Consider the following 57671-nt stretch of genomic DNA (forward strand, 5'->3'; position numbering starts at 1 on the left):
ACCAAAACACATTCTTGCCTTCGCTGTTTTTCTTAATGCCCCACTTGGGATCCATCGGCACCTCCGCCCGTAAGAGATCAACAGAGATGTCCAGCTGATCTTCAATTTTCTTATCGTAGAGCGAAAGTGCCGCTTCTTTTTCTGCCTGTGCTTGACGGCAAGCTTCCGGATCGGCTTTGGTTTTGCGGCCCTGTTTTGTAGGGGACTCCTTCATGTTCTCGGATTTCTCTTCCTTTACGGGCGCTAAGTCTCGTGCTTTTAGATGAGTGGCGTCAATGGCGACGGTGTCATCGGTAATGAACCCTTCCGTAAAGGCTTGGACAAGCACATCGGATTGAACGGATTCCAGCACCTCCGCGTGTTGGATTTTCGTGACCAAACGTGAAAACGAGGCTTCAGAAGGGACGGCATCTGAGACGAGAAACCCACAATCGAGTTGGAACTTCACGTCGTGGCGCAAACGGCGAACCAAGTCTTTAATCGTTGGGATTCGCTCAAGAATTCGAATGAGAAGCGCATGAATCATGGCCGGGTAGTTGAGCTGTAAAGGCGCACCCTCCCGGGATTTTTTCGACACCACCCAAAGGATCGAATCAATATTGATCGCCGAAAATACCTCATCGAATCGATGGGGAGGTTCTAAATCATATAAATCTTGCAGGTCAAACAGGCTCGCTTGTCGTATAATAGCCATAAGGGAGTCTTCCTCCAGTCTTTAGAGTTTTGTCAGCACTTAACTCATTCGACTGTTTGGGGAGGTACTCCTTTTTTCGTGACGTGAAAACCTTGGGAGGCTAAGACAGGCAGTTATGAAATTCGTTCATATAAGTTGAACTAAAGAATATCATGCAATTATAGACCACCTTGTTCTCCACAATACCTGTTACTCAAACTAAAAAAATGATTGAGAGAATAAAGAAGGCTATAGAAGTAGACGGTCGTTCATTTTCTGCAAAGCGCCCAATCTGTTTCCAATCACGTCTTTTTGGAAGCAGACGGACATGGATTGGAAACAAAATGCAGTCAAAAAGGCATTGGTGGGTAATTCTGTTTCCGATCCAAGCTCTTTGGAAGCAGCAAGCCTTTTCAGCGACCTCCAACGTCGATGGGAAACTTCGACCGGTTCTCCGACTTTGGAAAGATGGTGGAAATTAAGTACCAACAGTTCAAATCAAGAAATCTAAAGTCCACACTAGATAGTCGGCAAATGTATGTTTACGACACCGGAGCGGACAACTTTGACAAACGGGTTGAACTCTACACCTAGTCTTCATGATTATATGCTCTCTTCATGCACCAACTTCTGTAGTAATGAATACGCTGTTGGGTAGAAGGAGGTAGGCATTTATCATGAAGGATATGAAACAGAAATACGATCATTGCCTGCAGCATGTCGGGCATAATGTGCAAGCTCAAATGGCGGATAATCAAGTGTTTATGGGATTGTTAGAAAGTGTCGATGAAGAACATGTGTATTTGCTCGTACAAGATCACTCAGACAATGTCGACCATGACGGTATGAGCGGGTCCTATGGAGGCCATCACCAAGGAAGCCACCATCATCATGGAGGTCACCACGGTCATCATCATGGTCATGATCATCATGGAGGTCACCACGGTCATCATCATGGAGGTCACCACGGTCATCACCAAGGCCACGACCATCACGGGGGTCACCAAGGCCACCATTATCACCAAGGAAACCACCAACATCATGCGGGCCAAAGTTATGGCCATGGGCAAGGTATGCACCACATGCCACAACAAGGATATGGTCAGCAGCCCCACCCAAGTGCTGAACAGATGAATGGATGGCACGAGCAAAACGGCATGCGCTCACAAGCGCAGGAGAGAATCTTTGGCGGGTACGGCCCAGGGTTTGGATATGGCCCAGGCCCATATTATGGTGGCTATGGAGGCGGACGTTTTAGAAGAATTGCGCTTCCGTTAGCTGGTTTAGCAGCACTTTCCCTACTTTTCTAACGTAGGGAGGAGAGAATGAACTCTCGGGATGTAGCCGAGGGTTCCTTTTTTGTTTTTTATACACCGCTGTGAGAGGCTTTTTGTTTTTGCAGGAAGGATGACGAATTAAACTAAACGTACCCAGCACCAGTTCTTTCTTGTGTTTGTGCGCCTTACAGGTGATAATAATGAGTAAGCATACGACGCTTGGCTTTTCTTATAAACATTGATACGATTAAACCAAATTATGTACAGAAATAGGTGGGAATTCATGAGCTACACAATCTTTCTCGTAGAAGATGAAAAAAATCTATCTGAAGCTTTAAAAGCATACATGGAACGTGAAGGTTGGACCGTTCGATTATTTCATGATGGGGACGCTGCTAGTGAAGCTGTTGTGGAGACTCCTCACCTTTGGGTACTTGATATTATGCTCCCGGGCACAGACGGCTACCAGATTTTAAAAAGTATTCGTGAACACCAAGGAGATATTCCAGTCATTTTTATTAGTGCAAGAGATCAAGATTTAGACCGGGTGCTCGGTTTAGAAATGGGTAGTGACGATTACATATCCAAACCTTTCCTTCCCCAAGAGCTCATTATCCGAGCGAAGAAGTTGTTAACACGAACATACGGATCAGAAACAGAAGAAACGAAAAAAATTGATCTAAATGACTACACGATTGATCCACAAGCCCGGACCGTTATTGATGAACATGATCCGGATGCTCCTGTGGACTTGACGACGAAAGAGATGGACTTGATTTTACTGCTTACTGAGCAAGTAGGAAAAGCTTTGTCTCGGGAAGATATTATTGAAGAAGTATGGGGGGAGAACTATTTTGGTTCTGAACGTGCAGTCGATGATGTTGTACGTCGCGTACGAAAGAAAATGCCCCGCATTCATTTAGAAACTTTATATGGTTTTGGTTATAGGATTCTCTCGTCATGATCCGCATGAATTTGACGAGAAGAATATGGCTATCGTTTTCAGCTTTATTAATTCTCGTAGCCCTTTCAATGGCGATCATCTACCCGATGTACATTCAAGGAACACTCACCGAAGAAACGTATCGTATTATTGAACAGGCACAAAATCGCCAGGTGAATCCTTTTAGTGATCAATTTACACCTGACTTTGATGATGAAAGTGCAATAATTGATCCGGCAATGAGAGAAACCGGGCATCTAACTGTTATTGATCGTGTAATTTCTGCAAGGCAGATGAGTGTTCCTCCAGGCGCAGCCATTGATGTAATGATGGAGGAAGCAGAAGCCCAAGAGGCAGAAACCGCCCGTTATGAGCTTGTGTACGAAGGTAGGACACTCTTTTACGTCATCCAACAATACCAATCTTCTGATGAGGAAGCGTATCTGATTTCTTTCATGTGGGATTCGTACCGGGATACATTATTAAACAGTTTATGGGGCAATTTCATTTACTTACTCATTCTCACGACGGCGTTTACGTTGTTGCCAGCCATTTGGTTGACCCGGTATTTACGAAAACCCCTTCGATTACTTGGCTCGCACTTTGAACAGATTGCCAAGAGAAATTGGAAAGAACCGTTCCATTGGAAAGGTGACGAGGATTTCCAGAAGTTATCTGATCAATTCGAGCTTATGCGCCAAAATCTAATTCGCCATGACCGATCACAGAAGACGTTCATCCAACATGCTTCGCACGAATTAAAGACACCGATCATGGTCGTAAAAACGTACGCACAATCTGTAAAAGACGGGGTTATGCCTAAAGACACGGTGGAAGAATCGATGGATGTGATTTTGCAAGAAGCCAACCGCATGGACAAACGTGTAAAAGATATGCTTTATTTCACAAAGCTTGGTGCGATGAAACAAGAAACGATTAACCGAGAGAAAATTGTGTTCGGTGAGCTGGCGTATCGTTTAGAAGAGCGGTATCGACTACAAAGAAGAGAATTAAACTTTATCGTCCAAGGAGCAGATGTTACGTTTTATGGTGATTTGGAACAACTGCAAATCTTACTCGAAAACCTCATCGAAAATGCGATGCGTTATGCCGAGCAGAACATTTGGATACGCGCGGAAAATGGCGTTCATGAAGTCACGCTCTTTGTAGAGAATGATGGAGAAGCCATACCTGAAGAAGACGTACATGCGATTTTTGACCCATTCCGTAAAGGGAACAAAGGCCAGTATGGTCTTGGGCTTGCGATCGTTAAGCAAATCGTCGAGCTTCACCATGGACAGCACCATGTGGAAAATAAAGATCATAAAGTGTCATTCCAGATGCGAATTCCACACAAAAAATAAGGGAGGAGGCAGCAGGGGGAGATTTCATCCCCTTGTACACCTAAAATATGCAAGGAATACATTACGCAAAAGTAGGCGAGAAAATTGAACGCTATATGCTCATCCGTCAATCGGTGCGAGGAATTGCAAGTAATGGAAAACCATTTCTAACGTTGCGACTATCCGATGATAGCGGGGAAATTGAATCAAAACTTTGGGGAGTGAGCCCTGATGATGAGCAAAAGTATATCGGTAAGACGGTTGTGTTCGTGCAAGGAGAGGTATTTGACTACCGGGGACGATTGCAGCTAAAGATTGCAGGTATTCGAACGACGAACGAAAACGATCAAGTTCGAATGGAGGACCTCGTTCAAAGTGCTCCTGAGTCCAAGCACGACATGTTAGAGTGGATCAATCAATACATTTTTGATATTCAAAATGCGAATGTGCAACGAATTACGCGGCACCTATTCAAAAAGCATCAAGAAGAATATATGGTGTCTCCGGCTGCGACTAGAAATCATCATGAATTTATGTCAGGTCTTGCTTACCATGTTGTTAGCATGTTGGAGTTGGCAAAAGCAATTGCAAAACAGTATCCTTCGTTAAGTACGGATCTGCTCTATTCTGGTATTATTCTCCATGACCTAGGAAAAGTAAGAGAGTTATCTGGCCCGATTGATACAGAATATACAACAGAAGGAAAGTTAATTGGTCATATTTCAATTATCGCTGCTGAAATTCGTCAGGCTGCAAACGAACTAGGCATTGATGGTGAAGAAGTGATGCTTCTTGAGCATATCGTGCTCAGTCATCACGGCAAGGGAGAGTGGGGAAGTCCTAAAGCTCCCCTCGTTAGAGAAGCTGAAGTGATACACTATATCGATAACATCGACGCAAAAATGAACATGATGGATAGAGCCCTCGCAAAAACAGAACCTGGTGGCTTTAGCGAACGTGTCATGCCGCTAGAGAATCGAACATTCTATAAGCCTCATGCCTTTTCATAAAGAAAGACCGAAAATGACCATTCATTTTCGGTCTTTCTTTATTGATTGAACAAGCATAACTGCTCGGTTGCCGACATAGAGTTTACTAGTAAAGGTGGACAAGAGTAAGGGGTGGCAAAATGGAAAGACGTTCAAAACGAATGTTAATTACACTGGCTGTACTGTTTGTTGTATTAGCAATTGTTCAACGATTTACAGCAGATACAGCAGTTACGGCGTTGCCATGGTGGGTATTCGTGCTGATCTTTGCAACGATTGTTTCGGGTTATATGTGGATAAAAGCAGTGGCAGAAAATCGTAAAGAACAGGCAGAGTGGATTGAGCAAGAAGGCAGAGTATACATTCGAAGGATGGAAAACGAACGTCGTGAACGAATGAACCAAGACGTATAAAACCCGGCGGGAGTCCGCCGGGTTTCTCTACTTATTCCATCGGTTCTGGAAGCTGGAACCAATCTTCATATTCACTCTCAGTGATGTTAATGTCAGCTTCCTCCATCAACTCTTGAATGACTTCATTAGATGGTCGTGCTTGTTCTTCCATCAGGCGCATTTCAATCTCTTCTTGAACATCTTCAAATGAGTCATTGCGATCAAGCACTTCAATGATGTGGTACCCATAATCAGCGCTGGACTCAACGGGGTCACTCACTTCACCAACGTCTAAATCAAAAGCGGTCTCAGAAAAGTTCTCTTCCATTACACCTTCTCGTGGGAAGAAACCAACATTACCTCCAGCTGGAATGCTGTTTGTATCTTGAGAGTACTCCTCAACAGCATCTTCAAAAGACATGCCGTCTTCTAGTTCTTGTTGTACTTCTTGTGCAGTTTCTTCATCCTCCACAAGGATATGCCGAGCTTCAACCTCAATGAGTTGGTCTTCATTTTCTTCGTAGTAGGCTTGCATGTCCTCTTCACTAATATCGACATCTTGGTAACGCAATTCATCAATAACGACTTGAGGAACGATGAAGTCATCGACGAGTTGATCGACAGTGCTCACAGGTACTTGTTGCATTTGTAACATTTGCAAAAGCTCTTCGTCAGATTCGACGCCAAATTGCTCTTTAACATCGTCCATTTCACTTTGAATTTCTTCTTCACCAATTCCGAGCTCGTCAGCCGCTTGATCAAACACGTAGCTCTGAATCATTTGATTAAACGCCATTTCTCCATATTCATTCTTCATGTAATCTACAAACTCGCCTTCAGTAATGCTCACATCATTTACCGTAGCAACTTCATTGCCTTCGTCGACTGAAGCTGCAGAATCATTTTCGTCAGTCTCATCGTCATTACAAGCAGCAAGGACTAATGTAAGACTAAGTGCAAGAATTATGTGTTTTTTATTCAAATCATACACTCCCTAAATAAAAATTCAATCATACACTAATGTAAATCACGTTGTCTTTAAAAGCTGCCCCCCGGCAGAAAAAAACCTTTTCATCAATGGTCATGCTTTTGCATGCATACTGACAGTATAATCCATCGAGACAACCATTACTATAACATAAAGAAGAAGAAGAAAAAATGCTTTTCTAGGTATAACGCCCAAACGTCTACACCATGAGCTACATAGTATAGCTTAGGAATGGGAGAGGGGGCGATGCCACATGCGAACAGTTAAGAAGCAGCAGTGGTTTCGCACTTGCCAGTATCCTGTTCATCTCAATACGAATCATAGGTGCTAACAATTGGCCTAAGATTGAATAAATATCAGAAGGGGAGATATGATCATGAGTTACGGTGGATACGGTTATGGCGGAGGTTTCGCATTAGTTGTCGTGCTTTTCATCCTTCTTATCATCATCGGTGCATCTTGGGGTGGATACGGTTACTAATCCGTAATCGAAATAAAGAAGGATGGGCAAAAATGCCCATCCTTTTTTATGTTCATTCATTGGCGTTTGTTTAGACGACCACTAGTCTGACATACGTTGACGTTAACAGAATAATGATTAAGATGTTGATCGTCGTAAAGATGCTCGGTACTTTTTCTTCAGCGATTTCTTTTTGGACAACCATTGTATTTGTCATTGAATTAATGATGAGTAGATAAGTTGCTGCGAATAACATGAATAAAAACATTTCCATCCCGAGACCTCCAAACACTCTTCTGTTTTTAACTGTATCAAAAAAAACACCAAAATGATAGCAATACATCCTACTCACGTGCAAGAGTGTGTTAGAATCTGTGTAATAGATAAGGTGGTGGAGATGTGAAATGGCGTTGGGCATTTTTTATTCTGCTCGGATTACAAGCACTCGCTGTCATTGTGCTGGCAATTATGCTCACAAGTGGCTCAACGGGAGATGTAGTGCCTGAGCGTGAGCAAATGAGTGTAGGTGAACCGTTATTTACGGTTGAAACATCCATCGCACGTATTAATGACTATATTGATGAAGCAAGTGATGATCAATTTCAATTACATGCAGATGATGGCAATTACGTTTTTACAAACGAGTACGAACTGTTTGGATTAAACATTGATATTCAAATGCAATTGCAACCTGAAATAACAGAAGCTGGGAACATACGGCTTTATGAAGATGGATTATCAATCGGTTCGCTCTCCCTGCCAGCGAGCGCAGTTCTCACATTAATTAGCGAACAAGCAGACTTGCCTGAATGGATTCATGTGAATCCTGATGAGGGATTTATTGACATTCGAGTGAATGAGATTGATACCGGAGAGGGATTAGGGTTACGAACAGCTGAATTATCCGATGAGGGTACGATCACGATTGAAGCACTCGTCATCGAACCGTAAATTAACGAGTTTCGAAGTCTCTTCGTTCAGAGGAATGGTTAACGTAACGAAAGCTACGTAATAAAGCTAGTTAGGGCATCGTACGGCGATAAAACTGCAAGGTGACACCAGCTGAAATAAGTGTAAACGTAAATTTTCTTTGAAACTCCAGCAGGTAAGTAAACGATCTTTCTTTTCACAGTATAGACCGAACCCGCAATATGGATGTTGCGGGTTCGGTTATTTCTTAACGAGTAATGAGCGTCTTGCGGACGAATTGAGTACATGTAAAGCTACAAGGCCATTCAACGCGATCATTTATCGAGGCGAAATGGTCGTGGCTACTTCATCGTCTAAATGTCCGCTCTCCTTGGATTGCAAATCCAATGTGTCAAACTGGTCAGTGAAATCATCGCCATACATATGACGGACAACAGTTGCAATCTCTGAGAATTCTGGGTACTTCCCATAAAGATTCTTTAAAGGCATCGTGCTTTGAATGGTTTCATGGTTGTTTACATTAAACTCTTCTAACGTTAACAAAAAGAGCGCTTTGCCTTTCTCTGTTAGTCGTACATACGTATGTCTACGATCTTCTTCTTGCTTACCCATCACAATTAAATCTCTTTCTTCTAACTTTTTAGAAAAATTATAAGCTGTTGATACGTGCATGACACCAAACTTTGCAATTTCTGACAAGACAGGAGATCCAATCTGATAAGAAATCCATAAGATTTGATGTTCATTGATATTCAGACCATGAGGTTGGAGCCATCGTTGCCAATCTTTTTCGACTGATTTCCATAGCGCTTTGCTTAAGTAAGCGAGACGATGCTTGAAGGCGAGGGATTGCTCCCAAGTTTCATTCGTTACGTCCATAAAATCCTCCATCGTTGTGTCATTTTACTACATGATTCTGAAGTTTTTATAAATATTGTAAAAAAGCTTGTATGTTTAGTATAGGAAAAAAGTAATTAAAATGGAAGAGAAAACCACAATGATTTTTAAAATAACATTGTGGTTCTTAAAAAATTAATGGTTTTTGGCAAAATCGATCATAAAATCATGCAACACTTCACAGGATTGAAGTGATACAGCGTTATAGATGGAAGCGCGACATCCACCGACAGAACGATGCCCTTTTAACCCACTAAACCGTTGCTCATTTGCTTTAGCAAGAAACTGATTCGTTAGTTCTTCTGACGGCAACGTCCACGTAACATTCATTAAAGACCTAGACTCGCGGTCACTATGACCGGAGTAAAAGCCTTGGCTCTCATCAATGGCTCGATAAATCATTGACGCTTTCTCTGCGTTACGCTCACCGATCGTGATCAATCCACCTTCGTTTTTAATCCATTGGAGCACCCGTTCCATCATGTAAATGGCAAAAGTCGGTGGAGTATTGTACAAAGAATTCGCTTTTTCATGTGTGAGATAGCGCATAATTTGTGGCAATGTCTCCGCCTGGGGACGAGATGACGCTAAGTAGGATTTCTTAGCAATGACAATGGTTACTCCTGAAGGGCCTAAATTCTTTTGTGCACCCGCATAAATAAGGTCGAAATGAGAAACCGGAAGTGGTCGACTTAACAGATCCGAACTCATATCGGCAATCACAGGTGGGGCCCATTCGCTCACGTGATCAAAACGTTGCCACGCGGTCCCGTAAATCGTGTTGTTAGACGTTAAGTGGACGTACGCATCTTCTGGAGACGTAGAAATCTCATGAAAAGCGGGTATCTTTCGATAACCTTCAGATTTTGAAGACCCTCCAGCATAGGTTTCGCCAATCATGCTCGCTTCTTTTTGTGCTTTCTCTGACCAAGAGCCAGTTAGAATATAGTTTGCTTTCTTTTGAGCAGGCAAAAAGTTGTACGGCACCATCGCGAATTGGTGACTTGCCCCCCCTTGTAAAAATAAGACTTCATAGTCATCCTCAATAGAAAGCAGCTCTTTTACAGATTGTTTTGCTTGTTCATGAATGTTCTCATAAATCGAACTGCGGTGACTAAGTTCCATAACCGACATTCCGGATTCGGAAAAATTCAACAACTCTTGTTGTGCATCAAGTAATACTTCCTCGGGTAGTGCCGCTGGACCAGCATTAAAGTTATGTATTCGATTGTTAGACATTAATGAAATCCCTTCGAAAATGAAGGGCCTCCTCTCGTTTTAGAATTGAACCGCCTGTTGTACACGTTCCGCTAGGGCATGCATATCTTCGTCACTCATGTCGATCTTAGGATTTTCATTCCAGTTAGCATAAATTTCATCGTTTCCATAACGAGGAATGAGGTGCATGTGAAAATGAAACACAGATTGCGATGCTTTCTCACCGTTATTGTTGACCAAGTTCATTCCTTCACATTGCAACGTACTTTTCATTGCGCGGGCAATGGCTGGGGCTTTACTTAGTAAATGAGCGGCTGTCTCTTCTTGCAGTTCATAGATGTTCTCTTCATGATTTTTAGGGATAAGGAGTGTATGCCCCTTAGTTGCTTGACTAATATCTAAAAAAGCTAGGCAATGGTCGTCTTCATAAACCTTCATTGCTGGAATGTCACCATCGACAATCTTACAAAATATACAATCGTCTTTTTGTGCCACGAAATGATCCCTCCATTACATTTAATGATTCATATTCTATCAAATTCACGGAAAAAAACATACATGCAAAGCGAGAGTCGTTTTCATTTCTTAATTGAAAGGGTACAATAAGGGTAACGTTGTTTGTGGAGGTAGATGAATGGCATCTTTACTAAAAATTGATAACCTCGCCGGTGGCTACAATGCAAATAAACCGGTCATAAAAAACATTGATTTTACTGTTGAACCAGGTGAAATTGTTGGGCTAATTGGATTGAACGGGGCAGGGAAGAGTACGACGATTAAGCATATATTAGGACTTTTGGAGCCAACTTCAGGTGAGATTCGCGTGAATAACCAAACGATTCGTGAAGATGTGGATACATACCGAAGAGCGATGAGCTTTATCCCTGAGACGCCTATTCTATATGATGAATTAACGTTATGGGAGCATTTACGCTTAACGGCAATGGCCTATGATCTTGAAGGTTCCGATTGGGAAGAAAGAGCTGAAGGTTTACTGGAACTCTACCGGATGAAGAAGATGAAGCACTGGTTTCCGAGTCACTTCTCTAAAGGGATGAGACAAAAAGTCATGATTATGTGTGCGTTTCTCGTGCAGCCAAAACTTTACGTCGTTGATGAGCCGTTTTTAGGATTAGATCCTGTCGGTATTCAATCGTTGCTCGATCAGATGATTCGTATGAAAAGTGAGGGCGCGGGTATTCTTATGTCAACCCATATTCTTTCAACAGCTGAGAAATATTGTGACCGATTCGTCATGTTACATGACGGAACGATTTATATGCAAGGGACGCTTGAGGAACTACGTGCACGAAGTGGTCAGCCAAAAGCCGATTTGGACGAGATCTATGTGAATATGACAAAGGAAAATGACAATGAATATTGAGCAGCTGTTTTCCGATCGTAGACAGGCGTTTTGGAATGTAAGCATCCGCTATATTCGACTTATGGCGAACAGTGGGTTAATGGCAGCTGTCCTTGCGTTGATCCTTATTATAGGGCTGTATTATCAAAATTTCTTAGATTGGCTACCGCAAGACTTCCCGGTTTTGCTCGTACTAACGATTTTGTTCGCCTATATGTTAACAAGAAGCCCAATTCGAACGTTCTTTCAATCTGGTGATCTTGTCTATCTACTGCCTCTTGAAGCAAAGCTCGACCGCTACACGAGGCAAGCACAAGTGTACAGTTGGACCATTCAAAGTGCTGTATTCGTATTTGTTCTGTTCTTATTCGGGCCGTTATATATTGACCGCTTGAGTCCTGAGTTTAGTCATCTTTTAATGACGATCGCTGTCTTTCTTGTAGCGAAGGCGTGGAACATTCAAGCGCAGTGGGCAGAATTACGAAGCCAATACGTTGCAAATCAATGGAAACTAAAGTGGTTGCGGTTTCTAATAAATCTCGTCTTTGCGCTGTTTGTATTGATGGTAGAACCTCTCTTTGTGCTAGTTCTTTTGTTGTTGATGGGATTCTTGCTTGCCTTTTACTATCGGCCAAAGATGAAAAACCATCAATTAAAATGGGATCAACTCATTGAATTAGAAGAGCAGACGTTAAATTCTTTTTATCGCTTTGCTAATGCATTTACCGATGTCCCTCACCTGAAGTCACGGGTAAGAAAGCGGAGTATGCTGGCAAACCAGTGGGAGCGTTTGCACAATAAAAGTTCGAATACGTACGTATATTTATACGGGAAGACGTTCGCGCGCTCAGGTGATTACTTTGGAATTTTTGTGAGGTTGGCAATAGTTGGCGCATTGCTCGTTTATGCAACACCTGGAGAGTGGCAATGGTTAGCTGTTGCAATTTCTGTACTTTTTACGTATATCACCGGATCTCAACTCGTAACGATATATTATCACCATCGTACGATTGTATGGCCAGACCTATATCCTGTTCATCAACACGTTCGGGAGCAATCGGTTCAGTCATTTGTGCGAACGTTAATGGCTGCTCAAGTATTTTGGCTCACGCTCATTACAGGTATTACTTCGATGAGTGTTGCTTATGCGATGATGGCATTGTTTATAGGGCTCTTACTTGTCATTTTTTATGCGCAAGTGCAAGTCCCAAAACTGTTTCGGTCAACAGCAAGCTAATTTCTTCGCAGAAGGGGTGTTGTTATGCGATCCTACGAAGCTGAGGTTAGAGACTCGCTCGATGATTGGAAACGCAAGATCACAAGAAACCCAACGATGGTAAAGACGTGGACGAAATCAGCACAAAGCCGGCTAAACAGTTATATTCCTGATAAGGTGCACCAAACGATTGGCGGTGCCGTCAGGCAGATGATTGAAACGACATTAAATGGCTCACGGTATATGACGAAGAATGCACCTGTGCAAGGTGAATCGTTAGAAGAGCGAGAGAAGCGTGTAGACCGCGCGATCGTCTCTTATAAACGCACAGCTAGTCTAGAAGGGGCAGGTACTGGAGCGGGGGGGATTTTACTTGGAATGAGTGACTTTCCGATGCTTCTAGCCATTAAAATGCGGTACTTGTTTACTACAGCGACGCTGTACGGATATGAGCCAAACTCTTTGGAAGAGCGATTGTTTTTGCTTCACATTTTTCAGATGGCGTTCTCAAGTAGTCATGCCCAGCATGAAACGTTAGCGAGGATCGAGCGTTGGGATGAGTTTCTCGCTGAGTTTGGTGACGATTTAACGACAGAAAGGGCAATTGATTGGGTCACATTCCAGTTGGAGTATCGTGATTTTATCGACGTACCAAAAACGTTGCAACTTATCCCTGGCTTCGGCTTGTTTGTCGGGGCAACCATCAATTATCAGTTGCTCGAATTGCTCGGTCAAACAGCTAAGCAGTGTTATCGCGTTCGTTGGTTTAAAGAAGAAGCATAGTCCTCGACGAGGACTATGCTTCTTTATAATAATCAATCGTTACTTTGCCGAGTGTTTTTGCTGCGTGGAGCATCGCCCGTTCATCAAAGTCAAAGTTTGGATGGTGGTGTGGATAATTCACCTCACGGTCACCGAAGGCCGCCCCTGTAAAAAAGAAGGTACCTTTTAATTCGTTTAAGTAGTGGGAGAAGTCTTCTCCTGCGAGAAGGGGCTCGCGTTCATGGACGCCAGTAAGACCAGGTACTTCTTGGGCTACACGGGCGAGGTATTCATTTTCAGTTTGATGATTAACAACAGCAGGGTATCCGCGGAAATATTGATAATCCACTTCAGCCCCTCCGGCTTTTGCAGTATGAACGGCAATTTCTTCGATGTCTCGTTCAATTTGGTTTCTTACATCTTCATTAAACGTCCGGACTGTACCGATTAACTTAGCATGATCAGCGATCACATTATATGCATTCTCAGCAACAAAACTACCGATGGATACAACGGCAGAGTCAAGTGGATTTACTCGTCTTGCCACGATCGTTTGCAAATTGGACACAATCTGTGTACCAATCACAACCGCATCTTTCGTTGTATGAGGCAAAGCACCGTGCCCGCCTTTCCCTTGGACATGAATGGAGAAGTGGTCCGAGGCAGCCATAAATGGTCCTGAGCAATGTTGGATCGTTCCTAAAGGGTCTTGAGACCATAAATGCGTGCCAAAAATGACGTCGACGTCTTCAATTGCTCCGTCCTGAATCATTGGAAGAGCGCCACCAGGTGCTTTTTCTTCGGCGTGTTGATGTATGAAAACAACGGTCCCGTTTACTTCGGCTTGAATGTGTTTGAGTGCCTTTGCAAGGACGAGTAAGGTGGCTGTATGCCCGTCATGTCCACAAGCATGCATTACCCCCTTGACTGTTGATTTATATTCAACATCTTTTTCATCTTGGATTGGCAGCGCATCAAAGTCAGCGCGTAAGGCCACTGTTGGACCTGGCTTGCCGCCGGTCATGGTAGCAACAACCCCGTTTCCTCCAACATTTCTTCTGACCTCATTTCCGAGACTTTCGTGGTACTCGGCAATATAAGCAGATGTATGAACTTCTTGAAAGGATAGTTCGGGATTTTTGTGCAAATGCCTACGAATTTCTACCATCTCTTCATAAGATTGCTCGAGAAGATTATAAAGCTTTTCCTCCATCATTTCGCCTCCCTTAACATATTTTTCTATTGTATCATATCAAAAGACGATACTTTGCTTGTGAAACTTTTTTCTGTGGATGTCGTAGAAAAGAGTAGGAAAATCTTTGTGTAACGGATCGAATGCAAGCGAATGATCGAGAAAATCTTGTGCACTTTACATGATTTTTAGTTTTTATTGTATGATAAGGAATAAACATTACGCCGCTAGATCATGTGACTGTGCGATGACAACTGTGCTTCCCTCGAGCACTGGAGGCAAATTAAATGAAACCAAAACGAATGAATCGACCTGTCTTTATAAGTATAGTTATGGTGCTTTCGACACTTGTCGTTGCGGTTGGAGGATATGCAGCCGCGCTCATTACCGGTAGCATCCTTACTGATGAGGATCAACTTAATTTCGCAGAAACGTCAACCGTTGTTGATGAAGAAGGAGAAGTATTGGCGAGATTGTTTTTTGAAGATCGCACGAATATTTCAATTGATGAAATTCCAGAACACGTGCAACAGTCGTTTATTGCTGTTGAGGATCACCGTTTTCATGAGCACCAAGGTGTAGACTTTATTGCCATTGGCCGTGCATTATATCGCGATATTCTTGCGGGTGCTGCTGTTGAGGGCGGAAGTACGATTACCCAGCAGCTTGCGAAAAACGTGTACCTAGAAAATGACAAGACACTTTTACGAAAAACAAAAGAAGTGTTAATTAGCATGAACTTAGAACGAAACTTTAGTAAAGACACACTTTTAGAAATGTACTTGAATCAAATTTATTTTGGACATGGTGTGTACGGTATTGAACGAGCATCAGAACTGTATTTTGACAAAAGCGCAAAAGATTTAACGATTGCTGAAGGAGCGTTACTTGCAGCGATCCCGAAAGCGCCGTATCACTATTCTCCTGCGTCTGACATTGAACGAGCTGAGAAGCGCCGAGGTACGGTGTTAGCATTGATGGAACGGCACGGATTTATTAATGAAGAAACGATGACTGGAGCAATGAATACGCCCATTTCATCAGATGTGCACACGGAGCCAGAAATGGATGCTTCTTTTTATACGTATGTAGATATGATGATTCAAGAAGGAATTGAAAAGCACGGCATTTCAGAGCAGCAATTCTTCACCGGTGGGTATACGATTGAAGTGCCTATCCATCATGAATTACAAAACACAGCATACAGTGCAATGGAAAACAATGAGCACTTTCCTGATGAGAGCACAGGAGTCCAAGCCGCTTATGTGATGCTAGATAACAAAACGGGAGCAGTGAAAGCCGTTCAAGGGGGAAGGGATTACGTGAGAAAAGGATTGAACCGCGTAAATATCCCAAGGCAGCCTGGGTCTGCGTTTAAGCCAATATCCGTTTACGCACCTGCCCTTGAGAGTGGCCAGTACAAACCGTACTCACTTTTAAAAGACGAGCTTTTAGAATACGGTGATTACGAACCGAGCAATGTGAACGATGTGTACCAAGGTTCGATTACGATGCGCGATGCGATTATCCAATCGACAAATACGAGTGCTGTGTGGCTCCTAAATGAACTAGGAACAGCAAAGGGGATTGAATGGGCAAATGAGGCAGTACCGGAATTCCAAGATGACGGTCTCTCGGTCGCGCTTGGGGGGATGTCTGAAGGTGTGTCTCCATTGCACATGGCATCAGCGTATACAGCTTTCGCAAATGGCGGGATAAAATCTGAACCATATTTTATAAACTCGGTTAAAGCGTCAAATGGTGAATCGATTGTCGAGGCAAAAGTAGATCAGTCCCAGCTCTTATCTGAACAAAATGCATGGTATATGACGAGAATGCTCGAAAGTGCGGTGAAAGAAGGAACGGCCCAGCCTGGCAATACAGATCATGCGTTGGCAGGAAAAACGGGAACGACTAATTTTGAGGGAGTAGACGGTGGGAATCGAGATGCTTGGTTTGTAGGGTACACACCGCAGTATACTGGGGCAATGTGGATGGGCTATGATTCGACGACTGAAGAACAGTACCTACAAGGTGGGAGTGCCTACCCTACACAATTGTTCAAATCAATTTTAAATACCGTTCCTGTCACCGAGCAAGGAGTCGCTTTCCATAAGCCTGAAGGTGTTTCAGAATTAGAATCACCTGTGCAATTTGCGGAAATAGAAGATTTGGATGCTGCTCTCACACTCCAAGGCGAAGGATTTCTAAATGTGAAACTAAATTGGACAGCGGCAGAAGACGATCGGCTCGTGTATAACATCTATGAAGTGAAAGATGGAGAAGCGAGTAAAGTGGGTGAAGTCGAAGGCGAAGGTTCGTATACTGTAAACCGAGCGAATATGTTTTCGTTAGGTGACTATATGGTTGTCCCTTTTAATCCACAAACAGGCCAAGAAGGAGAACCGTCCAATGTTGCTGATGTGAGTGTGATGTCCATCTTCTAAGCGTCGCTAAGCTCATGTGGTAAGGGTGGACAAAAGAACACGCTTACCATTAACATAAGCTCGCTATTATTATGAGGAGCAACAAGTCCCGATTTAAAACGAACAAACACCCCGACGTTCTTCTTTGACAATAACGTCGGGGTGTTTGTATTCGGGTTCATCTAAGTTTGTTTATTCTATGTGAGATTACACTTATAAACGGATTGATATTACAACTTGAAACGGGACATTCTTTGGTCTAAGTCGTTCGCAATTTCAGCGAGTTCGCCGGCGGCGTCACTAATGGAATCCATTGTAGCGACTTGTTCTTCCACCGTTGCAGCAATTGACGCAGTGTTCGTTGTTGCTTGTGTTGATGTGCTTTGAACGGCAGCTAAGTTGTCCTTAATATGATTGCTATTTGTTGTCACTCGTTTGACGAGCTGGTCAATTGTTTCCGATTTTTCTGTAACGGCTCGAAACGCTTCAAGAATGAGCTGATACGTCTTCATCATTTCGGTGAGCATGTGCTCGCCTTTGGAGATGAGTTGCGTGCTTTCTTTCGATTGTTCGACAGATTGCTGTATGCTGGACGTCATATTCGAAATTGTTTCAGTAATTGAGGCAGCCGCATTCTCACTTTCGGCAGCGAGCTTTCTTACTTCATCAGCAACAACACCGAAGCCCTTTCCTGCTTTCCCAGCACGTGCGGCTTCTATATTCGCATTGAGCGCAAGTAAACTCGTTTGTCCAGAGATGTCTTTAATGACCGTACTTACGTGTTCAATTTCTTTAGAAGCCTCTCCGAGCAAATGAATGGTGGAAGCCGTCGTTTCATTTTGGGTACGTATTTCTTGCATGCCTTTCAGTGACTGGTCTAATCGTTTTTGACCGTTGGCTGCGTGCGTATTTGACTGTTCACTTTGGGAAACTATGTCTTGTACTGCAGCATAAACATCGTCTAGCTCGCTGCCCATCGTTTGAAATGTCTTGTTTGATTGGTTAATTGATGAATTTAACGTGCTTTGTATGTCTGCAATTTCCTGCACAGACCCGGACACTTCTTCAGCACCAGCATTCACTTCTTCAGAGGATGCGACGAGTTCTTCTGAAGAGGCAGCGATCGATTGACTTGCGTTAGACATTTCTGTCATAATCGTGCGCAATTGTTCGGTCATTGTATTGATTTCCTTAGACAACGCTGACAGTTCATCATTTCCGTTAACATCTAAAGGTTCGGTATGCAACTGTCCAGCAGCCACCTTTTTTGCAGTTTGGGAGATTTGCTGGATTTGTTTTTGAATTCTTCTTGAGAACAAAATGAATAAAACAGAGCCAATTACCGATGCACCGATGGCAATGATGATACTCAGTAAGATTGCTTGCCCCATCGCGGCTTCCATATTCTCATTTGCAGATTCCGCATGCCCTAAGAAATAATTTTCCAATTGTGCAGAGAGTTCCCGCAGCTCTGCATTAATGAATTCAAAACCTTGGAGCGTTTGATCACCAGGGACGACTTCCATCGATACATATTGACCAACTCTTGAATCGAACATTTCGTTAAAGAAATGAAAACGTTCTAACGCATTTGTCGTTTCCTCATCAGAGATTTGTGTATTCAATTCGGCAAGCAGTGAGGTCATACGCTCGTCAATTTGCTCGTACTGAGAGAAGTCGGGTTCCTCTTGCAACCGTAGGTCTGACACAAAGATATACTTTTGTTGAAATGTGGAAGATGTTTCTTGCGCTTTTAGGGCGTATGTATTCCAATGTTGCATTTCTTCAGCTTGTGTTTGGATATGACTCAATAAGAAGTAAATTAACACAAATCCAATAAGAAAGCAGAAGATAATAAAAGATAAAGATAATAGCATTTTTGAACGAATGGTTGAAAAGCGTGATTTCACATCCATGTTCTCTCCTCCTAGCAATAGTTCTACGATTTTATGAACGTTTCCCAAAGATTCTACACAAGACAACATAATTTCTATATGGTAGGTAAGGGTAGAGTTCTAAGGTACGATGCACAACTCGCGTATCGTTTGGTGCACGTTTTGAGAAAGATTGGGTATGCTACCAAAGACACGCATACATAAGTGCTATTTATAGTATCGACGCTTTACATGATGTTTGAAGAGGGCGTTTCAAAAGACCTGGAAAGTTATCTTGTGATAGGATAAGTTTGGTACCTACAAGTGTGGCGTGATAAAGTCACATACGTATAGGGATATAGAGGAGTGTATAGTTGTGGCGAATTTTAATGATCGGTTGCTTCGTGCGGCAAAAGGCGAAGGTGAACGGACAAAGCCGGTATGGTATATGAGACAAGCGGGACGCTCTCAGCCGGAGTATCGCGAAATAAAGAAAAAGTATTCATTATTTGGGATTACCCATGAACCTGAGTTAGCGGCTTATGTTACTCGATTGCCAGTGGAGCAGTACAATAACGACGCTGCCATTTTGTACAAAGACATTATGTCTCCGCTTCCAGCGATTGGGGTAGACGTAGAGATTAAAAGTGGAATCGGTCCGGTGATTCATAATCCGATTCAATCAACGAGTGACATTGAAAGGCTTGGGGAAATTGACCCAGAAAAAGATGTGCCTCACATCTTAGAAACGATTAAAATTCTGCGAAAACAATTGGACGTACCTTTAATTACATTTGCTGGTGCACCATTTACGATGGCAAGCTACATGATTGAAGGTGGACCGTCGAAGTCGTATGAAAACACGAAGGCGATGATGTACGGAAATCCAAAACAGTGGCAATTGCTCATGGACAAGCTAAGCGATATGACGATTACGTATGCTAAAGCACAAATTGCTGCTGGCGCCCAAGCCTTTCAGCTTTTTGACTCTTGGATTGGGTCCCTCAGTGCCCCAGACTATCGGACGTATGTGAAGCCAACGATGATGAAGATCTTTAGTGAACTTAAGAAAGAAGGGATCCCACTCATTACTTTTGGTGTTGGGACAAGGCATCTGCTACAAGAATGGAACGACTTAGATGTGGATGTCATTGGTCTTGATTGGCGTACGTCCGTGACAGAAGCACGTGAAATGGGCATTACAAAAGCACTCCAAGGCAACTTGGACCCAGCCGTGCTTTTAGCTCCTTGGGAGACGATTGAAGAGAGAACGAGAAAGATACTTGATGAAGCCATGGACGACCCTGCCTACATTTTTAATTTAGGGCACGGGGTGACTCCGTCCATATCTCCGGACACGCTAAAGCGTTTAACGCAATTTGTCCACGATTACAGCGGGGGGATTATAAAGTGAGCAAGAAAAAAGTCGGGATTTTAGTCATGGCATATGGAACGCCGCGAAGCTTAGATGAAGTGGAACCGTATTACACACACATTCGTCGCGGAAGAAAGCCTTCAAAAGAGGCACTAGACGATCTGATCGATCGGTATAAAGCCATTGGAGGGGTGTCTCCTCTGGCAAAAATTACAAATGCGCAAATGCAAGCACTTGAAGACCGATTGAATGAACGTTCCACTACTGTTGAATTCAAAGCGTATTTAGGCTTGAAGCATATTGATCCATTTATTGAAGATGCTGTTGAGAATATGAAGGCAGATGGGATTGAAGAAGCCATTTCAATCGTACTTGCGCCTCATTACTCAACGTTCAGCGTCAAATCATACAACGGCAGAGCCCTTCAAAAAAGCGAAGAGATTGATGGGCCTGTTATCCATGCAGTCGAGAGCTGGTATACAGAGCCGAAATTTATTAAATATTGGTCAGACGAGCTTAGAAAGACGCTCGAAGATGTGAATCAAGATGACACAGTCGTCATTTTCTCAGCGCATAGTCTTCCAGAGAAAATCTTGACAGACAATGACCCGTACGTAGACCAATTAACCGAAACGAGTCGACTCGTTGCCGAAGCGGCTAACGTGAAAAACTATGAGATTGGTTGGCAAAGTGAGGGCAATACTGCGGACAAGTGGCTTGGACCTGACGTTCAAGACCTTACGCGTGATTTGTATAACAAATCAAAGTATCAAACCTTTGTATACGTGCCGCTAGGATTTGTTGCGGATCATTTGGAAGTGCTCTTTGATAATGACTATGAATGTAAAGTGGTTACGGATGAGCTAGGGGTTCAGTATGAGCGACCGGAAATGCCTAACACAAATGCACTGTTTATCGATGCGCTTGCAGATGCAGTGCTTAAACAGAAAGACTTGAGTCGTTAAATGAAGACAGCAATTATTGGCGGAGGGATTACAGGGCTCTCCGCTCTTTATGAGTTGGAAAAACATGGCATTGATGCCCATCTATTTGAGGCATCAGAACAACTTGGAGGTAAGGTTCGTACCTATAGACGGGACGGATTTATCATTGAGCGAGGAGCGGATTCGTTTCTCGCACGAAAACCAGAGCTCATGGACCTCGTAAAAGAGTTGGGCATGGAGGATCGTCTCGTACCGAATGAAATCGGCCAGGCTTTTATTTTTTGGGAGAACGAGTTCCACCCCATCCCGAAAGGTTCTGTAATGGGAGTACCTGGGTCACTCTCCTCTATTTCCTCGTCTTCGCTTTTAAATCCACTTGGAAAGGCAAGGGCGGCACTTGACCTATGGATTCCTAAAGGTCGAGACGTTGAGCATGATCGCTCGGCCGGTGATTTCTTTAGAAAACGCTTTGGGAACCAAATGGTCGATCGTCTTTTAGAACCATTACTCTCAGGCATCTATGCAGGGAACTTGAAAGACTTGAGCCTCAAATCGACACTTCCGCTTTTTTATGATCTAGCAAAAGATCATAAAAGCTTGATAAAAGCGAGTGGACATCTTCAACAAAAGCGTCAAGGTTCGAGCAATAGCAAAGGTCAATTTCGCACATTCAAAAATGGGTTAAGCGAGATGATTGATGCGTTGGAAAAAGCGTGTTCATCGGAGCGGATTCATAAAAACAAAGAACTGGTCACGGTCGTCAATGAAAAAGAAAAAACAAAGCTTATTTTTTCAGATGCGAGTTACGAGCTTGTCGATCACGTCATACTGACCGTCCCCCATGACCGGGTGTCGGACGTTTTACCAAATAGTGAAATGGCGCAAGAGATGAAGGAAATGAAAGGTTCCTCCATTGCTACTGTTGCTTTAGCCTATAAAGAAGAAGATGTACACAGTCGTGTAAACGGGACGGGATTTCTTGTTCCACGGGCAAATGGGACGAACATTAAAGCGATGACATTTGTAGATAAGAAATGGCCTCATGCTGTTCCGAAAGGATATGTCCTCCTTCGGTGCTTTGTTGGACGACCAGGGGATGAACAAACGGTTTATACGAGTGATGAAGGTTTAAAGAACATGGTACAGTCAGAAATTAGCGAGATGCTAGACGTAAAGGGTTCCCCTATTTGGATTGATATTGAGCGCTGGAAAGAAGCGATGCCTAAGTATGCGGTTGGGCATGCGGAGCGGATAAAAGATTGGAAACGAGCGGTTCAAACCGTTTACCCTACTGTACAACTTGCCGGTGCTTCATATGAAGGGGTCGGTCTACCTGATTGTGTGAGGCAAGGGCAGATGGCTGCAAAACACGTGCTTCAGCAGATTTCTGAACGTTAATTCGAGGTGTTGCTGCATTGAATACAGCACACCTTTTTTGTTTTTGTCTCGTCTCGGACTGAAATGACGAGCAATGTGTTACAATAACTACATTAATAATTGAGGTGAACCACATGTTTATAGATTATGTAACCATTTATGTGAAATCCGGCGACGGAGGAAATGGAATGGTTGGGTTTCGAAGAGAAAAGTACGTCCCTGACGGTGGACCAGCAGGGGGAGATGGCGGGAAGGGTGGAGACGTCGTCTTTCGTGTCGATGAAGGATTGCGAACGCTCATGGATTTCCGCTATCAGCGACATTTTAAAGCAAGCCGTGGAGAAAATGGCCGCAGTAAAAACCAACACGGCAAAAACGCAGAGTCTTCCATAGTGCTCGTACCTCCCGGTACGGTTGTGAAAGACAAACATAGTGAAGCAGTCATTGCTGATTTAACTGAACACGGAGAAGAAGCAATGATTGCCAAAGGCGGACGTGGAGGTCGTGGGAATACTCGATTCGCGACCCCAGCAAATCCAGCTCCAGAACATGCGGAGAATGGGGAGCCGGGCATCGAGAGGGAGATCATTCTCGAGCTGAAACTTCTCGCTGATATTGGGCTGATTGGCTTTCCAAGTGTAGGAAAGTCGACATTCCTCTCCATTGTTACTGCAGCAAAACCAAAAGTCGCTGATTATCCGTTTACGACGATTAAGCCAAACTTAGGTGTTGTTTCTACAAATGACGGAAGAAGTTTCGTTATGGCTGATTTGCCTGGGCTGATCGAAGGTGCTCATGAAGGAGTAGGGTTAGGTCATCAATTTTTACGTCATATTGAGCGTACGAAAGTGCTCGTTCACCTCATTGATGTGTCCGGTTTAAGCGGTCGTGATCCATACGAGGATTACTTGACAATCAATCAAGAGCTGAAAGAATATAACGAACAGCTCATGAACCGTCCGCAAATTGTTGTTGCGAATAAGATTGATATGCCAGACAGTGAAGATACGCTTCGGACGTTTAAAGAGCAGTTAGACGACGATGTTCAAGTATATGAAATATCTACACTTCAGCGTAAAGGGGTAGACTTGCTCGTTAACCACATTGCTGATGAACTCGAACAAGCGCCGGAAGTCGATGCGTTTGAACAACCCGCTCTAGAAGAAAATGTGTTGTATAAGCATCAACCAGAAGAAATATTTGTCATCACGCGTGATCCGGATGGAACGTATGTATTAAGCGGTGATGAACTTGAACGCAGAATTCAAATGCTAGACCTGAATCGTACAGAATCAGCACGACGATTCTCAAGAACACTTCGGAATTTAGGTGTTGATGCAGCGCTTCGAGATCGAGGAGCGAAGGATGGAGACCTCGTAAGACTTGCAGGCATTGAGTTTGAATTTATTGATGAATAACGTTTAAATGGTGGTGAGTACTGGTGGCAGAAGAAATTGACCAGTTTTATCTCGTTCGAGAAGACATGCTCACAGAAGCAATGCAAAAAACCGTCCAAGCCAAAATTTTATTAGAAAATAAGACCTGCTCGACGATTGGCGAAGCCGTCAAACAAGTTGGTTTAAGCCGGAGTGCGTTTTATAAATACCGAGATGCCGTCCAACCTTTTCATACGATGATTCAAGAAAAGATTATTACGTTCTCGATCCATCTTGCTGACCGCTCAGGAGCCCTGTCAGGGCTCCTGACAAAAGTCGCAGAAACGGATTCAAATGTACTTACGATTAATCAAACAATTCCATTACAAGGCCGAGCAAACATTACGCTTACCGTTGATACGAGCATGTTAAATGTAGAGGTTCGACAGCTGATGGCTGACATTAAAGCGATGGAAGCTGTTGAAAAAGTGGAGATCATCGGTTCAGGTGTATCAGGCGCATAAGCCTGCATTTTGAAGGCTTTTATCTGCAAGATACCATCTAAAGAGAGAGTGGAGAAGAGACCCATGAAAACCGCGTATTTAGGGCCGGAAGGAACATTTACCGAGTTGGCTGCGAAGTCATTTTTAGGTGAGACTGCCCGGGTTCCATACAAAGATATTCCAAGCACGATGAACGCATTGGAAAGCCAGGAAGTTGATGCAGCAGTTGTTCCATTAGAGAACACAATTGAGGGGTCGGTTAACGTTACACTTGACCACCTTATTCATCGCTATCATTTTCCGATTGTAGCAGAAGTGGCGATACCGATTGCTCAACATTTACTTATCCATCCGTCGACGACGGATTATACACAGGTAGACACAATCTACTCGCATCCTCATGCGATCGCTCAGTGTCATGAATTCATTAGTGACAAGATAACCGATGCGCAAATTGCTTACGCGACATCAACGGCAAGTGCTGCAAAAGAAGTGTCCGAGCGGCCAGAGCTTAATCGAGCAGCGATTGCCAATCGTTTAGCAGCAGAGAAATACGGGCTAACGATTGCTGAAGAGAATATTCACGATTTCCCGAATAATCATACCCGCTTCGTGTTGTTGGCAAATGATGTACCAGAGATGACGCGCCATTTCGGTTCAGCTGCCCCGCAAAAAACGAAGATTGTGATCACGCTGCCTTCCGATTACTCTGGAGCGTTGCACCAAGTATTATCCGCGTTTGCATGGCGCAAACTAAACTTGACGAAGATTGAGTCTCGTCCAACAAAAACTGGGATCGGTAATTATTATTTTATTATTGACGTTGATCATGCCTATGATTCGATTTTACTCCCGAGTACATTAGAAGAACTAAAAGCACTCGGGTGTGAGACGCGAGTTCTTGGTACGTACCCATCTGTTTTTATTGAAGAAGAGCAGGAGACGACGCTATAATAATGAATACTTGTGCCCGGCTGTGCATATCTTCTTAAGGGAAGCATCAATGATGACGGACTGATTATATGCACAGGAGGGACGACAATTGTGAAGATCCATATTGTACAAAAAGGCGACACACTTTGGAATTTGGCGAAGAAATATGATGTCGGCTTTGAAGAGCTTAAAGCAGCGAACACGCAGCTTGCCAATCCAGATATGGTGATGCCAGGAATGAAGATCAAGATTCCTGGTAAAGGTGTTCAAGCGAAAAAAGAAGTTCAATCAAAAGCAGGCCCTGCAAAGGATTACACGAAAAAAGAGCAGCCAGTCGCAAAAGAACAGCCAGCACAGCCGAAAAAAGAAGCGCCTGCTGTGAAGCCCCCGCCGATGAAAAAGTCAGTGATGGAAGTACCGAAAAAAGAACCAACAGCATACAAACAACCAGCTAAAGCTCCTGCAAAGAAGCAAACGGTACCACCAAAAATGACAAAACCGACACCGAAAAAGGAAAAAGAACCTGTAGCTATGAAAGAAATGCCGAAACAAAAAGCAATGCCAAAGCCGGAACAAAAACAAGAAGAAGTGCCGTATTATCCGCCGGTAATGCCGCAGTATCAACAGCAAATGGCACATCCTTGTATGGAACCGTCCCCATACTACGGAGGCTACCATCAACCGATACCGCCTCATTTAATGCAGTATTGTTATCCATGTGGCCCGTATATGCCACCCACACCTTATCAAATGATGCCACCGGCATACGCGCAACCACAAAGCAATCATTATGAAATGCATCCTTTTAATGAAGGATACGGGTATCATCAGCCATATGAATTCCAATACCAAGGAAGCTATGATGATGAGTACGATCATCGTGAAAACCAGCCTTATTCTGAATCGTTTGAGCAATCGCGTTACGTTGCACCGGTAACGCATGCACCAATGGTGGATCCATACGGATACTATTATCCTCCACCAATGATGTACGGTGCACCGCCTGCGCCTCAACAGAGTTGGCAGTTTCCAAATGAGGACAATGAGGAATAACAATGGAGGACCTTCCTCCAAATAACAGGAGTATCTTAACGCCCTTCTTCACAAAATACTTGTGAAGGGGGGATGTTTCATTTATGAAGAAATTTGCTTTGTCGGTTGCCGCTTGCACATTGTTAGCAACAAGTCTTGCAGGTTGTGGGGATGCCAATAATCAGGCAGCGAATGACCGGGCTGCTTATGATATGAACTATGTGAACGATTATCGTGGTGCCGACCAAGATTATGCGATGAACCGAAGTAACAGGGGAGACCGTGGTGAAGGACCAATTACGGATATGCTAACTGTTGATGACCGTACTACACGTACAGAACGTCATGACAGCACGCACAATGTAGATGACCGTACTGGGAGTTCTTGGGCATATAATAATGCGAGAGATGTAGTCGACAAAGACCATTATACGAACGCAGAAAGAAATGCAAACAAAGAACGTTTCCAAAAATATAACGGAGAAACTGGAAACCATCCTGGCATGGTGAATAATCGCGGGTATATGAATGGTGATAACGACGAAAACCCATATCATGTTGGGCACACAGACCGTTATAACAGTGACAATCATCACGATCTTGAAAGAACCATTGATCAAGCTGTAACGGATATGAAAGCGGTAAGTGACACTCATGTTGTTGTTGACGATGACCAAATCGTCATTGCGATAAAAGGAAATAACATTAGCGACTCCACAAAAGAAGAAATCAAGGATGAAGTTGAAGATTATACGAACAGAACCGTCTACGTTACTGATGATGAAGAAATGTTTACGAATGTGCGCAACATCGCAAATGATGTCCAGCGCGCAGGTGGGGAAATGATGGATGAAACGAGAGCCACATTTGACGATATGGTAAGCGACCTTGGGGATATGGTAGAGCGTCCGTTTGAACGGAGCAGATAAAAATCGTAAGCGTAAGAGGAGAGTTCTCCTTTTGCGCTTTTTTGATTCGTGCTATATTTATTTATTAGAGTATGTGCAATGGAGGGGAGCATGCGACATGGCTGGACATTCAAAATGGAATAACATTAAACGAAGAAAAGAAGCACAAGACACGAAACGTGCCAAAGTGTTTACGAAAATAACGAAGGAAATCTTTGCATCTGTTCGTGCAGCTGGAGATGACCCTGATACGAATTTACGACTCAGGCAAGCCATTCAAAAAGCGAAAGCTGCGAATTTGCCTGCAGATAACATTGAACGAACGATAAAAAAAGCAGCAGGAAACCAAGAAGATGTCACGTATTACGAACTGACTTATGAAGGGTATGGACCTGGTGGGGCAGCCATTTTTGTACAAGTGCTCACAGACAATAAAAACCGAGTCGTCGCGGATTTACGGCATGCTTTTTCCAGGAACGGGGGTAATCTTGGAGAGGATGGTTGTGTCGCTTTTTTGTTTCAAGATGTTGGCATCTTAGAAATTGCTGCTAATAGCGGTGAGGAAGAAGAAGTTATGCTTGATGCAATTGAAGCAGGAGCGTCAGAGTTTGAACTTGTGGACGATCAGTACATGATTACAACGGAACCTAAACATATTGAAGCAGTAAAGCTCGCTTTAGAAGCAGCGGGGTATAAAGTGAGTAACAGTCACCTGGCGAAGATTCCATTAACGACAACAACGTTGGATGAGGAGCAGTGGGTGATGATGGACCAACTGATTGATCGTTTAGAAGACAACGATGATGTGCAAAATGTATATTATAACGCAGATTGACCATTTGCAATGAATACGTATGTTCCCATCCTTTTCGCGATTATGCTACACTTAAACTAGTTTGAATGGAGAGGGGAACGTCTGTGATTGAATCCTTATACGGATCTGTCGTGTATCGTGACCATGAATCCGTAACGATGAATGTACACGGAGTCGGTTACCACGTACTATGCGCAGATCCTTTAACATACCAAGTGAATGAAGCAGATTTATTTACGATTTACATTTATACGCACGTAAGGGAAGATGCCATTCGGCTGTACGGCTTTAAAACAAGAGAAGAGCGCGTGCTATTTAGCCGTTTGTTGCAAGTGTCAGGTATCGGTCCAAAAGGAGCGCTAGCTGTACTTGCAGAAGGAAATGCTGCAGTTGTAGTCGGGGCTATTGAAGAAGAAAACGAAACACTGCTCACCAAATTTCCAGGTATCGGAAAGAAAACAGCGAGGCAAATGATTCTTGATCTAAAAGGTAAACTTGATTTTGTTCAGGCAGCCTCAGTGGAGCCTGACACACGTATACGTTTAACAAATGATGCGCTAGATGAAGCGATGGATGCGCTCCGGGCATTAGGGTACGGTGAGCGTGAAGTAAAGAAAGCAGAGAAAGCATTAAAAGACGAAGACCTTCAATCCGATGAATACGTAAGAAGAGCGCTGCGTTTATTTGTGGAGCGCTAGGAGGGATAAAATGGACGATCGTGTCATCTCTCAAGAAGCATTAAATGCAGAAGAAGAACGCGTAGATCAAGGGGTGAGACCCCTTTCGTTTGATGATTACATTGGTCAAGAGCAAGTGAAACGTAATTTACGTGTGTTCATTGAAGCGGCAAAGATGCGCGAAGAGAGTTTGGACCATGTGCTGTTATATGGTCCTCCAGGTCTTGGAAAGACGACCCTTGCTGCAATTATTGCGAATGAAATGAACGTAAATATTAAAACGACGTCAGGACCAGCAATTGAGCGTCCTGGTGATCTTGCCGCCATTCTTACGACGCTTGAACCGGGGGATGTGCTATTTATTGATGAGATTCACCGGCTAAATCGAGCGGTGGAAGAAGTGTTGTATCCGGCAATGGAAGACTTCTGTTTAGATATCGTCATCGGAAAAGGGACTGAAGCCAAGTCAGTCCGACTGGACTTGCCCCCATTTACGCTCGTTGGTGCGACGACAAGAGCAGGCATGTTAAGCGCACCGTTACGTGACCGGTTCGGTGTGCTAAGTCGCTTAGAATATTATTCATTGGATGAGTTGGCCCGGATTGTTCAGCGAAGCAGTCAATTGCTTAGTTTTGATATGGAACAAGCGTCAGCATTTGAATTAGCGCGCCGTTCTCGTGCCACGCCGCGTATCGCCAATCGCTTACTTCGTCGGGTCCGGGACTTTGCACAAGTGAACGGTGTCACTTCAATTGCCGTAGATGAAACGTCAGAAGCATTGGAACAACTGCAAGTAGACCGACTAGGCCTTGACCCTAACGACGTGCGCTTATTAACGATGATCGCTCACAAGTTTAATGGCGGACCTGTAGGTGTTGAGACGATGGCAGCAATGGTAGGTGAAGAGACGGAAACGATCGAAGAAGTGTATGAGCCCTATCTTTTGCAGATCGGTTTTTTGCAACGGACACCACGGGGACGATTGTTAACGCCACTTGCATATGAACATTTTGGGTGGGCGTCTCAAGGAGAAGTTTAGCGATGGGGCAATTTCCGAAAATGCTCATCATTATTGGGGCGATACTTATCGGTATTGGGCTGTTGTGGCAGGTCGGCGGGAAGATTATACCGCTTGGCAAGTTGCCAGGAGATTTCCTCTTTCGAGGTGAAAATACGACGGTCTATATACCGATCGTTACATCCATCATAATAAGCATTGTGTTAAGCCTCATTTTCTTTATTGTGGGGCGTTTTCGATGACCTACAGGAACAACAGGAGTGAACATAGCGATGAGAGTTGATGACTTTGATTTTGAACTACCAGAAGAATTGATCGCGCAGACCCCTTTAAAGGAACGAGACCAATCGCGGCTTCTCGTTCTTGAGACACCAGGTGGGGCGCTTCATCATACCCATTTTACGCACATTGAAGAAGAGTTAAACGACGGGGATTGTCTCGTTTTAAATAATACAAAGGTGCTGCCGGCTCGGTTGTTTGGCACGAAGGAGAACGGTGGTGCAAACATTGAATGTTTGTTGTTAAAAGAACAAAGTGATGATACGTGGGAAGCACTCGTTAAACCAGCCAAACGCGTGAAAGAAGGCACGACCATATCGTTTGGAGACGGCCGTTTGCAAGCGGTCTGTACAAACGTACTTCCGCACGGCGGCAGAGAGCTCTCATTCTCCTACGATGGGATTTTTCTAGAGGTATTGGAGAGTCTTGGTGAAATGCCACTGCCACCATACATTACTGAGACGCTTGAAGAGCGCGATCGTTACCAAACGGTGTATGCCACACAGACGGGTGCTGCAGCAGCTCCAACCGCTGGTCTTCACTTCACCGAAGCGTTGTTAAACAGATTGCGTGCAAAAGGCGTCCAAATCTGTTATATTACTCTGCACGTCGGATTAGGTACGTTTCGTCCGGTTTCTGTGGAAAAAATCGAAGACCACGACATGCACAAAGAGTTTTATGAGATGGATGAAGACACAGCGAGACGTTTGAATGATGCAAAGCGTAATGGAAACCGAATTATCGCTTGTGGGACAACGTCAGCGCGGACGCTCGAGACAATCGCTTGTGAGCGCGAAGCGTTTGCCCCGTGCTCAGGTTGGACGAACATCTTTATTTATCCAGGGTATGAATGGAAAGCGGTAGACAGCTTGATTACAAACTTTCACCTCCCGAAGTCCACACTGATGATGCTAGTAAGTGCTCTGGCAGGACGAGATGAAATTATGGCGGCGTACACGTCTGCCATTGAACACCGATACCGCTTTTTTAGTTTTGGCGATGCAATGTTTATTAAGAGGAGCTAAGATCTGTATGTCAGCAGTTTATTACGAGCACATCAAGACGTGCAAACAGTCAGGGGCAAGGTTAGGAAAGGTTCATACGCCGCACGGTAGCTTTGATACACCAATGTTTATGCCGGTAGGGACACTTGCGACTGTAAAAATGATGAGTCCTGAAGAATTGAAAGAGATGAACGCACAAATCATCCTTTCCAATACGTATCATCTATGGTTGCGACCTGGGGAAGATCTCATAGAGGAAGCGGGTGGTTTGCATTCCTTTATGAACTGGGATCGCCCAATATTAACGGATTCCGGTGGATTTCAAGTGTTTAGTTTGAGCAAGCTTCGTGACATTCAAGAAGAGGGTGTGCACTTTCGCAATCACATTAGTGGTGAGAAATTGTTTCTCTCTCCAGAGAAAGCGATGCGAATCCAGCATTCTCTTGGATCAGATATTATGATGGCATTTGACGAATGCCCACCTTATCCAGCTTCATATGAATACATGAAGCGAAGTGTAGAACGTACAAGCCGTTGGGCAGAAAGATGCCTTACGACCCATGAAGGAAACGAAACGCAAGGGCTTTTTGGGATTGTACAAGGAGGAGAGTATCCAGACCTACGCGCTCAAAGTGCGAAGGACCTCGTTTCGATGGATTTTCCAGGATATGCAATTGGAGGACTTTCCGTCGGTGAACCAAAGGACGTTATGAATCGTGTTCTTGAAGAGACGATGCCTCACCTTCCAGACAATAAGCCGCGCTATTTAATGGGTGTAGGCTCAGCAGATGCACTCATAGATGGTTCCATTCGTGGGGTAGACATGTTTGATTGTGTGCTTCCAACAAGGATTGGTCGAAACGGTACGTGCATGACTTCTACGGGGCGTAAAGTCATTAGAAATGCCGAATACGCGAGAGACTTTCGTCCAATCGACGAAAATTGTTCGTGTTATGCATGTAAGAATTATTCTCGAGCTTATATTCGACATTTAATTAAAAGCAAAGAAGCATTCGGGTTTCGTTTAACCTCTTACCATAACTTGCATTTCCTGCTAAACTTAATGGTGAATGTTCGTGAGGCGATTAAAGAGGACATGCTACTTGATTTTAAAGAAGCATTCTTTGAACAATATGGGTTTAATCGTCCGGATGCGAAGAATTTCTAACAGAGGATGTTTGTATTACGAGAAGGGAGTGAATGATAATGATCGAACCAATTATTATGTTACTTTTGATGTTTGCGATTGTGTATTTCTTGCTGATTCGTCCTCAGCAAAAGCGCCAAAAGCAAGTGCGTGAAATGCATGCAAACCTTCAAAAAGGGGATGACATCGTTACAATTGGTGGACTGCATGGCACGATCGATGCGATCGATGAAGAAAAGATTGTACTGCTTGTCAATGATAACCGCAAGCTTACGTATGATCGTTCTGCTGTTCGCGAAGTGATGAACCAAAACTAAGTAAAAAAGGCCGAATTCACACAGGTGGTGAATGTCGGTCTTTTTCATTTACGCAATCGATGATCGTATCGATACGCCAATCATCCCTCCGATCAACGCCGTAACGATGCAAAGAGAAAATACGATGAGTTGGGACATGACTACGGGTGTCCCGTATCCTAGAAACTGGATGCTAAGCGATAGGAGTACAAAACTAACCCCTGCCAAAAGCCCGAGCAGCCATCCTTTCGATCCTGCACGGATGGCGGCGACGAGCCCACCAATAAACGTAATCGTTAAAGTGATGGCGATCGTTACTGCACCTAAAGATTGTTCGGTAAACGAACTAAAGCGAAGAATTGTAGCGAGAATGAGACTGCTCGCAATGACGAGCGTGAGCATCGTGAGAAAAGAACCGCCAATTGCCTTTAAATATGGGGTATCCACTGGATCGCCTCCAATCATTAGATTCATTTTCTTCTCTACAGCTTATGTGTCATACAAGCATATAGAATAAAAAATTACGGATGCAATTCCTCCTAACGGAAAACATAATGGCAAGATGTTGTTAAGGAGGATCACATTGGATCTGTTTTCGATTTTTTGGCGTGTGTTGTTTTTCTATTTCTTTCTCTTAATTTCATTGCGTGTGATGGGGAAACGAGAAGTGGGAGAGTTGACCTTACTAGATTTTGTCGTGTCAATCATGATTGCCGAATTTGCAGTTACCGGGATTGAGGAGGAATCGCTTATTGAAGGCATGTTTCCGATTATCATTCTCGCGTGTTTGCAAATTGTATTGGCCTATATATCTTTAAAAAGCAACCGGCTTCGGGATCTATTGGACGGACAGCCGACGATTGTTATTGAAAACGGCAAAGTAGATGAACAGGCGATGCGACGTTTGCGTTACAATTTTGATGATTTGATGCTGCAGTTGCGCCAACACGATTTAACGGACTTCACGCAAGTGGCTTATGCCATCCTTGAGCCATCGGGGGATTTGTCTGTCATTGAGGCAACCAAAAATGCTGGGCAAGTCATTTTCCCATTTCCATTTATCGTAGATGGAGAAATGCAAAGGCACCAGTTACAGCACATTGGTCGAGATGAAGAGTGGTTGAGGACAGAATTGAAAAAAAGAGGGTACGACGACGTGAAAAAAATTGCGGTCTGTTCTGGGAATCGGGAAGGGAACTTTGTGATTAACATAAAAGCAGATGCATAAGCGTGGTGGGTGTGACAACGAGAAGTGCGTGAAGGCACTTCTCGTTGCTAAACGAAGATTATGAACGAAACAAGGATTGAACGATCGGAATGCGACTGATATTCTTGATGTGAAGCAAACCGAATAGGAAAAGGGCGATAAAATAGACAGCAACTGTAATCAATATGCTCAGTAGCGTTCCAGCAAGCATTTGTTCAGCGGTAACAAACGTACGAAAGCACATGATGGCCACACCCGCAGATAAAAGCGTTACAATACCGGTGTTTGTCCAATCACGAAAACGGATCGTAAACCCTACCGCACGGGAAACGCTAATAAAATGAAGCAAAGTAACAAGCACCATACTCGTACAGATGGCAAGAGCAGCGCCCATCATGCCAAGTTCTGGTTGAGATGCGAGAAATGCAATGGCAGATAGTTTGACGACAGCGCCAATTAAACTATTGTACATCGCAGACTTCGCAAGGTTAAGCGCTTGTAGAATGGCTTGCAGTGGTCCTTGAAAATAGAGAAAAATACAAAAAGGTGCCATCAGCTTCAAGTATACTGCCGCTTGAGGAGCATGATACATAAGCGTAAGCACAGGTACCGCAAACACGTACAATATAACAATTGAGATGCCCCCAGATAACAAGGCGACTTTTGTCGTTTGTTGAAGCCTTCTTTGAATGAGAGTGTAATCTTCTTTGCTATGGGCTTCACTAATTGCAGGTACAAGCGAAACAGAAAGTCCATACGTAATAAAAGAAGGTAAAAATAACAACGGGATAACAAAACCGCTCAGTTCACCGTATTGACTTGTCGCTAAAATCGTAGCGACACCTGCGGCAGCAAGACTTTGTGCAACGATGATGGGCTCAAGGAATAGTGACACCGAGCCAACGAGACGGCTTCCGGTTGTTGGCAAAGCGATCGTCATTAAATCATGTAGCGTTTTTTTACCGCCAACTAAGGCTTGAGAGAAATTTTTGCGGATTCTCATCGGTTTTTTTCTTTTGAACATGTAGATGACGTACAGTAGAGATGCAAGTTCACCGAGCACCGCCGAGATCATCGCACCGGCAGCGGCGAATTCAATCCCGTAAGGAAGCAGTGTGCTCGTACAAATGGCGACAAGCGCAATGCGGACGATCTGCTCAATCACTTGAGCGTAGGCGATCGGTTTCATATTTTGCATTCCTTGAAAATAGCCGCGTAAAACGGCAGAAAGTGCTACAATGGGAACAATTGGGATAATCGCCAGCAATGGATATAAAGCTCTCGTGTCGGTAAGTAACCACTCAGCAAGCACCGGTGCAAGAAAAATAATTAACGTCGTAAACAAGATGCTCAACGAGCCCGTAACGACCATACTTACTGCTAGAATTCGCTTTTTACGGTCATGATCTCCTACAGCATCGGCTTCGGCGATGAGCTTTGAGATTGCAACGGGTAGACCGAGCTGTGTGAGTGTAATCACGAGTAAAAATGTTGGAATGGCCATCATGTACAAGCCCATTCCTTCAGCGCCCATAATTCTGGCGACGACAATTTTATTGACAAAACCAAGCAAACGGGTAACAAGACCGGCCATAATCAGGATAAATGCTCCTGCAAAGAAGGTTTGTTTAGACATTTACGCCTCCTTTTTGTCATCTAATCGTAAGGTTGTCCTTCTCCATATGTATGCGCATTTTTGGAAGGCATGACAAGCTCGTGACGGAAGGGAAGAAATCGAGAGGTGAACGTAGTGAACCCCCAACAATTTGAAGTGTGGAGAGATGATTTAGAACCGGTGTTAATATTGAAAGCCGATGAGTTTCACTTACTAGGGCAAAAAGAAGCGACGAAAGAAGACGTATGGCAGCTAGGGCTAGAGAAATTGCAAAAAGAAGAAGAATTTGTCCCTTTCTATCAATTCGTGAGTGTGTTTATGCGTTTGAATGTGACGGACTATATGAACAAAGTCACAATTTCAGCGTATAAAGGTGAGGGAAAATGGTCGAAAGATACCGAAGATGAGCTAGAAGGCTTACTTCATGACGTTCTTCGGCATTGACAGTAAAAAAGTAGGGTTCGTATAATAGATATGTTGTGCAAAAGATGCTCGTAGATCATCATCTTCAGTGAACCGTGTCTGAAGGGATTGCGAGACTGGATAGGTTTTTTTGTTTTTAATGAAGGAGGACATGTAATGGGTAAGAAGTGGCTGAGAATCGGTACATTTTTCGCCATCGTCATCGCTCTAGGTGTGCTGATTTTTCAGACAGCTGAAGACGTTGCATCAGATACGAATTTAGGACTTGACCTTCAAGGCGGGTTCGAAGTGTTGTACCAGTTGCAACCTGAAGATGGAGAAGAGTTGACAGACGATGATATACAGTCAACAGCAACGGCTCTGAACCAACGAGTAAACGTACTCGGTGTATCCGAACCGGCAATCTCTGTAGAAGGAGAAGACAGAATTCGCGTTCAGCTGCCTGGCGTTGAGGACCAACAAGAAGCAAGGGCCACGCTCGGAACGGAAGCGGAGTTAACGTTTAGAGACGTGGACGATAACGTGTTGCTTACCGGTGAAGATTTACAGCAAGGAGGCGCGCAAGCGACGTTTGACCCGGATGACAACTCCCCGATTGTCGCTTTAACGCTTCAAGATGGTGACAAGTTTGGTGACATTACTGCGGAATTATCGCAACAAACACCACCAGAAAACTTACTCGTTATTTGGTTGGATTTTGAAGAAGGCATGTCATTTGCAGAAGAAGCGCAAAGTGAAGACCCAGCTTATCTCTCAGCACCACAAGTGACACAAACGCTTCGTCAGCCAGAAGTTGTAATTACGGGTAGTTTTACACTCGAAGAGACGGAATTTATTGCAGACATACTTAATGCGGGTGCTCTTCCTGTTTCACTCGAGGAAGTGTACTCAAATGCCGTCGGTGCGTCCCTCGGTGAACAAGCATTAGAGCAGACGTTAATCGCCGGCATGATCGGTGTCGCGCTAGTGTTTATTTATATGTTGGCGTATTACCGTTTCATGGGTGTCATTGCAACGATCACGCTTTCGGTATACATCTATTTGGTGATGATTTTCTTCAATGCCATCCAAGGTGTACTTACATTGCCGGGGATTGCAGCATTAATTCTCGGTGTCGGTATGGCGGTTGATGCGAATATTCTTACCTATGAACGAATAAAAGAAGAACTAAAAGACGGTAAGTCAGTGAAATCAGCATACAAAGCGGGAAGTCGTCGTGCGCTAGGTACGATCATTGACGCCAATATTACGACCATTATTGCCGCTGCTGTGATGTTCTATTTCGGAACAAGTGCGGTTCAAGGGTTTGCTGTCATGTTGATTACGAGTATTCTAACAAGCTTTATTACGGCTGTGTGGGGCTCGAGGGTTCTCCTTGGGTTATGGGTGAACAGCCGGACCTTAAACCGGAAATATTGGTTATTTGGTGTAAAGGGGCGTGACGTTCGTGGACTTTAATATGGCTAACAAGAACTGGGACCTGATTAAACACCGCAAAAAATATTTCGGTTTAACAATCATTATGACGCTCATTGGAGCGATTTTGCTCTCAACCGTTGGTCTCAACCTCGGCATTGACTTTGAAAGTGGAACGCGTGTCGATGTCGTTGCTGGAGAGCCGTTAACAGAAGAAGAAGTGGCGGATCACTTTATCGCCGCCGGTGGATTTGAACCCGATGACATTACACTTGCAGGTGACAACAACGAACAAGCATCTGCTCGGTTTATTGGAGCGATGGCTCAAGAAGACGTCGGGGCGATACAGACGTATTTCACAAATGAATTTGGAGAAGAACCGAACGTAAGCACCGTTTCTCCACAAATTGGGCGTGAGCTTGCACAGAACGCGATTATCGCTACGTTACTCGCTGCCTTCGGGATTGTCATTTACGTTGCGTTTCGATTTGAATTCCTTTACGGTGTTGCAGCAGTTGCCGCTCTCTTGTATGATGCGGTCTTTGTGCTTACCATTTTTAGCATCTTACAGCTTGAGGTGAACATCCCGTTCATTGCCGCGATCTTGACGGTTGTCGGGTATTCGATAAATGATACGATCGTTACGTTTGATCGAATCCGTGAGAACATGAAGAAACAAGATGAAATTCGAGACTTTAACCATCTTGCTAAAGTTGTTAATGATAGTTTGTTACAGACGCTCACTCGTTCCATTAACACTGTTCTTACCGTTCTATTCGCAGCGGGTGCAATTTGGTTGTTTGGTAGTGAAGCAATTACGTCATTCGCCTTTGCGATTGTCATTGGTCTTATTGCCGGAACGTATTCTTCATTGTTCTTCGCCGCACAATTGTGGTTAGTGATGAAGCATCGTTCGCTAGAAAGAAAAAAGAATAAGCCTGTAGAAGCAGAAGAATACTAGGACAATACCCCTCCGAGACAATTGGAGGGGTGTTTTTACCGTATCAAATCTTTGAATAATGGAGCGATCGGTATGCAAAATGGAAACAGTGAGCGTTTCAAGAAAATTAATTTCGCTGCTTGGCTCGGAATCGCGATTAATATCGTTCTTGCCGCTTTGAAGTTTTTCGTCGGTTGGTTTGCGAATAGCAGGGCACTAATTGCTGATGCGCTTCACTCAGCTGCAGATGTCGTCACCTCGTTTGCAGTGTTGATTGGTGTGCGTGCCGCCGAGCTTCCCCCAGACGAAGACCACCCGTATGGTCACGGGAAAGCAGAATCGATTACAGCTATAATCGTTAGTGTGTTGCTGTTTGTGGTCGGTCTAGATATTGCGATCAGTACGCTTGGAGACATCGGGTCTGAGAACCCTGTTCCAGGTATTGCAGCGCTGTATGTAATTATTTTTTCGATCATCGTAAAAGAAGCGTTATTCCGTTATAAGCTTCATCTTGGGAAGAAATATAACAGTGAAGCCATTATTACAGATGCATGGCATCATCGCTCGGATGCGTATTCTTCGATCGCAGCAATGGTTGGGGTCGGTGCTTCACTTTTAGGCGCGCAATTTGGTTTGTCCTGGCTTATGTATGGAGACATGATTGCTGGAGTGTTTGTCGCAGCTCTTGTAATGGTTATGGCGTATAAACTCGGTCGAGATGCGATTCACAACTCTTTGGACCATGTGTTGCATGAGGAAGATACTGTTGACATGATTGAGCGTGTAAACGGAGTAAAAGGCCTCATAAAAATTGACGAATTTCACGCAAGAGAGCATGGACATTATGTGATTGTTGATATTAAAATAGTAGTGAATCCTGACATCTCTGTTCGAGAAGGGCACGACATTGCCAAACGTGTAAAGAATACACTGATGGAAGAGGAGCGGGTTCGGGACGTCCTTGTCCACGTTAACCCATTAGATGTTGATGAACGAGAAACTAAACGCAGGAGTGATCTAACATGAAAGGTCAATGGACATTAATTCTCGGTTTAATCGCTGCACTTTTAATCTCAATTTTTGCTGTGATAAACGTTGACTCGGTAACGGTAGACTTTATGTTTGCCACAACCCAAGTGCCACTTATTCTCATCATTTTAGGTTCTGTATTAATGGGTGGGGTGATTGTCGGCGCAGTGGGAATGTTGAAAGTGTACAAATTGCAACAAGAGATTCGTCGTTTGAAGAAGAGCCAACAAGAAGGTCGTCAAGTGAGTGATCACCCAGATCCGAAAGATCAAACTTCAGAAACAGAGCATTCGGACACAGATTAGTCGATTGCTGAGCGTTCAGCTGTTCTGTATAATGTATACGGTCAGGTGAGGAGTGAAGAACGAATGTTACAAGCAAACACAAAATGGCAAATGAAAACACAGACGATGAAAGCAGATCAGTTGGCATCGGTGCTCGGTGTGTCACCTTTGACTGCCCATCTCCTCATGAATCGCGGGTGTGAGACGAAAGAGAAAGCTGAAGCTTTTTTACATATGAACGAGGATCGTATGCACGATCCTTTTCTTTTGCATGGCATGAAAGAAGCTGTTGACCGGATCCATAAAGCGGTGATTGACAAAGAGAAGGTCATTGTCTTCGGGGATTATGATGTTGATGGGGTGTCAAGTACAGCACTCATGTGTGAAACACTACAAAAGCTTGGAGCGGTGTATGACTGGTACATCCCCAACCGGTTTACCGAAGGATACGGACCAAACGTGAACGCTTTTCAAGGTTTACGTGATGAAGGTGCGTCGCTTATCATTACGGTGGATACAGGCATTGCGGCTGTAGAATCCGTAAGTTTTGCCAATGGAATTGGCTTAGACGTCATTGTGACTGATCACCATGAAGTCGGTCCTGAACTGCCAGATGCACAAAGCATCATTAATCCGAAGAAGAAAAACTGCTCGTATCCTTACAAAGATCTGGCAGGGGTCGGCGTTGTGCTGAAACTATCGCACGCACTGTTAGGTGAGGTACCTAAAGATGGATTTGATTTGGTTGCACTTGGCACGATCAGTGACCTTGTTCCGCTAGTAGATGAAAACCGTTATTTTGCAAAGCGGGGGTTAAAGCAGTTGGGTCTACAAAAGCGTGCGGGTTTACGTTCACTAGGCGAAGTGAGTGGATTAAACGGGCCTCCGTTTTCTGCTCAAGATGTTGGGTTTGGACTTGGTCCAAGGCTAAATGCGGCAGGGAGAATGGCTTCTGCTAGGCCGGCTTGTGAGTTGCTGATGGTGAAAGATACAGAGGAAGCGCTCGTTCTTGCTGAGCAAATTGATCATTTAAATCAAGACCGCCAAGAGACGGTAGAGCGGATTGCTGAAGAGGCCCTTAAAAGCGTAGATCAAGAGTTAGATGTTGATGCCGTTGTCGTATCTGGTGTTGGCTGGAACTCGGGTGTGACCGGTATTGTCGCCTCTCGCCTCGTTGAAAAGTTCAATCGACCGGCGATCGTCATTGCGGTAGATGAACATGGCGTCGGGAAAGGTTCGGCACGCAGCATTCCAGGTTTTGATTTATACGATACACTTTCAGAAGTTCGTCACCTATTTACTCATTTTGGCGGACATCCGATGGCAGCAGGATTAACGATCGATACGACTCATATTGACGAGCTCCGAAGTCATATGAATAAGCGTGTGAACGAGACGATGACAGAAGAAGAGTTTATTCCCGTCACTCACATTGAATTGTCTTTAACGGTTTCTGATGTAACGATTGACCTTATTCGAGAAGTTGAACAGTTGGCCCCTTTTGGAATGGGCAATCCCAAGCCATGTGTACTGATTGAAGAGTCAAAGATCATTGATAAACGCTCGATCGGCGCAAAGAAGAATCACGTGAAGATGCAACTGGCGGATGACGATGCGCAATTGGATTGCATCGGTTTTCGCAAAAGTTATATCGATGATCAAGTGAGCATGAGCAGCAGCATATCTGTGATTGGTGAGTTGGAAACGAACGAATGGCGAGGGAAGATAAAGCCGCAACTGATTTTGAAAGATGCACAAGTAAACGGCTACCAACTGTTTGATGTGCGAGGCAAATCACTCGCTTCATTACCCGCTGATGTTGCACGTGTTGTGTTTACCGAAGAGAAAAAACAACAGCTGAAGCGTTTAGACACAGAGAGTGCGGTTATCCGCGCAGATGAAGTAGATTCAACGATGCCTGGCACGTGTGCTCTCGTCGAAATACCAGACTCACTTGAGGAAATCGAAACATTGTTGACAAGAACCTCATCATCTGTAAAGAATGTGTATGTCGCTTTCCAAGAAGAAGCGGTATCTTACTTTATGACGGTACCTTCTCGAGAAGAATTTAAGTGGTACTTTGCCTTTATTAAGCAAAAGGGTCCAATCTCAAAAAATGAATTGACGCAGCTTGAAAAGTATAAAGGTTGGTCAGAACCGATGATTAAATTCATGACAAACGTGTTTCGAGAGCTCGAATTTGTTACAATAGAGGATGGTTTGATTAAGATTCATCATGCGCCATTGAAGAAAGACTTGAAAGATGCACCGACCTATATGATGCATCAAACACGCGTAGATGCAGAAAAGACGTTGTTACTTTCAAGTTCAGAGGAGTTAAAACGCTGGTTTGACCAGCAATTGAAGCGGAAGTTACCTGAAAGAGAGGAATTACTCAGTGGATTATAAAGAACATATTACGATTATTGAGGACTACCCAACAGAAGGCATTCAATTTAAAGACATTACCCCACTCTTACAAAACGGACCAGCTTATCGAAGTGCAATTCTTGAAATGAGTGAGTATGTCAAAGAACGAAAAGCTGACATTATCGTCGGTCCTGAAGCACGGGGATTTGTCGTTGGTTGTCCAATTGCCTTTCAATTAGAAAAAAGCTTTGTGCCTGTAAGAAAAGCTGGCAAACTTCCACGTAAAGTTGTGCAAGCCGATTACGGTTTAGAATATGGCAATGACACATTAGCGATTCATGAAGACAGCATCAAGCCTGGGGACCGCGTCATTATTACCGATGACCTGTTGGCGACAGGCGGTACCATTGAAGCAACGATTAAGCTCGTTGAAAAGCTCGGTGGCGAAGTGGTTGGCTGTGCATTTCTCATTGAACTCGCTTACATTGACAGTCGTTCAAAGATTAAAGATTATGATGTGTTTTCATTAATCTCTTACAAATAATGTGATACTTTTTTGACATGGAGGTCCTTTCTTTTAGGGGACCTTTTTATTATTGACCCTATTTGTTGTCGAAGATTTGGGTTTTAACGAGCATGACACTTTACATGCCATCATTTTTTATTGATAATAGATTAAATAGAGAACCGAGAGATTGATGAAAGGTGATTCCATGACGATTGAGCAGTTACTAGAGCGGGCAGCGAAGTATATGTCAGATGAGCACGTACAATTTATTACAAGAGCTTATGAGTATGCAGAACGAGAACACGAAGGACAGTTTCGAAAATCAGGAGAACCGTATATTCACCATCCCGTACAGGTCGCAGGGATTCTTGTTGATCTTCAACTTGAACCTGCGACAATCGCCGGTGCATTCTTGCACGATGTTGTCGAAGATACAGAGACGAGCTTAGAGCAATTGAATGAACATTTCGGCGAAGAGGTAACGATGCTCGTCGACGGTGTCACAAAGCTAAAGAAGATCAAATACAAATCCAAACGTGAACAGCAAGCTGAGAACCACCGTAAAATGGTCGTGGCCATGGCACGGGATATACGGGTTATCCTCATTAAGCTCGCCGATCGTCTGCATAACATGCGGACGTTGAAGCATTTGCCTGCAGAGAAGCAAAGACGTATTTCCAACGAAACTTTGGAAATTTTTGCTCCTCTTGCTCATCGTCTAGGGATTTCAACGATTAAGTGGGAACTTGAAGATATCGCGCTCCGATATTTAGATCCACAGCAATACTATCGGATCGTCAATCTCATGAAGCAAAAGCGTGCACAACGTGAGCAATACATTGATGAAGTGATGACCGATATTCGTGACAATGTGAAAGAATTGAATGTTGAGGCAGACATTTCCGGACGACCGAAACATATTTATAGCATCTATCGCAAGATGACAATCCAAAAGAAACAGTTCAATGAGATTTACGATTTGCTAGCTGTACGGATTATCGTCAAAAGCATCAAAGATTGTTATGCGGTATTAGGGGTGATTCATACGCAATGGAAACCGATGCCAGGTCGGTTTAAAGACTATATTGCGATGCCGAAGGCGAACATGTATCAGTCGCTTCATACAACGGTTATTGGCCCGAAAGGTGAGCCGTTAGAAGTGCAAATCCGATCAGAAGAAATGCACCGTATCGCTGAATACGGTGTGGCAGCACACTGGGCGTATAAAGAGGGTGCTGCAAGTACCGAGCATTCACTCGACAAGCTCGGATGGTTTCGAGAGATTCTTGAATGGCAGAACGATGCAACGAACGCAGAAGAATTTATGGAATCACTCAAAATTGATCTATTTTCCGATATGGTGTTTGTCTTCTCGCCAAAAGGCGATGTGATTGAATTACCGCGAGGTTCGGTGCCAATTGACTTTGCGTACCGGATTCATACAGAAATTGGAAATCGTACGATCGGGGCGAAAGTAAACAGCAAGATGGTTCCCCTTGATTACGAATTGAAGACCGGAGACATTATTGAAATTCTCACGTCCAAGCATTCTTATGGTCCGTCGCAAGACTGGCAAAAAATCACACAAAGCTCCCATGCAAAAAATAAAATTAAACAGTTCTTCAAAAAAGAGCGACGAGATGAGAACGTGCAAAAAGGACGGGAAGCGATTGAACGTGAATTAAAATCCCAAGAATTTAGTCCAAAAGAAATTCTCATCGGGGAGAACTTGCAAAAAGCGGCGGACAAGTTTAGCTTTGCAGGCGAAGAAGATATGTTTGCCGCGGTAGGTTATAACGGCATTAGCGCTAAACAAGTCGTTACACGCCTCACAGATAAGAAGCGTCAAGAAAATGAACAACAAGAAAAGAAGACCGTTACTGAGGCAGTTAAAGAAATTAGTACGCCAGTTCGCACGCGCAAATCCGGCGCAGGTGTGAGTGTAAAAGGGGTAGATAATTTACTCATTCGACTGTCCAAATGTTGCAATCCGGTTCCAGGTGATGAGATTTTAGGATTTATTACGAAAGGTCGAGGTGTATCGATTCACCGCTCAGATTGTCCTAATGTCGTCGGCTTAGAAGAAGACAACAGCCGACTCGTTCCGGTTGAATGGGACCGAGATGAAGAGAAGAAGAAAAGCTACAATGTGGATATTGAAGTGACCGGTTATGATCGTAGAGGTCTCCTCAATGAAGTGTTACATGTTGTTGCGGAATCAAGAACGAATATCCATGCGGTAAATGGACGGTCAGATAAGAATAAAATGGCGGTCATTGATATGACGATCGCGATAACGAACCTTGATCATCTCTACAAAGTCGTCGACAAGATCAAAAAGCTACCAGATATCTATTCCGTTCGTCGTGTGATGCATTAGGCAAAGGAGTTTTTCAAGATGAGAGTGCTTTTGCAAAGAAGCAAACAAGCGAGCGTGACGGTGGATGAAAAGAGAATTGCCGAGATTGACTATGGGTATGTTCTTCTCGTTGGCGTCACTCATGAAGATACCGAAAGAGACGTGGAATGGTTGGCGGACAAGTGCGCCCATCTTCGTTTGTTTGAAGATGGGGACGGAAAAATGAATGACTCCATCTTAGACCGAGAAGGTAGCATTTTGTCCGTATCACAATTCACGCTCTACGCAGATGCAAAGAAAGGTCGAAGACCAAGTTTTACTGGGGCGGCGAACCCGACCGAGGCGGATCGTTTATATGAATTATTCAATGAAAAACTCCGCGCCTATGGGCTAGATGTGCAAACCGGCAAGTTCGGGGCGATGATGAATGTCGCTCTCGTAAATGATGGTCCGGTTACGTTGATGCTTGAATCACCAGAAAAAAAGTAACACATACAGTTGACAACGTGCAAAGAGATATTTATGATATAAAACATAATACATCCCGTTAACGGAGAAAAGTATCAAGCGGCACTATTCAAAAGAGAGGAAGCGGCAATAGCTGAAAGCCCTTCTGTTTATCCGTTTGAGAAAGACACTTCACAGGGCCTCATTCGAACCGTATTCTACGCAGTAGGATGAGACGTAACACAGGCGTTAACTGTGATAAGCGGAAGTAATTGGATTGTACTTCAAGTTTGGGTGGCACCGCGGGTTATACTCGTCCCTCTGTTTTTACAGAGGGACGTTTTTGCGTTTTATGAGACCGGAAGGAGAATGATATTATGGATTATCGGATTCCAAGAGGAACACAAGACATTTTGCCAGGCGCGTCTTCGGATTGGCAAAAGATCGAAGCTATCGCTCGGTCGGTGAGCCGAGCCTACAATTACGATGAAATTCGTACACCGATATTTGAGACAACAGAGGTATTTCAACGCAGTGTCGGGGATAGCACAGATATTGTGCAAAAAGAAATGTATACGTTCCAAGACCGGGGAGGAAGACATCTGTCATTGCGCCCGGAAGGTACGGCTTCGGTCGTACGGTCTTTTGTAGAAAATAAAATGTACGGCATTGTCCAGCAGCCAATCAAACTTTATTATACGGGCCCAATGTTTCGCTATGAACGACCAGAGTCAGGAAGAATGCGGCAATTCCACCAGTTTGGTGTTGAAGTGCTCGGGAGTGACGACCCAGCCATTGATGCGGAAGTTATTTCTCTGGCAATGGACTTTTATAAAGCATGCGGTCTAGACAAGTTAAAGCTCGTCATAAACAGCTTAGGAGATAAAGAAAGTCGAGGCGATCACCGCAGCGCACTTGTGGATCACTTTTCAGCGCGAATTGACGAATTTTGCTCAGACTGCAGGTCCCGGCTCGAGAGCAATCCGATGCGTATCCTCGATTGCAAAGTCGATCGTGAGCACGAACTCGTGCAAACCGCACCGTCCATACAAGATTATTTGAATGAAACGTCTGTCGCCTATTTTGCAAAAGTGAAGCAGCTGTTAGATGCGATGGACATTCCTTACGTTATTGATCCAAACCTCGTCCGTGGCCTTGATTATTATACGAACACCGCATTTGAAATCATGCTCGATGAACCTGAGTTTGGTGCCATTACGACGCTTACAGGCGGAGGGCGCTACGAAGGCTTAGTGGAAGAGTTCGGCGGACCGAAAGTGTCGGGGATCGGTTTTGGTTTAAGTATTGAGCGTGTTCTCATGGCTCTTGAAGCAAGAGGATTACTAGAAGAAAACAACCGTACATTGGATGTGTATGTGGTTGCGGTTGGAGAGAAAGCGAGTGACTATGCAGCCGTTATGCTTCGAGAATTAAGACAATCTGGCATTACCGCTGATAAAGATTATTTGCAAAGAAAGATGAAAGCTCAATTCAAAGCGGCTGATCGCAGTGGCGCTAAGCATGTCATTGTTATCGGTGAGAATGAACTTGAAACAGGAGCTGCGAACGTAAAGAATATGGAAACTGGGGATCAACAACAAGTTCCATTTGAAGCGCTCGTATCTGAACTGTCAAAGTAGACATAAAGGAGAGAAAAACATGGTAGGGTTAGGAAGAACGCATTACAGTGGAGAAATTACTGAAGGCATGATCGGAGAGAGAGTGCAGCTGAAAGGGTGGGCGAGAACGAGACGCGATCTCGGTCAAGTAATCTTTATTGATTTAAGAGACCGTAAAGGAATTGTACAAGTCGTTTTTAGTCCAGAAATTAATGCAGATGCACTCAAAATCGCTGAATCCATTCGTAATGAATATGTACTCGATGTAGAAGGGACGGTCGTTCTTCGAGAAGAAGAAACGATTAACGAGAAGATTCCAACGGGAAAAGTGGAAGTACATGTCGACCAAGTTCGTATTTTAAATGCATCAAAAGCACTTCCATTTGCGATTGAAGAAAATGTACAAGTATCTGAAGATGTACGTCTTTCTAAGCGTTACTTAGATTTAAGACGACCAGATATGCAACAGGTTTTTCGACTGCGTCATCAGATTACAAAAGAAATCAGACACTTTTTAGACAATCAAGAGTTTATGGAAGCCGAAACGCCGATGCTCACAAAGAGTACGCCAGAAGGCGCTAGAGATTATCTCGTACCAAGCCGCGTACACGAAGAAGAATTTTATGCACTGCCGCAATCCCCACAGTTGTTTAAACAGCTCTTTATGATTGCAGGCTTTGAACGTTACTATCAGATTGTGCGTTGTTTCCGTGATGAAGATTTGCGAGCAGACCGTCAACCAGAATTTACGCAAATTGATATTGAAGCATCGTTTATGGATAGTGAAGACTTGTTTAAAATGACAGAAGAGATGATGTCGCATTTGATGGATGTTACGAAAGGGATCCAAATTCCAAAGCCGTTTCCGAGAATGACGTACGATGAAGCAATGAATCGTTACGGGTCAGACAAGCCAGATACACGCTTTGAGATGGAACTTGTCGAGCTATCGGAGATTGTGAAATCTAGTGATTTTAAAGTATTCACTTCAGCCGTTGAGTCGGGTGGAAAAGTGAAGGGCTTAAATGCAAAAGGCCAAGGAGATCAGATGTCACGTAAGGAGATTGATGATCTTGCGGACTTTGCAGCCATTTACGGAGCAAAAGGTCTTGCTTGGTTGAAAGTCGACGAATCCCTTGAACTAAAAGGTCCAATTGCGAAATTCTTATCTGCAGAAATTCAAGAGCAAATGAAAACAGCAATGCAAGCAGAAAGTGGAGATTTACTCATGTTTGCCGCTGATGAAGCGGGTATTGTTTATGATGTTCTCGGCGCTTTACGGATGAAATTTGGGAAGGAATTGAAGTTGATTGATGAATCGAAGTTCAATTTCTTATGGGTGACGGATTTTCCACTCGTAGAATATGACAAAGATGCTAAACGCCACGTCGCTTTACACCATCCGTTTACACGTCCTGTTGCCGAAGATATTGATAAGTTAGAAGAACGTCCAGAAGAAGTTACCGCACACGCTTATGACCTTGTATTAAATGGCTACGAGCTCGGTGGCGGTTCACAACGTATTCATGAGCCTGACTTACAAATGCAAATGTTTAAGACGTTAGGGTTTAAAGAGGCTGATGCGTTGGATGAATTTGGCTTCTTGATTGAGGCGCTAAGCAATGGTGCACCTCCTCACGGTGGTATTGCGCTAGGCTTAGACCGATTGGTGATGCTTTTTGCAGGGGTAGACAACTTGCGTGAAGTGATTGCCTTTCCTAAGACTGCAAGTGCAAGTTGCTTGTTAACAGGAGCACCGAGCGAAGTCAGCGCTAACCAATGGAAAGAGTTGAACATTCGCCCGAGGTAACGTTTATTTCCTTTCGACAGTGCGAAAGCGATCTATGAAAGAAGTTGGGTCTTCCTTAATGTAAAACGTTCGTACTCCTTGTGAAGTATGGAGATACAAAAATCCAATTTCACCTTGTTTGAATCGGTACGACATGTCGAAAACCGATTCAATGGTAAATGACTCGTTGTCGATTGTAATCTTTTCTTCGTATAGTACCATATCTGTATCGTAATGTTCCGTATGTTTCTCAATGGAACTGATCTTTTGTTCGATATGAGTGATAGGTATTCGGTGAAGTGCTTTTGACATATGATCCCTCCTTCTGCTAGTATACCCAACAGGCAGTCCAAGTGAAACCCTTGTAGACCAAGGGTTTCACAATTTATTTACGAATAATTAACAGCTTGCAGAGCGAAGGTTTACGTGCTATAATTTTGCTACATAAGAAGTCCTGTGGTGTTCGTAGCACACTATACGTTTTGAGCCAACATTTTTAACTTGGGAGCCTGGCGTTTCAATAGGAAGTACACGCCTCGGAAGCTGAGGACTTTACGGAGTATTGAACAAGGCACCCACCTGTGAGAGCAGGCTTCAAAACTTGGTGTTTATATACGGCACAACGGGACGACATACATAACGAAAAAGAGTGAATGACCGGTCACGGTCATTCACTCTTTTTCGTTAATTTGTTTTGTTCTCCGCGGTCTGTGGCCCACCGAAACGTGCACTAATTTGACCTTTAATCATTTTCTCGCGCAACGAAGCGTTTCGTTGCTTGTCCATGCGTTTAATTTCAAAAGTTTGCATACCATCTGCCATTTTTTCGGCAATCTCCATAAGACGTTCAATGTCTAAAAAAGAATATTTCCGTGTTCCGCCTTTGCTTCGTTCCGGAAAAATAAGCTGACGCTCTTCGTAATAGCGAATTTGACGCTCACTCAGGCCGGTCAGTTCACAAACCACACCAATCGTGATGACTTTTTTCTTTTTATAGTTCATGATATCCCCGCCCATTCGTTGATGATACTCTTAATGATAGCAAAATTCACAATCATCGTGTAATAAATTTGTTAGATAATCTATCTGTGAATTTCCATTTAGAAAGGAAGTAAATCTAACAATTTAAGAAAGAAGGACGCGTAACTAAACAAGATAAAAGCCGTAGGGTAGAACCCCTACGGCTTTTAATCTGCTTTGGAAACGTGTTGAAGATTGCCGTTCTCATCCATGCGAAAGCTTGATGACATGAACGAATCACTCATTGTTTCATCCACAAACATCATATTACGGGCACGATTAATAATGGTGAGCAAAGATTCATGTTCCTTTTCCAGCTTTTCTAGTCGCGATTTTAATTGTTCATTTTCTAATTGTACTTGTTCAACGTTCGTTTTTGTATCGGCATCAATGCTTTCTTGATGCACGTAATGGCTAAGGAACTGAACGACTCGTTCCATGTTCAAGTCATCCGTGTGTACGGGTTTTTCAATCGACTTCTGAGGATGTTTTACACCGAATGTTTTTTGAACGGCTTGTGCGGCGTCGTTACGTTGAAATGCTTTTCGCTCACGCTTCGCTTCGCTAATCTTTGTTTCGTAGCGATCGCGCACGACCGCATTCCAGCGGAATCCACAAGCAGCAGCGGTGCGGTTAAGTTGATCGCCAACTTCCTCAAATGCTTTTAACTGCGTACTTCCATTTTTAATATGGTGGATGACAGTATCTGCTAATAGCACATCATCCTCATGGGACCATGCATCTTGTCTCACTTTTGTCATCGGGTTACCTTCTTCCATTAAGAGATTCAATGTAGTCTTAATATGGACGAATGTATGAATCTCTATACTCCCAATGATAGAAACAAAAACAAGAATTTGTGTGCTAACGGTGTTTCGTCTTCGCACGGATGTTCTGATCAGCGTCTTTAAATGCTTTCTCAAATTTACTTGAGCCTTTCAAATGCAAGTATCGATGATCTTTTAACTTGTCCGGCAAGTATTGTTGCGCGACGAGGGCCCCTTCATAATCGTGAGGGTACAAATAACCGACGCCTCGGTCCAATTCTTTCGCTCCAGCGTAGTGAGCGTCGCGAATTTGGTCTGGTATTGGAGGAGAGCCGAATTTGCGGACGTCTGCCAGTGCGGCATCAAGGGCGCGATAAGCACTGTTTGATTTCGGAGACAGACAGAGTTCAACGACAGCGTTCGCAAGCGGAATTCTTGCCTCTGGGAAACCTAAACGTTCGGATGCTTGAATCGCAGCAAGTGTTCGAGCACCGGCTTGTGGATTCGCAAGGCCGATGTCCTCGTACGCGATGACGAGTAAGCGTCGATTAATGCTTACAAGGTCTCCTGCTTCAATTAATCGTGCTAAGTAGTGAAGTGCCGCATCGGCATCGCTACCTCGAATGGACTTTTGGAATGCTGATAACACATCATAGTGGGCATCCCCATCACGGTCATGATTGAAATTCTTCTTCTGCATGCAAATTTCGGCAACGCTCACATCGACATGGATGATCCCGTCCTCATTTTTAGGTGTAGATAGAACGGCCAACTCTAAAGCGTTCAAAGCAGAGCGTAAGTCTCCGCCTGAAGATGAGGCGATATGTCTCGCTGCATCGTCATCAAGTTTTGTTGAGATGTGACCTAACCCTCGCTCCTCGTCATCGATGGCTGCTCTTAAGCTGTTTAAGATCTCGTCTTCTTGTAAAGAAAACAATTCAAAAATATGGCACCGACTGCGAATGGCTGGATTCACGGAATGATAAGGATTGGCGGTTGTGGCACCAATGACAATGAGCTTTCCACTTTCCAAGTACGGAAGCAAAAAGTCTTGTTTTCCTTTATCAAGGCGATGAAACTCATCCAAAATTAATACGAGCTGACCGTAGAGCTTCGCTTCTTCAGCAGCAATTTGCAAGTCTTTTTTGGAGTGCTCGACGGCGTTGAGCAGTTTGTAGCGCAGTTCCATACTCCCCGCAAGTGCAGTCGCAAGTGATGTTTTCCCGGTCCCAGGTGGTCCGTAAAAGATCATCGGTTGAAGTGTATCTGCAGTGACCATGCGTGAGATTAGAGCACCTTCTCCGAGAAGGTGAACTTGTCCGACCACTTCGTCAATGGTTCTTGGGCGCATGCGAAATGCGAGTGGTTCATGGTTCATTTGGGGCCTCCATTCATACACGAATGCACGTTCTGTTTCTTCAACTAGTGTAGCACACGGCCTCTTCTAAGAACAATCCAAGCAAGAGACATGTAAATCATTGATTGTCCATGCTATAATGGCAGTTACAGCAGAAAGACAAGCGTTGCTTTTTAATAAACGTTAACCTTATGAACAGGATATAAAGGTGGCTATATAAATGAAGATATCGACAAAAGGGCGCTACGGTCTCACGATTATGATGGCGCTCGCGAAGAAATACGGTGAGGGTCCGATCTCATTGAAGTCCATTGCGAAGGAAAACAATCTGTCAGAACATTATTTGGAGCAATTGATTGCGCCACTTCGAAATGCGACATTTGTGAAGAGTGTTCGAGGAGCGTACGGGGGTTACATGCTTTCAAAAGAGCCGCATGAGATTACGGCAGGAGACATTATTCGTGTGCTTGAAGGGCCGATTACTCCTGTGGAAGTCATGGAAGATGAAGAGCCAGCGAAGCGTGATTTATGGGTGAAGATCCGTGACGCGATTAAAGATGTGCTTGATTCTACGACGCTTGAGGACTTGGCGAACTACGAAGAAACCGATAAACAAGAAGACTATATGTTTTATATATAATTGTGAAGAAGGAGGCGGCATTCGTATGAACGAGATCTATTTCGATCATGCCGCAACGACCCCTGTTCGTGATGAAGTGTTTGCTGAGATGAAGCCGTACTATGATGGGACGATGATTGGCAATGCGTCAAGCATCCACCGATTTGGACGTAAGGTACGTGTAGGGATTGATGAGGCGAGAAGGGTCGTTGCCGGCCAATTAAACAGTCACCGAGATGAAATCATCTTTACGAGCGGTGGAACGGAATCCAACAACCTAGCCATTCGGGGTGCAGTGCACACACGGAAACAAACCGGCAAGCATATTGTGACATCCCAAATTGAGCATCACGCTGTGCTACATGTTTTAGATCAACTTGAGGATGAAGGTTTTGAAGTGACACGACTCCCTGTTGACGAGCGAGGTGTTGTCAATGCCGCTGACGTTGAGCGCGCGCTTCGTCCGGATACGATTCTCGTTTCAATCATGCACGGAAATAACGAAACAGGCATGATACAGCCGATTGAAGCGATCAGCTCCCTATTGGAAAATCACGAAGCACTCTTTCATACCGATGCCGTTCAATCTTTTGGAAAGATGAACTTTGATGTACAAGCATTGGGTGTCGATTTATTAACGGGTTCTGCTCACAAGGTCAATGGACCGAAAGGAGCGGGATTTTTGTATGTTAAGAAGGGTACAAACATCCAAGCCCTTATTTATGGCGGTGAGCAAGAAAAGAAACTACGGCCGGGCACAGAGAACGCAGCTGCAATTGCTGGTTTGAAAAAGGCTGTACAACTTCTTGGTCAAGATGGTGAACGAAATGCCGATCACAGTCGGGAATTGAAAGAAAAGCTTGTAGAAGAACTTAGAAATAGAGACGTTCCATTTGAGATCAATGGGGCACTTACGGATAGTCTGCCTCATATCATCAACATCAGTTTTCCCGGTTCACTTACCGAACCGATGCTTGCACAACTCGATATGGCCGGCATAGCGGTTAGTAGCGGCTCTGCATGTACCGCGGGGAGCTTTCAACCGTCCCATGTACTTGAAGCGATGTATGGCTCTGATGATGAGCGCGTAAAAAATTCTTTAAGATTTAGCTTTGGATATGGAAATGATGAACAACAAGTCATACATTCGGCAAAGCAACTCGAGCAAATTACTCGATTAATACGAGAGAAACGAACTGAGGTGTAGATCATGAATGTAGATAATAAAAATATTCGTGTCGTCGTCGGCATGTCCGGAGGTGTGGATTCATCGGTGACGGCGGCGTTGCTAAAAGAAGAAGGCTATGACGTCGTAGGCGTGTTTATGAAGAACTGGGACGAAGAAGATGAGTTTGGCGTTTGTACAGCTACCGTCGATTATGAAGATGTCGCTCGGGTGGCCGATCAGTTGGACATTCCCTATTACTCGGTGAACTTTGAAAAAGAGTATTGGGATAAAGTGTTCCAATACTTTTTAGACGAGCATATGAAAGGGAGAACGCCTAATCCCGACGTCATGTGTAACAAAGAAATTAAATTTAAAGCATTTCTCGATCACGCCATGCTCTTAGGTGCGGACTACGTGGCAACTGGGCACTATGCGAGAGTTCATCGACTTGAGGACGGTTCAGTGAACATGCTTCGCGGCGTGGACAACAACAAAGACCAGACGTATTTTCTCAGTCAGCTGAGCGAAGAACAATTGCAAAAAGTGATGTTCCCACTCGGGGAATTTGAGAAGAGTGAAGTACGTAGAATGGCAGAGGAACGTGGGTTAGCAACAGCTGGGAAAAAAGATAGTACCGGCATCTGTTTCATTGGTGAACGTGACTTCAAATCGTTTTTGCAAACGTATTTGCCTGCCCAACCCGGAGCGATGAAAACGCCAGATGGTGAAAAGAAAGGTGAGCACGAAGGGCTCATGTATTACACGTTAGGCCAACGCCAAGGTCTTGGCATTGGAGGTTCTGGAGAACCTTGGTTTGTCGTTGATAAAGATTTAGAGAACAATGTGCTCGTCGTAGGACAAGGCTCAGCCCACCCGCGGTTATTAAGCGCAGGCCTATATGGCAGTGAACTGAACTGGATTAGTAACGAACCCCCAACGGCCGCTGTTCATCTAAAGGCAAAGTTTCGGTATCGTCAACCGGACCAAGACGTCATTTTGCACATTCAAGAAGATCAAACATTTTATGTGGAGTTTATTGAGCAGCAACGAGCAGTCACTCCAGGACAAGCCGTCGTATTTTACGATGGAGATGTATGTTTAGGTGGAGGCATCATTGATGACATTGTACGTTCAAAGAAAGATGGGATTGCATGAAACCATCTGCGTATACGCTAGCGACGGAACAAATGAACGCAGGTCATGATGAGTTGGCGCTCCAAAACTTTCATCTGGCGCTTGAAGAAGAGCCAGATCGCCATGCTGATATATACACGAATCTGGGCACACTGCTATTGGCTTCAGGAGAAGAAGATGAAGCATTGGCATGTTATCAACGAGCCATTCAGTTAGACGAGCGTCAAGCGTCTGCTTATTACGGAGCAGGAAATGTTTGCTACCATATCGAAAAATACCCAGAGGCGTTGCGCTTCTACCAAGAAGCACAGCGTCTTGGCATGGGCAAGGATCAAAGCTTACATTTTATGATGGGCATCTGCTTTTACAATCAACAACAATTTGCTCGGGCATTAGCGAGTTTGAAAACGGCAGTGGAGTTAAATGAAAACGATGCCGATGCTCACTTTTACTTCGGGCTCGTGTTGGCGCAGCTGCAAATGATCGAGGAAGCGATCGTGCAATTCTCGCGTACGGTAGCCATTAACTCAAGCCACGCCGATGCTTATTACAATCTTGGCGTTGCACACGCACATAAAGGTGAGCATGAGCGAGCAGAGCACTATTACGAGGAAGCGTTGCATATACAACCCGATCATTTACTCGCAGGTCATGGGTTGAAACAAAATAAAGAACAATGAAGTGAAGGAATGGGGGGAAACGTATGACGGAAAAAGACGAGCGACCGTTTGTTACCGGGGAAGTGACACAGTTGATCTTTCGCAATGAAGAAAATGGATATACGGTGATGATTGTTGATGTGTCAGAAGCGAGCCCGAACACGAATGAACAAACGTTAACCGTGCTCGGACATTTTCCAGCGTCCCCTGAAGGAGAACACCTGACATTTCATGGCACGTTTAAAGAGCATCCAAAGTATGGACAACAGTTCCAATCTACTTCCTTTGAGAAGCATATGCCAAAAGGGGGAGCGGCGCTTGTTCAATACCTTTCCAGTGACCGCTTTCCGTCTATTGGCCGCAAAACGGCGTCGCAAATCGTAGAAACGTTAGGTGACGAAGCGCTCGATCAAATGATTCAAGATCCAACCTGTTTACAAAAAGTGCAAGGATTAAAACGTGAACAACGGAAAGTGCTCGAAGAACAGTTAGCGTCAGAACAGGAGTCAGCGATGTTTATGAGTAAACTCATGACGTATGGTTTTGGTATGGAGCTCGCAACAAAAATCGTTCAACAATACGGAGGAGACACACTTCGGGTTGTTGAGCAAAAACCGTATCAGCTTGTGAATGACATTGAAGGCATCGGTTTTCAAAAAGCCGATGAACTAGGTATGAACCTTGGCATTGAAGCGTTAGATATAGAGCGGTTGAAAGCAGGACTGATACACGCCCTTGAAGCGACAAGCCATACTGTCGGACACGTTTACTTGCCAGAAGAAGTATGGATTGAGGAAGCGAAAACAATATTAAATTATCGCTCTCCATTTGCTGAAACTCATCACCTTGAAGAGAGTATAGTTCACCTAGCTGAAGACGGTGTAGTTGCGGTTGATGAGAACCGCTGTTACCTTCCGTCTTTATATTTCGCTGAAAAAGGTTTGTCCACAAATATCGAACGTCTAAGTGTTCGTGATGATATCGAGACGTTCTCTGAAGATCTGTTTCTACAAGAGCTTGGGAAGATGGAAGAGACGTATGCAATTTCTTATGCGGAACAACAAAAGGAAGCGGTCAAGTTGGCGCTCTCTTCGCCAATCATGATTTTGACAGGTGGACCTGGTACTGGAAAGACGACGGTCATCCGGGCCATTGTGGAGATGTTTAGTCGACTCCGAGGGTGGAGTGAACGAACAGACAAGAAGTCTCCCGTCTTATTGGCAGCACCAACGGGAAGAGCAGCAAAACGCATGAGCGAAACGACAGAAAGACCGGCCTATACGATTCATCGGTGGATTGGCTGGCGCGGGGATGAAGAGGAGTTTACCGAACGCGACGAAGAGTCTCCGCTTAAAGGTGAACTGCTTATCGTTGATGAAGCATCAATGATTGATTTGTGGCTCGCCAATCAACTGTTCAAAGCCATTCCTGCAAACATGCAAGTGATCATCGTTGGTGATGAAGATCAGTTGCCGTCTGTAGGTCCAGGGCAAGTACTTAGTGATTTGTTAAGTTCAAATAAAGTTCCAGCTGTTCGTTTATCCCTCGTTTATCGACAAGCAGAAGGATCTTCGATTACGAACCTTGCTCATACGATGAAAGAAGGGAAATTGCCAGCCGATTTCCAGACACCGCTCGCTGATCGTGCGTTCTTTCCAGGTCAGGCTGCGACAGTCGTCCCCCTCGTTGAACAAGTGTGTAGTAAAGCGCTGGAAAGGGGATACTCCCCTTTAGATTTGCAAGTCCTTGTGCCGATGTATCGAGGTGAAGCAGGAATAAATGCGTTAAATGAACGTCTACAAGCGTTATTTAACCCACCAAAACCTCGGAAATCATCAATGGATTATGGAGACCAAACGTATCGGGTAGGAGACATCGTATTGCAGCTCGTAAATAACCCTGAAGAAAACGTTTATAACGGTGACCGTGGAGAGATTGTAGCTATCCGGCGCGCGAAAGACACAGATAACAAAAAAGATCAAGTCATTATTCGTTTTGATCAATTAGAAGTGGCTTATGAACGTCAAGATTTAAAGCAAATCATGCTTGCGTATTGTTCCTCAATTCATAAAGCGCAAGGCAGTGAATTCCCGATCGTGATCGTGCCACTGACGATGGGGTATCGGAGAATGTTAAAAAGGAACCTTTTGTATACAGCAATTACACGCGCGCGAGACTACTTGATTATGGTGGGTGAAGAGCGGGCTTTCGTGTATGCAGTCGAAAATAATGACCGACAATCCCGTTACTCCAATTTACCATCGCGGCTCGCCCACCTTGAGGAAGCAACTGCCAATCATAAAAGTGAGACGAAA

General features: G+C 44.1%; 58 protein-coding genes, 1 other RNA gene and 1 other annotated feature (1 of these 60 running past the window's edge). Of the genes, 45 read left to right on the forward strand and 14 right to left on the reverse strand.

All coding sequences use genetic code 11. The annotated features are described in order from the left end of the window. The coding region (locus tag ACE1TF_RS18170; RefSeq protein WP_375018892.1) for a transposase at positions 1 to 694 on the reverse strand (694 nt) is incomplete at its 3' end. A gap of 307 nt (positions 695 to 1001) precedes the next feature. Here ACE1TF_RS18170 and ACE1TF_RS18175 point away from each other — a divergent pair. The 6 genes from ACE1TF_RS18175 to ACE1TF_RS18200 all read left to right on the forward strand — a co-directional run bounded on the left by ACE1TF_RS18175 (position 1002) and on the right by ACE1TF_RS18200 (position 5638). Next, positions 1002 to 1184: a hypothetical protein gene (locus ACE1TF_RS18175; protein ID WP_152549107.1), complete on the forward strand. Its 183-nt coding sequence runs from the start codon at positions 1002 to 1004 to the stop codon at positions 1182 to 1184. Positions 1185 to 1350: 166 nt separating this feature from the next. Then, entirely contained in the window at positions 1351 to 1983 is a 633-nt protein-coding gene (locus tag ACE1TF_RS18180; protein WP_375018894.1) for a hypothetical protein, read from the forward strand. Between the two features lie 250 nt (positions 1984 to 2233). Then, entirely contained in the window at positions 2234 to 2914 is a 681-nt protein-coding gene (locus ACE1TF_RS18185; RefSeq protein ID WP_042403019.1) for a response regulator transcription factor, read from the forward strand. Then, positions 2911 to 4257, forward strand: a complete 1347-nt coding sequence (locus ACE1TF_RS18190; RefSeq protein WP_375018896.1) for a sensor histidine kinase — start codon at positions 2911 to 2913, stop codon at positions 4255 to 4257. The genes ACE1TF_RS18185 and ACE1TF_RS18190 overlap by 4 nt, the downstream gene beginning before the upstream one ends. A gap of 47 nt (positions 4258 to 4304) precedes the next feature. Continuing rightward, on the forward strand, positions 4305 to 5246 hold the full coding sequence (gene yhaM, locus ACE1TF_RS18195) for a 3'-5' exoribonuclease YhaM (RefSeq protein WP_375018898.1): 942 nt from the start codon (positions 4305 to 4307) through the stop codon (positions 5244 to 5246). Positions 5247 to 5365: 119 nt separating this feature from the next. Further along, a complete protein-coding gene (locus ACE1TF_RS18200) occupies positions 5366 to 5638 on the forward strand; it encodes a sporulation YhaL family protein (RefSeq protein ID WP_375018900.1) in 273 nt (90 codons plus the stop codon). 31 nt (positions 5639 to 5669) lie between these two features. Here ACE1TF_RS18200 and ACE1TF_RS18205 read toward each other — a convergent pair whose 3' ends face one another. Beyond that, positions 5670 to 6599, reverse strand: a complete 930-nt coding sequence (locus ACE1TF_RS18205; protein WP_375018902.1) for a peptidylprolyl isomerase — start codon at positions 6597 to 6599, stop codon at positions 5670 to 5672. A 382-nt stretch (positions 6600 to 6981) separates the two neighbouring features. Here ACE1TF_RS18205 and ACE1TF_RS18210 point away from each other — a divergent pair, with 382 nt between their 5' ends. Continuing rightward, a complete protein-coding gene (locus ACE1TF_RS18210) occupies positions 6982 to 7086 on the forward strand; it encodes a YjcZ family sporulation protein (RefSeq protein ID WP_081829368.1) in 105 nt (34 codons plus the stop codon). A 70-nt stretch (positions 7087 to 7156) separates the two neighbouring features. On the opposite strand, the gene ACE1TF_RS18215 is transcribed toward ACE1TF_RS18210, so the two are convergent. After that, positions 7157 to 7339, reverse strand: a complete 183-nt coding sequence (locus tag ACE1TF_RS18215; RefSeq protein ID WP_042403030.1) for a hypothetical protein — start codon at positions 7337 to 7339, stop codon at positions 7157 to 7159. Between the two features lie 125 nt (positions 7340 to 7464). Here ACE1TF_RS18215 and ACE1TF_RS18220 point away from each other — a divergent pair, with 125 nt between their 5' ends. Next, positions 7465 to 8016, forward strand: a complete 552-nt coding sequence (locus ACE1TF_RS18220) for a YpmS family protein (RefSeq protein WP_375018904.1) — start codon at positions 7465 to 7467, stop codon at positions 8014 to 8016. Between the two features lie 297 nt (positions 8017 to 8313). On the opposite strand, the gene ACE1TF_RS18225 is transcribed toward ACE1TF_RS18220, so the two are convergent. The 3 genes from ACE1TF_RS18225 to ACE1TF_RS18235 form a co-directional block, all read right to left on the reverse strand. Beyond that, complete coding sequence (locus tag ACE1TF_RS18225; RefSeq protein WP_375018906.1) at positions 8314 to 8874, reverse strand: HTH-type transcriptional regulator Hpr; 561 nt, start codon at positions 8872 to 8874, stop codon at positions 8314 to 8316. 153 nt (positions 8875 to 9027) lie between these two features. Further along, a complete protein-coding gene (serC, locus tag ACE1TF_RS18230; RefSeq protein WP_375018908.1) occupies positions 9028 to 10131 on the reverse strand; it encodes a 3-phosphoserine/phosphohydroxythreonine transaminase in 1104 nt (367 codons plus the stop codon). A 39-nt stretch (positions 10132 to 10170) separates the two neighbouring features. Beyond that, positions 10171 to 10605: an HIT family protein gene (locus ACE1TF_RS18235; RefSeq protein WP_375018910.1), complete on the reverse strand. Its 435-nt coding sequence runs from the start codon at positions 10603 to 10605 to the stop codon at positions 10171 to 10173. A 139-nt stretch (positions 10606 to 10744) separates the two neighbouring features. On the opposite strand from ACE1TF_RS18235, the gene ACE1TF_RS18240 reads away from it, so the two are divergent. From ACE1TF_RS18240 to ACE1TF_RS18250, 3 genes are read left to right on the forward strand one after another with little or no spacing between them, the layout of a single operon-like run. Then, the gene (locus tag ACE1TF_RS18240; RefSeq protein ID WP_375018912.1) at positions 10745 to 11494 is read left to right on the forward strand and encodes an ABC transporter ATP-binding protein; all 750 of its coding nucleotides are present in this window, start codon (positions 10745 to 10747) and stop codon (positions 11492 to 11494) included. Further along, the gene (locus ACE1TF_RS18245; protein ID WP_375018914.1) at positions 11484 to 12710 is read left to right on the forward strand and encodes an ABC transporter permease; all 1227 of its coding nucleotides are present in this window, start codon (positions 11484 to 11486) and stop codon (positions 12708 to 12710) included. The genes ACE1TF_RS18240 and ACE1TF_RS18245 overlap by 11 nt, the downstream gene beginning before the upstream one ends. Positions 12711 to 12734: 24 nt before the next feature. Then, positions 12735 to 13472, forward strand: coding sequence for an EcsC family protein (locus tag ACE1TF_RS18250; protein ID WP_042424289.1), 738 nt, complete (start codon positions 12735 to 12737; stop codon positions 13470 to 13472). A 13-nt stretch (positions 13473 to 13485) separates the two neighbouring features. Here ACE1TF_RS18250 and ACE1TF_RS18255 read toward each other — a convergent pair whose 3' ends face one another. After that, a complete protein-coding gene (locus ACE1TF_RS18255; RefSeq protein ID WP_375018916.1) occupies positions 13486 to 14664 on the reverse strand; it encodes a M20 metallopeptidase family protein in 1179 nt (392 codons plus the stop codon). 266 nt (positions 14665 to 14930) lie between these two features. On the opposite strand from ACE1TF_RS18255, the gene ACE1TF_RS18260 reads away from it, so the two are divergent. Then, positions 14931 to 17090, forward strand: coding sequence for a transglycosylase domain-containing protein (locus ACE1TF_RS18260; protein WP_375018918.1), 2160 nt, complete (start codon positions 14931 to 14933; stop codon positions 17088 to 17090). Between the two features lie 209 nt (positions 17091 to 17299). Here the strand turns inward: ACE1TF_RS18260 and ACE1TF_RS18265 are convergent, their stop codons facing one another. Next, on the reverse strand, positions 17300 to 18985 hold the full coding sequence (locus ACE1TF_RS18265; protein ID WP_375018920.1) for a methyl-accepting chemotaxis protein: 1686 nt from the start codon (positions 18983 to 18985) through the stop codon (positions 17300 to 17302). A gap of 328 nt (positions 18986 to 19313) precedes the next feature. Between ACE1TF_RS18265 and hemE the strand changes: the two genes are divergently transcribed. The 15 genes from hemE (at position 19314) to yajC (ending at position 32647) form a co-directional block, all read left to right on the forward strand. Next, positions 19314 to 20357, forward strand: coding sequence for a uroporphyrinogen decarboxylase (gene hemE / locus ACE1TF_RS18270; protein ID WP_373901107.1), 1044 nt, complete (start codon positions 19314 to 19316; stop codon positions 20355 to 20357). Beyond that, positions 20354 to 21283 (forward strand): ferrochelatase, encoded by a 930-nt coding sequence (hemH, locus tag ACE1TF_RS18275; RefSeq protein WP_375018922.1) that lies wholly within the window; start codon positions 20354 to 20356, stop codon positions 21281 to 21283. The genes hemE and hemH overlap by 4 nt, the downstream gene beginning before the upstream one ends. Beyond that, positions 21284 to 22660 carry a protoporphyrinogen oxidase gene (gene hemG / locus ACE1TF_RS18280; protein WP_375018924.1) on the forward strand — a complete coding sequence of 459 codons (1377 nt, stop codon included), beginning with the start codon at positions 21284 to 21286 and terminating at the stop codon, positions 22658 to 22660. 113 nt (positions 22661 to 22773) lie between these two features. After that, complete coding sequence (gene obgE, locus ACE1TF_RS18285) at positions 22774 to 24057, forward strand: GTPase ObgE (RefSeq protein WP_375018926.1); 1284 nt, start codon at positions 22774 to 22776, stop codon at positions 24055 to 24057. 23 nt (positions 24058 to 24080) lie between these two features. Next, the gene (locus tag ACE1TF_RS18290; RefSeq protein ID WP_375018928.1) at positions 24081 to 24539 is read left to right on the forward strand and encodes an ACT domain-containing protein; all 459 of its coding nucleotides are present in this window, start codon (positions 24081 to 24083) and stop codon (positions 24537 to 24539) included. 63 nt (positions 24540 to 24602) lie between these two features. Further along, positions 24603 to 25472, forward strand: a complete 870-nt coding sequence (pheA, locus tag ACE1TF_RS18295) for a prephenate dehydratase (RefSeq protein ID WP_042403050.1) — start codon at positions 24603 to 24605, stop codon at positions 25470 to 25472. A 90-nt stretch (positions 25473 to 25562) separates the two neighbouring features. Next, the gene (gene safA / locus ACE1TF_RS18300) at positions 25563 to 26504 is read left to right on the forward strand and encodes a SafA/ExsA family spore coat assembly protein (protein WP_375018931.1); all 942 of its coding nucleotides are present in this window, start codon (positions 25563 to 25565) and stop codon (positions 26502 to 26504) included. Between the two features lie 83 nt (positions 26505 to 26587). After that, a complete protein-coding gene (locus tag ACE1TF_RS18305; RefSeq protein ID WP_375018933.1) occupies positions 26588 to 27412 on the forward strand; it encodes a YhcN/YlaJ family sporulation lipoprotein in 825 nt (274 codons plus the stop codon). Between the two features lie 97 nt (positions 27413 to 27509). After that, a complete protein-coding gene (locus tag ACE1TF_RS18310) occupies positions 27510 to 28226 on the forward strand; it encodes a YebC/PmpR family DNA-binding transcriptional regulator (protein ID WP_042403061.1) in 717 nt (238 codons plus the stop codon). Between the two features lie 83 nt (positions 28227 to 28309). Beyond that, positions 28310 to 28903, forward strand: a complete 594-nt coding sequence (gene ruvA, locus ACE1TF_RS18315) for a Holliday junction branch migration protein RuvA (protein WP_042403063.1) — start codon at positions 28310 to 28312, stop codon at positions 28901 to 28903. Positions 28904 to 28913: 10 nt separating this feature from the next. Further along, positions 28914 to 29921 carry a Holliday junction branch migration DNA helicase RuvB gene (gene ruvB, locus ACE1TF_RS18320; protein WP_375018936.1) on the forward strand — a complete coding sequence of 336 codons (1008 nt, stop codon included), beginning with the start codon at positions 28914 to 28916 and terminating at the stop codon, positions 29919 to 29921. A gap of 2 nt (positions 29922 to 29923) precedes the next feature. Beyond that, complete coding sequence (locus tag ACE1TF_RS18325) at positions 29924 to 30142, forward strand: DUF2905 family protein (RefSeq protein ID WP_042403066.1); 219 nt, start codon at positions 29924 to 29926, stop codon at positions 30140 to 30142. A 30-nt stretch (positions 30143 to 30172) separates the two neighbouring features. Continuing rightward, complete coding sequence (gene queA, locus ACE1TF_RS18330) at positions 30173 to 31204, forward strand: tRNA preQ1(34) S-adenosylmethionine ribosyltransferase-isomerase QueA (protein ID WP_042403068.1); 1032 nt, start codon at positions 30173 to 30175, stop codon at positions 31202 to 31204. 7 nt (positions 31205 to 31211) lie between these two features. Then, positions 31212 to 32351: a tRNA guanosine(34) transglycosylase Tgt gene (tgt, locus tag ACE1TF_RS18335; protein ID WP_375018939.1), complete on the forward strand. Its 1140-nt coding sequence runs from the start codon at positions 31212 to 31214 to the stop codon at positions 32349 to 32351. Positions 32352 to 32383: 32 nt separating this feature from the next. Further along, positions 32384 to 32647 (forward strand): preprotein translocase subunit YajC, encoded by a 264-nt coding sequence (gene yajC / locus ACE1TF_RS18340; RefSeq protein WP_042403071.1) that lies wholly within the window; start codon positions 32384 to 32386, stop codon positions 32645 to 32647. 48 nt (positions 32648 to 32695) lie between these two features. Here the strand turns inward: yajC and ACE1TF_RS18345 are convergent, their stop codons facing one another. Beyond that, complete coding sequence (locus ACE1TF_RS18345) at positions 32696 to 33073, reverse strand: TIGR04086 family membrane protein (protein ID WP_375018942.1); 378 nt, start codon at positions 33071 to 33073, stop codon at positions 32696 to 32698. Positions 33074 to 33209: 136 nt separating this feature from the next. Between ACE1TF_RS18345 and ACE1TF_RS18350 the strand changes: the two genes are divergently transcribed. After that, a complete protein-coding gene (locus ACE1TF_RS18350) occupies positions 33210 to 33854 on the forward strand; it encodes a DUF421 domain-containing protein (protein WP_375018944.1) in 645 nt (214 codons plus the stop codon). A gap of 58 nt (positions 33855 to 33912) precedes the next feature. Here the strand turns inward: ACE1TF_RS18350 and spoVB are convergent, their stop codons facing one another. Continuing rightward, positions 33913 to 35469, reverse strand: a complete 1557-nt coding sequence (gene spoVB / locus ACE1TF_RS18355) for a stage V sporulation protein B (protein ID WP_375018946.1) — start codon at positions 35467 to 35469, stop codon at positions 33913 to 33915. 105 nt (positions 35470 to 35574) lie between these two features. Between spoVB and ACE1TF_RS18360 the strand changes: the two genes are divergently transcribed. The 11 genes from ACE1TF_RS18360 (at position 35575) to aspS (ending at position 48653) form a co-directional block, all read left to right on the forward strand. Beyond that, positions 35575 to 35892: a post-transcriptional regulator gene (locus ACE1TF_RS18360; protein WP_081829376.1), complete on the forward strand. Its 318-nt coding sequence runs from the start codon at positions 35575 to 35577 to the stop codon at positions 35890 to 35892. A 135-nt stretch (positions 35893 to 36027) separates the two neighbouring features. Continuing rightward, entirely contained in the window at positions 36028 to 37329 is a 1302-nt protein-coding gene (gene secD / locus ACE1TF_RS18365; RefSeq protein ID WP_375018949.1) for a protein translocase subunit SecD, read from the forward strand. Beyond that, on the forward strand, positions 37319 to 38248 hold the full coding sequence (gene secF, locus ACE1TF_RS18370; protein ID WP_375018951.1) for a protein translocase subunit SecF: 930 nt from the start codon (positions 37319 to 37321) through the stop codon (positions 38246 to 38248). Before secD ends, secF begins: the two co-directional genes overlap by 11 nt. Before the next feature lie 72 nt (positions 38249 to 38320). Continuing rightward, positions 38321 to 39253, forward strand: a complete 933-nt coding sequence (locus ACE1TF_RS18375; RefSeq protein ID WP_375018953.1) for a cation diffusion facilitator family transporter — start codon at positions 38321 to 38323, stop codon at positions 39251 to 39253. Next, positions 39250 to 39561, forward strand: coding sequence for a LapA family protein (locus tag ACE1TF_RS18380; protein ID WP_375018955.1), 312 nt, complete (start codon positions 39250 to 39252; stop codon positions 39559 to 39561). Before ACE1TF_RS18375 ends, ACE1TF_RS18380 begins: the two co-directional genes overlap by 4 nt. A gap of 63 nt (positions 39562 to 39624) precedes the next feature. Further along, the gene (gene recJ, locus ACE1TF_RS18385; RefSeq protein WP_375018957.1) at positions 39625 to 41949 is read left to right on the forward strand and encodes a single-stranded-DNA-specific exonuclease RecJ; all 2325 of its coding nucleotides are present in this window, start codon (positions 39625 to 39627) and stop codon (positions 41947 to 41949) included. Beyond that, positions 41939 to 42454, forward strand: coding sequence for an adenine phosphoribosyltransferase (locus ACE1TF_RS18390; protein ID WP_042424340.1), 516 nt, complete (start codon positions 41939 to 41941; stop codon positions 42452 to 42454). The genes recJ and ACE1TF_RS18390 overlap by 11 nt, the downstream gene beginning before the upstream one ends. Before the next feature lie 154 nt (positions 42455 to 42608). Continuing rightward, positions 42609 to 44798 (forward strand): RelA/SpoT family protein, encoded by a 2190-nt coding sequence (locus ACE1TF_RS18395; protein WP_375018988.1) that lies wholly within the window; start codon positions 42609 to 42611, stop codon positions 44796 to 44798. 18 nt (positions 44799 to 44816) lie between these two features. Beyond that, on the forward strand, positions 44817 to 45266 hold the full coding sequence (gene dtd / locus ACE1TF_RS18400; RefSeq protein ID WP_375018959.1) for a D-aminoacyl-tRNA deacylase: 450 nt from the start codon (positions 44817 to 44819) through the stop codon (positions 45264 to 45266). Positions 45267 to 45315: 49 nt separating this feature from the next. After that, positions 45316 to 45548: a binding site (T-box leader), on the forward strand. A gap of 53 nt (positions 45549 to 45601) precedes the next feature. Further along, entirely contained in the window at positions 45602 to 46864 is a 1263-nt protein-coding gene (hisS, locus tag ACE1TF_RS18405; protein WP_375018961.1) for a histidine--tRNA ligase, read from the forward strand. A 19-nt stretch (positions 46865 to 46883) separates the two neighbouring features. Next, the gene (gene aspS, locus ACE1TF_RS18410) at positions 46884 to 48653 is read left to right on the forward strand and encodes an aspartate--tRNA ligase (RefSeq protein ID WP_375018963.1); all 1770 of its coding nucleotides are present in this window, start codon (positions 46884 to 46886) and stop codon (positions 48651 to 48653) included. Positions 48654 to 48656: 3 nt separating this feature from the next. Here the strand turns inward: aspS and ACE1TF_RS18415 are convergent, their stop codons facing one another. Then, positions 48657 to 48944 carry a hypothetical protein gene (locus ACE1TF_RS18415; protein WP_042403080.1) on the reverse strand — a complete coding sequence of 96 codons (288 nt, stop codon included), beginning with the start codon at positions 48942 to 48944 and terminating at the stop codon, positions 48657 to 48659. Between the two features lie 136 nt (positions 48945 to 49080). Here ACE1TF_RS18415 and ssrS point away from each other — a divergent pair. Further along, a non-coding RNA gene (gene ssrS, locus ACE1TF_RS18420) (6S RNA) lies at positions 49081 to 49265 on the forward strand. A gap of 51 nt (positions 49266 to 49316) precedes the next feature. Here ssrS and ACE1TF_RS18425 read toward each other — a convergent pair. The 3 genes from ACE1TF_RS18425 to ACE1TF_RS18435 all read right to left on the reverse strand — a co-directional run bounded on the left by ACE1TF_RS18425 (position 49317) and on the right by ACE1TF_RS18435 (position 51797). Further along, positions 49317 to 49634, reverse strand: a complete 318-nt coding sequence (locus ACE1TF_RS18425) for a MerR family transcriptional regulator (protein WP_042403088.1) — start codon at positions 49632 to 49634, stop codon at positions 49317 to 49319. Positions 49635 to 49819: 185 nt separating this feature from the next. After that, positions 49820 to 50413, reverse strand: coding sequence for an RsfA family transcriptional regulator (locus ACE1TF_RS18430; RefSeq protein ID WP_375018966.1), 594 nt, complete (start codon positions 50411 to 50413; stop codon positions 49820 to 49822). Positions 50414 to 50516: 103 nt separating this feature from the next. Continuing rightward, complete coding sequence (locus tag ACE1TF_RS18435; RefSeq protein WP_375018968.1) at positions 50517 to 51797, reverse strand: replication-associated recombination protein A; 1281 nt, start codon at positions 51795 to 51797, stop codon at positions 50517 to 50519. Between the two features lie 199 nt (positions 51798 to 51996). Between ACE1TF_RS18435 and cymR the strand changes: the two genes are divergently transcribed. The 5 genes in view from cymR to recD2 are tightly spaced (at most 25 nt apart) and all read left to right on the forward strand, a layout consistent with a single transcriptional unit that may run on beyond the window. Continuing rightward, a complete protein-coding gene (gene cymR, locus ACE1TF_RS18440) occupies positions 51997 to 52416 on the forward strand; it encodes a cysteine metabolism transcriptional regulator CymR (protein ID WP_042403915.1) in 420 nt (139 codons plus the stop codon). A 25-nt stretch (positions 52417 to 52441) separates the two neighbouring features. Then, a complete protein-coding gene (locus ACE1TF_RS18445) occupies positions 52442 to 53602 on the forward strand; it encodes a cysteine desulfurase family protein (RefSeq protein WP_375018970.1) in 1161 nt (386 codons plus the stop codon). Between the two features lie 3 nt (positions 53603 to 53605). Then, positions 53606 to 54718 (forward strand): tRNA 2-thiouridine(34) synthase MnmA, encoded by a 1113-nt coding sequence (mnmA, locus tag ACE1TF_RS18450; RefSeq protein ID WP_375018972.1) that lies wholly within the window; start codon positions 53606 to 53608, stop codon positions 54716 to 54718. Then, on the forward strand, positions 54715 to 55377 hold the full coding sequence (locus ACE1TF_RS18455; RefSeq protein WP_375018974.1) for a tetratricopeptide repeat protein: 663 nt from the start codon (positions 54715 to 54717) through the stop codon (positions 55375 to 55377). Before mnmA ends, ACE1TF_RS18455 begins: the two co-directional genes overlap by 4 nt. Before the next feature lie 23 nt (positions 55378 to 55400). Beyond that, on the forward strand, positions 55401 to 57671 hold the 5' portion of the coding sequence (gene recD2 / locus ACE1TF_RS18460) for an SF1B family DNA helicase RecD2 (protein ID WP_375018976.1). Its footprint extends 12 nt past the window's final position; only the first 2271 of its 2283 coding nucleotides appear in the window; it begins with the start codon at positions 55401 to 55403; its stop codon lies off the right edge, out of view.

The sequence above is a fragment of the Geomicrobium sp. JSM 1781026 genome (assembly GCF_041949955.1).
Classification (GTDB): domain Bacteria; phylum Bacillota; class Bacilli; order Bacillales; family Marinococcaceae; genus Geomicrobium_A.

Coding starts and splice junctions, on each gene's coding strand:
- ACE1TF_RS18435 (WP_375018968.1), bottom strand. CDS start 51,797: ATGAACCATGAACCACTCGCATTTCGCATGCGCCCAAGAACCATTGAC.
- ACE1TF_RS18250 (WP_042424289.1), top strand. CDS start 12,735: ATGCGATCCTACGAAGCTGAGGTTAGAGACTCGCTCGATGATTGGAAA.
- ACE1TF_RS18395 (WP_375018988.1), top strand. CDS start 42,609: ATGAAAGGTGATTCCATGACGATTGAGCAGTTACTAGAGCGGGCAGCG.
- ACE1TF_RS18245 (WP_375018914.1), top strand. CDS start 11,484: ATGAATATTGAGCAGCTGTTTTCCGATCGTAGACAGGCGTTTTGGAAT.
- ACE1TF_RS18175 (WP_152549107.1), top strand. CDS start 1,002: ATGGATTGGAAACAAAATGCAGTCAAAAAGGCATTGGTGGGTAATTCT.
- serC (WP_375018908.1), bottom strand. CDS start 10,131: ATGTCTAACAATCGAATACATAACTTTAATGCTGGTCCAGCGGCACTA.
- ACE1TF_RS18255 (WP_375018916.1), bottom strand. CDS start 14,664: ATGGAGGAAAAGCTTTATAATCTTCTCGAGCAATCTTATGAAGAGATG.
- ACE1TF_RS18455 (WP_375018974.1), top strand. CDS start 54,715: ATGAAACCATCTGCGTATACGCTAGCGACGGAACAAATGAACGCAGGT.
- queA (WP_042403068.1), top strand. CDS start 30,173: ATGAGAGTTGATGACTTTGATTTTGAACTACCAGAAGAATTGATCGCG.
- cymR (WP_042403915.1), top strand. CDS start 51,997: ATGAAGATATCGACAAAAGGGCGCTACGGTCTCACGATTATGATGGCG.
- ACE1TF_RS18380 (WP_375018955.1), top strand. CDS start 39,250: ATGAAAGGTCAATGGACATTAATTCTCGGTTTAATCGCTGCACTTTTA.
- yhaM (WP_375018898.1), top strand. CDS start 4,305: ATGCAAGGAATACATTACGCAAAAGTAGGCGAGAAAATTGAACGCTAT.
- ACE1TF_RS18415 (WP_042403080.1), bottom strand. CDS start 48,944: ATGTCAAAAGCACTTCACCGAATACCTATCACTCATATCGAACAAAAG.
- ACE1TF_RS18240 (WP_375018912.1), top strand. CDS start 10,745: ATGGCATCTTTACTAAAAATTGATAACCTCGCCGGTGGCTACAATGCA.
- ACE1TF_RS18225 (WP_375018906.1), bottom strand. CDS start 8,874: ATGGACGTAACGAATGAAACTTGGGAGCAATCCCTCGCCTTCAAGCAT.
- ACE1TF_RS18185 (WP_042403019.1), top strand. CDS start 2,234: ATGAGCTACACAATCTTTCTCGTAGAAGATGAAAAAAATCTATCTGAA.
- ACE1TF_RS18260 (WP_375018918.1), top strand. CDS start 14,931: ATGAAACCAAAACGAATGAATCGACCTGTCTTTATAAGTATAGTTATG.
- ACE1TF_RS18375 (WP_375018953.1), top strand. CDS start 38,321: ATGCAAAATGGAAACAGTGAGCGTTTCAAGAAAATTAATTTCGCTGCT.
- secD (WP_375018949.1), top strand. CDS start 36,028: ATGGGTAAGAAGTGGCTGAGAATCGGTACATTTTTCGCCATCGTCATC.
- pheA (WP_042403050.1), top strand. CDS start 24,603: ATGAAAACCGCGTATTTAGGGCCGGAAGGAACATTTACCGAGTTGGCT.
- ACE1TF_RS18445 (WP_375018970.1), top strand. CDS start 52,442: ATGAACGAGATCTATTTCGATCATGCCGCAACGACCCCTGTTCGTGAT.
- ACE1TF_RS18265 (WP_375018920.1), bottom strand. CDS start 18,985: ATGGATGTGAAATCACGCTTTTCAACCATTCGTTCAAAAATGCTATTA.
- hisS (WP_375018961.1), top strand. CDS start 45,602: ATGGATTATCGGATTCCAAGAGGAACACAAGACATTTTGCCAGGCGCG.
- ruvB (WP_375018936.1), top strand. CDS start 28,914: ATGGACGATCGTGTCATCTCTCAAGAAGCATTAAATGCAGAAGAAGAA.
- aspS (WP_375018963.1), top strand. CDS start 46,884: ATGGTAGGGTTAGGAAGAACGCATTACAGTGGAGAAATTACTGAAGGC.
- spoVB (WP_375018946.1), bottom strand. CDS start 35,469: ATGTCTAAACAAACCTTCTTTGCAGGAGCATTTATCCTGATTATGGCC.
- ACE1TF_RS18200 (WP_375018900.1), top strand. CDS start 5,366: ATGGAAAGACGTTCAAAACGAATGTTAATTACACTGGCTGTACTGTTT.
- tgt (WP_375018939.1), top strand. CDS start 31,212: ATGTCAGCAGTTTATTACGAGCACATCAAGACGTGCAAACAGTCAGGG.
- hemG (WP_375018924.1), top strand. CDS start 21,284: ATGAAGACAGCAATTATTGGCGGAGGGATTACAGGGCTCTCCGCTCTT.
- recJ (WP_375018957.1), top strand. CDS start 39,625: ATGTTACAAGCAAACACAAAATGGCAAATGAAAACACAGACGATGAAA.
- yajC (WP_042403071.1), top strand. CDS start 32,384: ATGATAATGATCGAACCAATTATTATGTTACTTTTGATGTTTGCGATT.
- ACE1TF_RS18190 (WP_375018896.1), top strand. CDS start 2,911: ATGATCCGCATGAATTTGACGAGAAGAATATGGCTATCGTTTTCAGCT.
- mnmA (WP_375018972.1), top strand. CDS start 53,606: ATGAATGTAGATAATAAAAATATTCGTGTCGTCGTCGGCATGTCCGGA.
- ACE1TF_RS18215 (WP_042403030.1), bottom strand. CDS start 7,339: ATGGAAATGTTTTTATTCATGTTATTCGCAGCAACTTATCTACTCATC.
- ACE1TF_RS18305 (WP_375018933.1), top strand. CDS start 26,588: ATGAAGAAATTTGCTTTGTCGGTTGCCGCTTGCACATTGTTAGCAACA.
- ACE1TF_RS18430 (WP_375018966.1), bottom strand. CDS start 50,413: ATGACAAAAGTGAGACAAGATGCATGGTCCCATGAGGATGATGTGCTA.
- ACE1TF_RS18310 (WP_042403061.1), top strand. CDS start 27,510: ATGGCTGGACATTCAAAATGGAATAACATTAAACGAAGAAAAGAAGCA.
- ACE1TF_RS18425 (WP_042403088.1), bottom strand. CDS start 49,634: ATGAACTATAAAAAGAAAAAAGTCATCACGATTGGTGTGGTTTGTGAA.
- dtd (WP_375018959.1), top strand. CDS start 44,817: ATGAGAGTGCTTTTGCAAAGAAGCAAACAAGCGAGCGTGACGGTGGAT.
- ACE1TF_RS18180 (WP_375018894.1), top strand. CDS start 1,351: ATGAAGGATATGAAACAGAAATACGATCATTGCCTGCAGCATGTCGGG.
- obgE (WP_375018926.1), top strand. CDS start 22,774: ATGTTTATAGATTATGTAACCATTTATGTGAAATCCGGCGACGGAGGA.
- ACE1TF_RS18210 (WP_081829368.1), top strand. CDS start 6,982: ATGAGTTACGGTGGATACGGTTATGGCGGAGGTTTCGCATTAGTTGTC.
- ACE1TF_RS18325 (WP_042403066.1), top strand. CDS start 29,924: ATGGGGCAATTTCCGAAAATGCTCATCATTATTGGGGCGATACTTATC.